This window comes from Geodermatophilus sp. SYSU D00965 (genome assembly GCF_054050075.1).
The window spans coordinates 1-57,276 of record NZ_JBJGYQ010000006.1 but is presented as its reverse complement, the minus strand read 5'-3'; the positions used below and the strand labels follow the sequence as shown (position 1 = coordinate 57,276).

Annotated in this window: 51 protein-coding genes and 1 tRNA gene (1 of these 52 only partly in view); 16 read left to right on the top strand and 36 right to left on the bottom strand. The window is 75.6% G+C overall.

Annotation, left to right across the window (positions count from 1 at the left end; all coding sequences use genetic code 11):
• On the bottom strand, window positions 1-927 hold the 5' portion of the coding sequence (locus ACI789_RS07285; RefSeq protein WP_457007558.1) for a DUF885 domain-containing protein. It extends 291 nt beyond the left edge of the window; only the first 927 of its 1,218 coding nucleotides appear in the window; it begins with the start codon at window positions 925-927; the stop codon falls past the left edge of the window.
• 13 nt (window positions 928-940) lie between these two features.
• Window positions 941-1,720 (bottom strand): isoprenyl transferase, encoded by a 780-nt coding sequence (locus ACI789_RS07280; RefSeq protein WP_456920925.1) that lies wholly within the window; start codon window positions 1,718-1,720, stop codon window positions 941-943.
• Between the two features lie 165 nt (window positions 1,721-1,885).
• Between ACI789_RS07280 and trhA the strand changes: the two genes are divergently transcribed.
• Entirely contained in the window at window positions 1,886-2,668 is a 783-nt protein-coding gene (trhA, locus tag ACI789_RS07275; protein ID WP_457007555.1) for a PAQR family membrane homeostasis protein TrhA, read from the top strand.
• 69 nt (window positions 2,669-2,737) lie between these two features.
• On the opposite strand, the gene ACI789_RS07270 is transcribed toward trhA, so the two are convergent.
• The 5 genes from ACI789_RS07270 to ACI789_RS07250 all read right to left on the bottom strand — a co-directional run bounded on the left by ACI789_RS07270 (window position 2,738) and on the right by ACI789_RS07250 (window position 8,149).
• Window positions 2,738-3,982, bottom strand: a complete 1,245-nt coding sequence (locus tag ACI789_RS07270) for a geranylgeranyl reductase family protein (RefSeq protein ID WP_457007553.1) — start codon at window positions 3,980-3,982, stop codon at window positions 2,738-2,740.
• Window positions 3,983-4,013: 31 nt separating this feature from the next.
• Window positions 4,014-4,679 (bottom strand): maleylpyruvate isomerase N-terminal domain-containing protein, encoded by a 666-nt coding sequence (locus ACI789_RS07265; RefSeq protein ID WP_457007551.1) that lies wholly within the window; start codon window positions 4,677-4,679, stop codon window positions 4,014-4,016.
• A 69-nt stretch (window positions 4,680-4,748) separates the two neighbouring features.
• Window positions 4,749-5,375 carry a hypothetical protein gene (locus ACI789_RS07260; RefSeq protein ID WP_457007549.1) on the bottom strand — a complete coding sequence of 209 codons (627 nt, stop codon included), beginning with the start codon at window positions 5,373-5,375 and terminating at the stop codon, window positions 4,749-4,751.
• Between the two features lie 56 nt (window positions 5,376-5,431).
• Window positions 5,432-7,429 (bottom strand): thioredoxin domain-containing protein, encoded by a 1,998-nt coding sequence (locus tag ACI789_RS07255; protein ID WP_457007547.1) that lies wholly within the window; start codon window positions 7,427-7,429, stop codon window positions 5,432-5,434.
• Window positions 7,430-7,549: 120 nt separating this feature from the next.
• Complete coding sequence (locus tag ACI789_RS07250; RefSeq protein ID WP_457007545.1) at window positions 7,550-8,149, bottom strand: HD domain-containing protein; 600 nt, start codon at window positions 8,147-8,149, stop codon at window positions 7,550-7,552.
• A 587-nt stretch (window positions 8,150-8,736) separates the two neighbouring features.
• On the opposite strand from ACI789_RS07250, the gene ACI789_RS07245 reads away from it, so the two are divergent.
• Window positions 8,737-9,282 carry a hypothetical protein gene (locus ACI789_RS07245; protein WP_457007543.1) on the top strand — a complete coding sequence of 182 codons (546 nt, stop codon included), beginning with the start codon at window positions 8,737-8,739 and terminating at the stop codon, window positions 9,280-9,282.
• Here ACI789_RS07245 and ACI789_RS07240 read toward each other — a convergent pair.
• Window positions 9,213-9,956, bottom strand: a complete 744-nt coding sequence (locus ACI789_RS07240) for a response regulator transcription factor (protein ID WP_457007541.1) — start codon at window positions 9,954-9,956, stop codon at window positions 9,213-9,215. The two genes, ACI789_RS07245 and ACI789_RS07240, sit on opposite strands and share 70 nt — an antisense overlap.
• Before the next feature lie 154 nt (window positions 9,957-10,110).
• On the opposite strand from ACI789_RS07240, the gene ACI789_RS07235 reads away from it, so the two are divergent.
• The 3 genes from ACI789_RS07235 to ACI789_RS07225 all read left to right on the top strand — a co-directional run bounded on the left by ACI789_RS07235 (window position 10,111) and on the right by ACI789_RS07225 (window position 13,492).
• Entirely contained in the window at window positions 10,111-11,463 is a 1,353-nt protein-coding gene (locus ACI789_RS07235; protein WP_457007539.1) for a sensor histidine kinase, read from the top strand.
• 106 nt (window positions 11,464-11,569) lie between these two features.
• The gene (locus ACI789_RS07230) at window positions 11,570-12,736 is read left to right on the top strand and encodes an MFS transporter (RefSeq protein ID WP_457007537.1); all 1,167 of its coding nucleotides are present in this window, start codon (window positions 11,570-11,572) and stop codon (window positions 12,734-12,736) included.
• A 183-nt stretch (window positions 12,737-12,919) separates the two neighbouring features.
• Window positions 12,920-13,492 (top strand): AMIN-like domain-containing (lipo)protein, encoded by a 573-nt coding sequence (locus tag ACI789_RS07225; protein WP_457007535.1) that lies wholly within the window; start codon window positions 12,920-12,922, stop codon window positions 13,490-13,492.
• A 53-nt stretch (window positions 13,493-13,545) separates the two neighbouring features.
• Here ACI789_RS07225 and ACI789_RS07220 read toward each other — a convergent pair whose 3' ends face one another.
• Together ACI789_RS07220 and mca are read right to left on the bottom strand one after the other, a co-directional pair.
• Window positions 13,546-13,872, bottom strand: coding sequence for a hypothetical protein (locus tag ACI789_RS07220; RefSeq protein WP_457007533.1), 327 nt, complete (start codon window positions 13,870-13,872; stop codon window positions 13,546-13,548).
• Entirely contained in the window at window positions 13,869-14,750 is an 882-nt protein-coding gene (mca, locus tag ACI789_RS07215) for a mycothiol conjugate amidase Mca (protein ID WP_457007531.1), read from the bottom strand. Before mca ends, ACI789_RS07220 begins: the two co-directional genes overlap by 4 nt.
• 217 nt (window positions 14,751-14,967) lie before the next feature.
• On the opposite strand from mca, the gene greA reads away from it, so the two are divergent.
• On the top strand, window positions 14,968-15,471 hold the full coding sequence (gene greA / locus ACI789_RS07210; RefSeq protein ID WP_456920940.1) for a transcription elongation factor GreA: 504 nt from the start codon (window positions 14,968-14,970) through the stop codon (window positions 15,469-15,471).
• An 89-nt stretch (window positions 15,472-15,560) separates the two neighbouring features.
• Window positions 15,561-15,890 carry an RNHCP domain-containing protein gene (locus ACI789_RS07205; RefSeq protein WP_456920941.1) on the top strand — a complete coding sequence of 110 codons (330 nt, stop codon included), beginning with the start codon at window positions 15,561-15,563 and terminating at the stop codon, window positions 15,888-15,890.
• A gap of 60 nt (window positions 15,891-15,950) precedes the next feature.
• Here the strand turns inward: ACI789_RS07205 and ACI789_RS07200 are convergent, their stop codons facing one another.
• The 4 genes from ACI789_RS07200 to ilvA form a co-directional block, all read right to left on the bottom strand.
• On the bottom strand, window positions 15,951-18,059 hold the full coding sequence (locus tag ACI789_RS07200; RefSeq protein ID WP_457007529.1) for a M3 family metallopeptidase: 2,109 nt from the start codon (window positions 18,057-18,059) through the stop codon (window positions 15,951-15,953).
• 47 nt (window positions 18,060-18,106) lie between these two features.
• Window positions 18,107-18,913, bottom strand: coding sequence for an ABC transporter permease (locus ACI789_RS07195; RefSeq protein WP_456917214.1), 807 nt, complete (start codon window positions 18,911-18,913; stop codon window positions 18,107-18,109).
• Window positions 18,910-19,926, bottom strand: a complete 1,017-nt coding sequence (locus ACI789_RS07190) for an ATP-binding cassette domain-containing protein (RefSeq protein WP_457007526.1) — start codon at window positions 19,924-19,926, stop codon at window positions 18,910-18,912. Before ACI789_RS07190 ends, ACI789_RS07195 begins: the two co-directional genes overlap by 4 nt.
• Before the next feature lie 64 nt (window positions 19,927-19,990).
• Complete coding sequence (ilvA, locus tag ACI789_RS07185; protein ID WP_457007524.1) at window positions 19,991-21,214, bottom strand: threonine ammonia-lyase; 1,224 nt, start codon at window positions 21,212-21,214, stop codon at window positions 19,991-19,993.
• Between the two features lie 72 nt (window positions 21,215-21,286).
• Here ilvA and ACI789_RS07180 point away from each other — a divergent pair, with 72 nt between their 5' ends.
• The 4 genes from ACI789_RS07180 to ACI789_RS07165 all read left to right on the top strand — a co-directional run bounded on the left by ACI789_RS07180 (window position 21,287) and on the right by ACI789_RS07165 (window position 26,187).
• Window positions 21,287-22,777 (top strand): sigma 54-interacting transcriptional regulator, encoded by a 1,491-nt coding sequence (locus ACI789_RS07180; RefSeq protein WP_457007522.1) that lies wholly within the window; start codon window positions 21,287-21,289, stop codon window positions 22,775-22,777.
• Window position 22,778: 1 nt separating this feature from the next.
• A complete protein-coding gene (locus ACI789_RS07175) occupies window positions 22,779-24,791 on the top strand; it encodes a VWA domain-containing protein (protein WP_457007520.1) in 2,013 nt (670 codons plus the stop codon).
• 89 nt (window positions 24,792-24,880) lie between these two features.
• Window positions 24,881-25,336, top strand: coding sequence for a GNAT family N-acetyltransferase (locus ACI789_RS07170; protein WP_457007518.1), 456 nt, complete (start codon window positions 24,881-24,883; stop codon window positions 25,334-25,336).
• A 29-nt stretch (window positions 25,337-25,365) separates the two neighbouring features.
• Window positions 25,366-26,187: an alpha/beta fold hydrolase gene (locus ACI789_RS07165; protein ID WP_457007516.1), complete on the top strand. Its 822-nt coding sequence runs from the start codon at window positions 25,366-25,368 to the stop codon at window positions 26,185-26,187.
• On the opposite strand, the gene ACI789_RS07160 is transcribed toward ACI789_RS07165, so the two are convergent.
• Window positions 26,153-27,502, bottom strand: coding sequence for a DUF2252 domain-containing protein (locus tag ACI789_RS07160; protein WP_457007514.1), 1,350 nt, complete (start codon window positions 27,500-27,502; stop codon window positions 26,153-26,155). The genes ACI789_RS07165 and ACI789_RS07160 overlap by 35 nt on opposite strands.
• A 67-nt stretch (window positions 27,503-27,569) precedes the next feature.
• Between ACI789_RS07160 and ACI789_RS07155 the strand changes: the two genes are divergently transcribed.
• Complete coding sequence (locus tag ACI789_RS07155; RefSeq protein ID WP_457007512.1) at window positions 27,570-28,589, top strand: SGNH/GDSL hydrolase family protein; 1,020 nt, start codon at window positions 27,570-27,572, stop codon at window positions 28,587-28,589.
• A gap of 135 nt (window positions 28,590-28,724) precedes the next feature.
• Entirely contained in the window at window positions 28,725-29,945 is a 1,221-nt protein-coding gene (locus ACI789_RS07150) for an acetyl-CoA C-acetyltransferase (protein ID WP_457007510.1), read from the top strand.
• Between the two features lie 152 nt (window positions 29,946-30,097).
• On the opposite strand, the gene ACI789_RS07145 is transcribed toward ACI789_RS07150, so the two are convergent.
• The 4 genes from ACI789_RS07145 to ACI789_RS07130 form a co-directional block, all read right to left on the bottom strand.
• The gene (locus ACI789_RS07145; protein WP_457007508.1) at window positions 30,098-30,961 is read right to left on the bottom strand and encodes a Bax inhibitor-1/YccA family protein; all 864 of its coding nucleotides are present in this window, start codon (window positions 30,959-30,961) and stop codon (window positions 30,098-30,100) included.
• Between the two features lie 131 nt (window positions 30,962-31,092).
• Window positions 31,093-31,166 (bottom strand) — tRNA-Leu (locus tag ACI789_RS07140).
• A gap of 116 nt (window positions 31,167-31,282) precedes the next feature.
• Window positions 31,283-32,662 carry an NAD(P)/FAD-dependent oxidoreductase gene (locus ACI789_RS07135; RefSeq protein WP_457007506.1) on the bottom strand — a complete coding sequence of 460 codons (1,380 nt, stop codon included), beginning with the start codon at window positions 32,660-32,662 and terminating at the stop codon, window positions 31,283-31,285.
• A gap of 9 nt (window positions 32,663-32,671) precedes the next feature.
• Window positions 32,672-33,457: a uracil-DNA glycosylase gene (locus tag ACI789_RS07130; RefSeq protein ID WP_456917202.1), complete on the bottom strand. Its 786-nt coding sequence runs from the start codon at window positions 33,455-33,457 to the stop codon at window positions 32,672-32,674.
• A gap of 48 nt (window positions 33,458-33,505) precedes the next feature.
• Between ACI789_RS07130 and ACI789_RS07125 the strand changes: the two genes are divergently transcribed.
• Complete coding sequence (locus ACI789_RS07125; protein ID WP_457007504.1) at window positions 33,506-33,826, top strand: DUF4235 domain-containing protein; 321 nt, start codon at window positions 33,506-33,508, stop codon at window positions 33,824-33,826.
• A 250-nt stretch (window positions 33,827-34,076) separates the two neighbouring features.
• Window positions 34,077-35,252 (top strand): GNAT family N-acetyltransferase, encoded by a 1,176-nt coding sequence (locus ACI789_RS07120; protein ID WP_457007501.1) that lies wholly within the window; start codon window positions 34,077-34,079, stop codon window positions 35,250-35,252.
• 30 nt (window positions 35,253-35,282) lie between these two features.
• On the opposite strand, the gene ACI789_RS07115 is transcribed toward ACI789_RS07120, so the two are convergent.
• The 8 genes from ACI789_RS07115 to ACI789_RS07080 form a co-directional block, all read right to left on the bottom strand.
• Window positions 35,283-36,233, bottom strand: coding sequence for a Ppx/GppA phosphatase family protein (locus ACI789_RS07115; RefSeq protein WP_457007499.1), 951 nt, complete (start codon window positions 36,231-36,233; stop codon window positions 35,283-35,285).
• Window positions 36,230-36,760: a DUF501 domain-containing protein gene (locus ACI789_RS07110; protein ID WP_457007497.1), complete on the bottom strand. Its 531-nt coding sequence runs from the start codon at window positions 36,758-36,760 to the stop codon at window positions 36,230-36,232. Before ACI789_RS07110 ends, ACI789_RS07115 begins: the two co-directional genes overlap by 4 nt.
• Window positions 36,757-37,338: an FtsB family cell division protein gene (locus ACI789_RS07105; RefSeq protein ID WP_457007495.1), complete on the bottom strand. Its 582-nt coding sequence runs from the start codon at window positions 37,336-37,338 to the stop codon at window positions 36,757-36,759. Before ACI789_RS07105 ends, ACI789_RS07110 begins: the two co-directional genes overlap by 4 nt.
• 13 nt (window positions 37,339-37,351) lie before the next feature.
• Window positions 37,352-38,632 (bottom strand): phosphopyruvate hydratase, encoded by a 1,281-nt coding sequence (gene eno / locus ACI789_RS07100; protein ID WP_457007493.1) that lies wholly within the window; start codon window positions 38,630-38,632, stop codon window positions 37,352-37,354.
• Window positions 38,633-38,678: 46 nt separating this feature from the next.
• On the bottom strand, window positions 38,679-39,593 hold the full coding sequence (locus ACI789_RS07095) for a MazG family protein (protein ID WP_457007491.1): 915 nt from the start codon (window positions 39,591-39,593) through the stop codon (window positions 38,679-38,681).
• 4 nt (window positions 39,594-39,597) lie between these two features.
• Window positions 39,598-40,590, bottom strand: coding sequence for a SurA N-terminal domain-containing protein (locus ACI789_RS07090; protein ID WP_457007489.1), 993 nt, complete (start codon window positions 40,588-40,590; stop codon window positions 39,598-39,600).
• A gap of 224 nt (window positions 40,591-40,814) precedes the next feature.
• Window positions 40,815-44,351: a transcription-repair coupling factor gene (gene mfd / locus ACI789_RS07085; protein ID WP_457007487.1), complete on the bottom strand. Its 3,537-nt coding sequence runs from the start codon at window positions 44,349-44,351 to the stop codon at window positions 40,815-40,817.
• Between the two features lie 103 nt (window positions 44,352-44,454).
• Window positions 44,455-44,904 carry an adenylyltransferase/cytidyltransferase family protein gene (locus tag ACI789_RS07080; protein ID WP_457007485.1) on the bottom strand — a complete coding sequence of 150 codons (450 nt, stop codon included), beginning with the start codon at window positions 44,902-44,904 and terminating at the stop codon, window positions 44,455-44,457.
• A gap of 378 nt (window positions 44,905-45,282) precedes the next feature.
• Here ACI789_RS07080 and ACI789_RS07075 point away from each other — a divergent pair, with 378 nt between their 5' ends.
• Complete coding sequence (locus ACI789_RS07075; RefSeq protein ID WP_457007483.1) at window positions 45,283-46,482, top strand: YveK family protein; 1,200 nt, start codon at window positions 45,283-45,285, stop codon at window positions 46,480-46,482.
• A gap of 663 nt (window positions 46,483-47,145) precedes the next feature.
• On the opposite strand, the gene ACI789_RS07070 is transcribed toward ACI789_RS07075, so the two are convergent.
• From ACI789_RS07070 to pth, 9 genes are all read right to left on the bottom strand, one after another.
• Window positions 47,146-48,396: an O-antigen ligase family protein gene (locus ACI789_RS07070; RefSeq protein WP_457007481.1), complete on the bottom strand. Its 1,251-nt coding sequence runs from the start codon at window positions 48,394-48,396 to the stop codon at window positions 47,146-47,148.
• Window positions 48,393-49,655 (bottom strand): hypothetical protein, encoded by a 1,263-nt coding sequence (locus ACI789_RS07065; RefSeq protein ID WP_457007479.1) that lies wholly within the window; start codon window positions 49,653-49,655, stop codon window positions 48,393-48,395. The genes ACI789_RS07070 and ACI789_RS07065 overlap by 4 nt, the downstream gene beginning before the upstream one ends.
• A 13-nt stretch (window positions 49,656-49,668) precedes the next feature.
• A complete protein-coding gene (locus tag ACI789_RS07060; RefSeq protein ID WP_457007477.1) occupies window positions 49,669-50,415 on the bottom strand; it encodes a polysaccharide deacetylase family protein in 747 nt (248 codons plus the stop codon).
• Window positions 50,412-51,635 (bottom strand): glycosyltransferase, encoded by a 1,224-nt coding sequence (locus ACI789_RS07055; protein WP_457007475.1) that lies wholly within the window; start codon window positions 51,633-51,635, stop codon window positions 50,412-50,414. Before ACI789_RS07055 ends, ACI789_RS07060 begins: the two co-directional genes overlap by 4 nt.
• Entirely contained in the window at window positions 51,632-52,438 is an 807-nt protein-coding gene (locus ACI789_RS07050) for a CDP-alcohol phosphatidyltransferase family protein (RefSeq protein ID WP_457007473.1), read from the bottom strand. The genes ACI789_RS07055 and ACI789_RS07050 overlap by 4 nt, the downstream gene beginning before the upstream one ends.
• A 258-nt stretch (window positions 52,439-52,696) precedes the next feature.
• Entirely contained in the window at window positions 52,697-53,371 is a 675-nt protein-coding gene (locus ACI789_RS07045) for a hypothetical protein (RefSeq protein WP_457007471.1), read from the bottom strand.
• A 17-nt stretch (window positions 53,372-53,388) separates the two neighbouring features.
• Window positions 53,389-54,642 (bottom strand): DUF1972 domain-containing protein, encoded by a 1,254-nt coding sequence (locus ACI789_RS07040; RefSeq protein ID WP_457007469.1) that lies wholly within the window; start codon window positions 54,640-54,642, stop codon window positions 53,389-53,391.
• 208 nt (window positions 54,643-54,850) lie between these two features.
• Window positions 54,851-56,338, bottom strand: coding sequence for a sugar transferase (locus ACI789_RS07035; protein WP_457007467.1), 1,488 nt, complete (start codon window positions 56,336-56,338; stop codon window positions 54,851-54,853).
• A 206-nt stretch (window positions 56,339-56,544) separates the two neighbouring features.
• Entirely contained in the window at window positions 56,545-57,132 is a 588-nt protein-coding gene (gene pth / locus ACI789_RS07030; protein WP_457007465.1) for an aminoacyl-tRNA hydrolase, read from the bottom strand.
• Window positions 57,133-57,276 lie beyond the last annotated feature (144 nt).

Below are 57,276 nucleotides of genomic sequence, written 5' to 3'. Positions count from 1 at the left end.
CACCCGGTTGAGCGGCGCCGCCGCGGCCGCCACCCGCTCGGCCAGGTGGCCGTCGAAGCGCAGCCCCAGGTCGCCGAGCACCTCGGCTGCCCACGGGCCCCACCCCGGGCCGATCGCCGCCTGGATGCCGAGGTCGGCCAGCCCCTCGGCCATGAGGCACTCCGGGGTGTTGACCAGGAAGACCGTGTGCTCCAGCCGGGAGGCCCGCTCGACCAGCCCCTGCTCCTTGCGGCAGTGCTCGGTGTGGTGCCCGGGATAGGCCTCGTGCGCGACCAGGTGCGGCAGCTGGCCGAGCCGGTGCGGCAGGTCGGCGTTGATCGCGACCCGCGAGTGGTAGTCGCCCTCGTAGTAGTTGAAGCCCGACCACGGCTGGTCGGTGACCACCTCGTAGTGCACCGTCTCGGCCTCGGGCAGCCCGTACTGGCCGCGCACCCGGTCCCGCAGCGCGCTGGAGAGCGCCTGCACCGCCTCCGCCAGCCGCCCGGGCGGGCACTCCTCCCGGCGCCGGTGCGCGGCGTACCGCTCGGCCAGCGGGCCGCTCCCGGGCAGCAGCGCGTCGAGCTCGGCGTGGGCCGCGGCGTACACGGCGGGGTCGCCCAGGGTGACGTCGACCTGGAAGTAGCTGGAGACCTCGTCGAGGAAGGCCACCGGCTCGCCGCTCATCCTCCGGGCGGTGCACTCCAGGCCGGTGAGCTGGCCGCGGAGGAACTCGGCGCGGTCGGCCGGCAGGTCGGCGACGTCCACCTCGCGCAGCAGCGCCCGTGCCTGGTCCCGCAGCTGCTGCGGCGTCGGGGCCGGCTCGGCCTCCACCGCGGCGCGGATCCGCTTGTCGCCGGTGTAGGCGTCGACGAAGCCGGACTCCAGCCGGTCGAACCGCAGCCCCAGCTCCACGTACTCCAGGGGGACGTCGAGGGAGGAGGCCGCCATGACGAGGATGCTCTCAGCTACCGAAGCGACGGTGCCGGGCGGCGTAGGCGCGCAGCGCACGCAGGAAGTCCACGCGGCGGAAGTCGGGCCAGTACACGTCGGTGAAGTGGAACTCCGAGTGCGCGGTCTGCCAGAGCAGGAAGCCCGACAGCCGCTGCTCGCCGCTGGTGCGGATCACCAGGTCGGGATCGGGCTGGCCGCGCGTGTAGAGGTGCTCGGCGATGTGCTCGACGTCCAGCAGGCCGATCAGCTCGTCCAGCGAGGTCCCGCGCTCGGCGTGCTCGGCCAGCAGGGAGCGGACGGCGTCGGCGATCTCCCGCCGTCCGCCGTAGCCGACGGCCAGGTTCACCGTCGCCCCCGGCCGGTCGCGGGTGGTCTCCTCCGCCTGCTTGAGGACGGCGACGGTCTCGGCCGGCAGCAGCTCCAGCGCCCCGACCGGGCGCAGCTGCCAGCGGCGGTCGGGCGCGGCGAGGTCCTCGGCGACGCCCTCGATGATCCGCAGCAGCGGGACCAGTTCGGGCTCGGGCCGGGACAGGTTGTCGGTCGAGAGCAGGAAGAGGGTCACCACCTCGACGCCGGCCTCGTCGCACCACCCCAGGAAGGCGGCGATCTTGTCCGCGCCACGGCGGTGGCCGGCGTTCGGGTCCTCGAGCCCGATCGCGCGGGCCCAGCGCCGGTTGCCGTCGACGATCACCCCGACGTGTCGGGGGGTGTCGGCGCCCACCAGGGCCCGCGCGAGACGCCGCTCGTAGACCTCGGTGAGGACGTCGCGGACCCACTGCCGAACCCCCACGGGGGGTCACCCTAGGCCCCCCGGACGGCGGCTCGGCGCACCGTTCCCGACCTGCACGGAAGCCGTCGCACCCTGACAGCAGGGTCACAGCCGGGTGACCCTGCGACCCCATCCGCGGCTGCGTAACCTCGGCTCATGGACCCCCGTGACGGTGACCGTCGGCCCGTGCGGGTCGAGGCGGACAGCGCCGAGCTCGAGGCTCCCCGCGCGGAGGCGGTGACCACGGTCCTCGACGAGGGCGAGCGGGTCGAACGCACCTGGACGGCGGAGGACTTCGCCGACGACGACTGGGACCACCCCGACACCCGGCCGCGGCTGCGCGGCTGGCTGCACCTGTTCGCGTTCTTCGGCGCCGTCGTCGCCGGTGCCGTGCTCATCCCGCTCGGCTCGGTGCTGGGCGCCCGGGCCGGCTTCTCCGTCGCCGTCTACTGCGTGACGATCTGCGGCCTGTTCGGCATCAGCGCGCTCTACCACCGCCGCCGGTGGTCACCGCGCGGCTGGAAGGTCATGAAGCGGCTCGACCACTCGATGATCTTCCTGTTCATCGCCGGCACCTACACACCGTTCTCGCTGCTGGCCGTCGACCAGCCGACGGGCTACTGGGTCCTCGGCGGCGTCTGGGCCGGAGCGCTGGCCGGTGTCTTCCTCAAGCTCACCTGGCCGACGGCGCCGCGGTGGGTGGGCGTGCCGCTCTACATCGGCCTGGGCTGGGTCGCCGTCTTCATCCTCACCGACATCCTGCACATCGCCGGGGTCACCTCGCTGGTGCTGCTCGCGGTCGGCGGCGTGCTCTACACCCTCGGCGGCGTGGCCTACGCGGTGAAGAAGCCCAACCCGGTGCCGGGCGTCTTCGGCTACCACGAGGTCTTCCACGCGCTGACCGTCGTGGCGGCGATCTGCCACTACATCGCCGTCTACTTCGCGATGTACAACTCGCCCTTCGTCTGACCTCCGGTCAGACGACCGCGGCCAGGTGCCGTTCCCCCGGTGCGTCGAGCCCTCCCGACCGGGGCCCGCTCAGGCGAACGGAGGCCGGTCGTCGAGGCGGGTCGACAGCCGGCCAGCGGCGCGCCAGGCCCGGCCGACGACGTCGCGGTCCTCCTCGGTGACCAGGTTGCCCATCACCCGCAGCGCAACGGTCATCAGCGCCCGCGAGCGCATGCCGACCGGCCCGGCCGCGGGCAGGAACCGCGGCACGGTGAGGAGCCCGGCCAGCCGGCGGGCGATGGAGAACGCCTCGCCGTAGTGCCGCTGCAGGGTGGCCGGCCAGGCCCGCGACAGGTCGTCGTCCAGAAGCTCGACGACGCTGCGGCCGGTCTCCAACCCGTAGTCGATGCCCTCGCCGTTGAGCGGGTTGACGCAGCCCGCGGCGTCGCCGACCAGCGCCCAGTTCCGGCCCGCGACGCCGGACACGGCCCCGCCCATGGGCAGCAGCGCCGAGGCCGGCGCCTCCACCGGCCCGTCGAGCTGCCAGTCCTCCCGGCGCGCGTCGGCGTAGGTCTCCAGCAGCGCCTTGAGCGCCACCCCGGCCGGACGGCGGGCCGTGGCCAGCGTGCCGACGCCGATGTTGACCTGCCCGGACGCCGCGCCGAGCGGGAAGACCCACCCGTAGCCGGAGAGCAGCTCGCTCTCCCCGCCGCGCAGCTCCAGGTGGGAGGAGATCCACTCGTCGTCCGCCCGGGCGGAGCGCACGTACCCGCGGGCGGCGACGCCGTAGGCGGTCTCGCGGTGCCACTCGCGGCCCAGCACCCGGCCCAGCGGCGAGCGGGCGCCGTCGGCGACGACCAGCCGCCGGCAGCCGACGGTCACCGTCTCGTCGCCGACCTCGAACACGACTCCGGTCACCCGGTCGCCGTCCCGCTCGACGTCGACCGCGCGGGCGCCCTGCAGCGGCGTGGCGCCGTCGGCGAGGGCCACCTCCCGGATGCGGGCGTCGAGCTCGGTGCGCGGCACGGCGCTGCCGTGGTCGGGGAACTCCCCGCCGGGCCAGGGCAGCTGCCACTCCCGGCCGAACCCGGCCGCGCGCAGGCCCCGGTTGCGGGCCCGCGCGCGCACCCAGTCGCCCAGGCCGAGCCGGTCCAGCTCGGCGATCGCCCGCGGGGTGAGGCCGTCGCCGCAGGTCTTGTCCCGCGGGAAGACCGTGGCGTCGGCGAGGACGACGTCCCGCCCCGCGCGCGCGGCCCACGCGGCGGCGGCCGCACCGGCGGGGCCGGCTCCGACGACCAGGACGTCGGTGGCGGCGGGCGCGGCGTCGGTCGGCACGGCGTCGAGTGTCCCAGGTCAGCGGCGCCGCTCAGCCGAACAGCGGGAGGCGCTCCGCCGCCGCGCCCAGCAGAACCAGGTCCTCGTCGTCCAGCGGCTCGCGGCCGGTCCCGCGCCGGGCCGCGGTGGCGTCGTCCCACGCCGCGGGCAGCCGCCCACCGAGCAGGCCCTCGAGCACGCGGCGGACCTCGGCCAGCGGCCCGGCGGCCGGTCCCGGACGGTCCAGGTGTCGGACGAGGTCCAGGTGGTGGACGGCGGCCTCCACCACGAGCGTCGAGACCAGGTCGGCGACCGCGAGCACCCGGCCCTGGGTGCGGACGAGGTCCTGTGGTCCCACGCGACCGGCGGCCACCACGACCGCGGCGGACGACTCGGCGTACCACTCGGCGAGGTCCGCGGGCTCGGCCGCGACGCTGGCCACCGCGCGCGTGCGCCGCAGCGCCTCCTCGTCGCCGGGCTCGGGGGGCCGCCACGCCGCCCAGTAGTCGACGGCGTCGGTGTCGGCCGGACCGGGGGCCGGGGTGTTGAGCGCCACGAGCGCGCGGCGGGTGTCGCTGAGCAGGTGGAAGCCCAGGTCGACGACCGCCCAGCCGGCGCAGCCGGTCGGGGACCACGCCCGGCCGGCCGCGGTCAGCCGGTACAGCTCCTCGGCGAGGTCGGTGTAGGCGGTGCGCAGCAGGTCGAGCGGTTCGGCCACGACCGGCAGCGTGCCAGCCGCGGCGGGCCCGTGTCGCCGGTCGGCTCCCGACCGCCCGGTGGACCTCCGTCAGCTGACGGACGGGCCCCGGCCGCGCACCTCCTCGACCGCCGCCATGGCGTCGCGCAGCTCGGTCAGCCAGGCGTCGGCGTGCTCCCCGACCAGGCGGACGGCCCAGGCCAGCGCCTCGGACCGCGATCGGGCGACGCCGGCGTCGACCAGCGTGTCGAGCACCAGCCGCTCCGGCTGCCGGAGCCGGGTCATCACCGGCACCGAGAGGTTGGTGAACAGCTCGCGGTCGTCCCCGCAGGCTGCGCCCCACGCCACCGAGCGGCCGTAGCGCTCCTGGGCGGCGTCGGCGATCGCCATCCGCTGCTCGCGGGTCTCCTCCCGGAACCGGGAGATCCGGCCGGCGCGGGCGGCCGCGGGGTCGCCCTCGCCGGCCGAGGGCTCGGGCAGCGTGCCGACGACGGTGATCTCGTCGCGGTCGATCGCCAGCTCCACCGGCCCGGTGAACCAGCCGTCGGGCAGCCGCCCGGCGAACCAGCCGGCGACCTCGGCGCGCTCCACGGGCGGCGGCGCCTCGCCGCCACGGCCGCGGCCGCCGGGCCCGCGGCCGCGGAACCCGGGGCCGCGGAACCCGCCGCGCATGCCGGCGAAGGGCGAGTCGGAGAAGCGGTGGTGGTGTCCGTGCACGACGGCCTCCTCAGCGAGGTGATTACACGCTTACACGGTAAGCCGCCGGGGACGGGTCAGGAAGGGGACATCGCTGCGCTCAGAGCGGACACGTCGGTGACGGGGGCCGAGCAGACGAACCCGCGGCAAACGTAGGCCGCGGGCCGGCCACCGACCAGCGGCCGCCCGTCCAGGAGCGGGACGCCCGGGGTGTCCGGCTCCCCGGCCACCACCACCGCCCCCGGGCTGGCCGACGCCCGGGCCGCCGCTTCGAGGGCGTCGCGCTCCGGGCCGGCCGGGCCGCTCACCGCGACCTCCAGCGGTCCGGCCAGGAGCGCCTCCCCCACGGCCGCGGCCCAGCCGGCCGCCCGCGGCGCCCTGGTGACCAGCGGGGCGAGGGAGCCCACCGCCGCCTCGCCCAGCTCCCGGTGCCGGGGCGACCCCGCCAGTGCCGAGTAGGCGACCGCGGCCCCGGCCGCCGCGGCGATCCCGGCCGGCGTCGGGCCGTCGGCGGGGTCGAACGGCCGGTGGACCAGCGACTCGGCGTCGGCGGCGGTGTCGTGCCAGCCGTCCTCGTCGATGAACTGCTCGGCGACGACGTCGAGCAGGTCGCCGGCCAGCTCCAGCCACCGTCCCTCCGCCGTGGCCTGGTGCAGGGCGAGCAGGCCCTCGGCCAGGTCGCCGTAGTCCTCGAGCACCCCCGCCGGCGTCCCGGCGACGCCGTCCCGCGAGGCGCGGCGCAGCCGGCCGTCCACCCAGTGGACGTCGGCCAGCAGCCCCGCCGCCCGGCGGGCCGCGGCCAGCGAGTCGCCGTCCCCGGTGAGGACGCCGTGCTCGGCCAGCGCCGCGATGGCCAGCCCGTTCCACGCGGTCACGACCTTGTCGTCGCGCGCCGGCTGCGGACGGCGGGCCCGGGCCGCGGCGAGCCGGTCCCGCACCGCGGCGAACCGCGCCGGGTCCTCGGGGACGCGCAGCAGCTGCAGCGTCGACGTCCCGTGCTCGAAGGTCCCGCGCTCGGTGACGCCGAAGAGCTCGGCGACCCAGCGGCCGTCGTCCTCCCCGAGGACGTCGACCAGCTGCCCCGGCGTCCAGACGTAGGTGAGCCCCTCGACCCCCTGGGTGTCGGCGTCGAGGGCGGAGGCGAAGCCGCCCTCGGGCGTGCCGAGGTCGCGGAGGAGGAAGGCGGCGGTCTCGTCGGCGACCCGCCGGGCCCACCCCTCCCCCGTCGCTCGCCACAGGTGCAGGTACACGCGCAGGAGCAGCGCGTTGTCGTAGAGCATCTTCTCGAAGTGGGGCACCACCCACCGGGCGTCGACGGAGTAGCGGGCGAAGCCGCCGGCGAGCTGGTCGTTGATGCCGCCACGGGCCATGGCCTCCAGCGTGCCGCGGGCCATCCGCAGCGCCTGGGCGTCCCCGGTGCGGGCGTGCGCCCGGAGCAGGAACTCCAGCAGCATCGACGGCGGGAACTTCGGCGCCCCGCCGAAGCCGCCGGACCGCTCGTCGTAGCCGTCGGCCACGGCGGCGACGGCGGCGTCGAGGTCGGCGGCCGACAGCGGGGTGGGGGCGCCGAGCTCGAGCCGGGAGGAGATGGCGCCCACGATCCGTGTGCTCGCCGACTCCAGCTCCTCGCGGCGGGTGCGCCATGCGTCGGTGACCGCGGCGAGCACCTGGCGGAACGCGGGCACGCCGTGCGCCGGGCGCGGCGGGTAGTAGGTGCCGCAGTAGAACGGCCGCCCGTCCGGGGTGGTGAACACCGTCATCGGCCAGCCGCCGGAGCCGGTGAGCGCCTGGGTGGCGGTCATGTAGACGCTGTCGACGTCCGGCCGCTCCTCGCGGTCGACCTTCACGCAGACGAAGTCGGCGTTCATCTGCGCCGCGGTCGCCTCGTCCTCGAAGGACTCGTGCGCCATCACGTGGCACCAGTGGCACGCGGCGTAGCCGACCGAGACCAGGACGGGCACGTCGCGCTCGCGGGCCTCGGCGAAGGCCTCCTCGCCCCACTCCCGCCAGTCGACGGGGTTGTCCGCGTGCTGCAGCAGGTACGGGCTGGTGGCGCCCGCCAGACGGTTGGGCATAACCCCTGTCTTCCCTCCCCGACCCGCGGGCGAACGGGTGCGGGCCGGCGAGCCGGGGGCAGGCAGCGCACCCACGTCCCCGGACCGCGTCGCTGACCGGCCGCCGGCGCGGGGCTCCGGTCAGCGGCCGGCGAGCAGCCGCTGTTCGGTGCGGTGGACCGCCGCGCGGATCTCCGGTGCCCGCTGCGCGTGCACGCGGGCGTTCGGGCTGTCCGGGCCGTGCCGGCGCAACATCTCGGCCAGCCGGTCCTCGACGTCGACCTGCTGCCCGTCGGGGCCGGTGGTCTGATCGGCGTAGGTCAGCGCGTCGGCCACCGGGCCGCGGGCGTGGCGTCCGGCCGGGAAGGCCCGCATCGGCTCGCCGAGCCCGCGCACGGCGGCGACGAGTCGGGCGGCCGAGTGGTGGGCCACCAGCCCGGCCAGCGGCTCGGGACAGTGGTGCTCCTGCAGGTGCCAGGCCCCGTCGAGGGGGTGGAACCCCGAGCGGTGGAGCGGCGCGGCGTAGCCGATGTCGTGCAGCCAGGCCGCGGCGACGAGCACCGGCCGGTCCCCCTCCGGCACCGCCGCGGCGGCGTCGGCGGCACGGCGGGCGACGCCCCGGGTGTGCCGCCAGCGGCCGTCCAGGCCGGCGAGCAGGTCGCCGGCGAGGCCGCGGGCGAACGCGACGAGGTCGTGGTCGGTGGCCGCGTCGACGGGTCCCCGCTGTCGGAGCTCGGGCACCCGGCCACGGTAGGACCCCGCCGTCGGGACGCCGCGTCGGCCCCCGGCAGCCGGCCGCCCGGGCCCCCCGCCCACGGACCGAGGTCGCCCGGCGTGTGGACCAGCTCACCCGACTACCTCCCCGTGCCGTGGACGACCACGTTCTCGTTGAACGCCGCATCGACCCGCCGCGCCACGTCGAGGTCGAGTGCGCGGGACGGTGGTGGCCCGGCGTGCAGCACGCCTGGCGCATGTACGACGACGGCACGGGGTGGCGGGCAGCGGTCCGGTTCGTCGCCGCCGCTGCGGGCGACGACCTGGGTTCGCGGGACGCCGACGTACCACGGGAGCGCATCCGCGACCGGGGCCCCCGGCGGCTGACCTGGACGGGGCTGCTCTCCGCCGGCACCAGCGCTCAGCGGCGCGCGCCCGCTGCTTCCCGCCGGCGCCCTGGCGCGCGCAGCGTTAACCCACTTCTTGCCTTGCTCCGGTCTGCGGCTGGGCGCCCGGGGCATAACCTCGTCAGCGCACCGGCCGACCACCCGGACGGGGGCACGGGCGGCCTCGCCGACGCTGCCGGTCCTGCGACGAGCGACGGGAGGACGGCGATGGACCTTCGCCGCGTGGTCGGTGGCCTGCTCACGCGGGACTCCGTGCTCAGCGCCCTGCTCCTCAACTACGCCGACCGACTGCAGGGGGGCCGGTCCGCGACGACCGACCCCTGCTTCATCGTCCCGAGCTGGGACGAGCGGGTGCCGGACGCGCCGCACGAGACCCGGGTGCTGACCGTTGCGGCGCACACCTGCCGGGACGACCCGCGTCCGCACGACCACCTCGACGCCGTCCTCGCACTGCTGCACGAGGTCCTGACCGGGGAGGAGGCCCGCAGGTCGATCACGACCCGCCCGGCGGGGACGTGCGCGGAGCTGCAGGTCGGGGTGGACACCGTCGCCAAGGTCGCCACCTGGGAGATCACCCTGGCTCCGTCGCAGGTGCCCGCTGCCCCGGAGCCGCGGCTGCTCCCCGTGCCCGACCTGCTGCCCGGTCGCCGTGCCCGGCTGTCCCGCACCGGGGCCGGGCGGCGTCAACCGATCGGCGACCCGGGCGCCGAGGGGCTGCCACCGGCCTCGAGGGCCGGCAGCTCCAGCCGGTAACCGTGCCCGCGCACGGTGACGATCTGCGGGACCCGGTCCCCCGACCCGGCCCCCTCCTGGATCTTGCGCCGCAGCGCGGCGACGTGGACGTCGAGGGTCTTGGTCGAGCCGAACCAGTTCTCGTCCCACACGTCGCTCATCAGCTGCTCCCGGCTGTGCGCGACCTCGGGCTGGGCGGCCAGCCGCGCCAGCAGGTCGAACTCCTTCGGCCGCAGGCGGAGCTCCCGTCCCGCGAGCGTGACCCGGTGGCGCGGCACGTCGACGACGAGGTCGCCCAGGGTGCGGACCGTCGGCTCGGCCGAGACCCCTCCGCCGCGGCGCAGGTGCGCGCGGATGCGGGCCTGCAACTCGGCCAGGCGCACCGGCTTGACCAGGTAGTCGTCGGCGCCGGCCTCCAGGCCCACGACGACGTCCATCTCCGCCGCGCGGGCGGTCAGCATGACCAGCACGCAGCCCGGTTGCAGCCGCCGGATCTGCCGGCAGACCTCCACGCCGTCGAGGTCGGGCAGCCCCAGGTCCAGCAGGACGAGGTCGACCGGCGCACTGGCCGCGCGGTCGAGGGCGTCGGTGCCGGTCCGCACCCAGTCCACGTCGTAGGCGTGGGTGTGCAGGCTGGCCGCCAGCACCTCGCCGATCGTCGGGTCGTCCTCGACCAGCAGGATCCGGCCCGCCATGACCACATCGTGGCAGCCGCAGCGGCGTCCCGGGGAGGTCTGCTCGATCGCCCCGGGGACACGCGGGGGCGGTGACACCGTTTCCCCCGCACGGCATCCTGGCGCCGACCGAGCGTGGTGCTGCGACGGCGACGGCGGAACGGAGACGACGGTCGTGCGCACTCGGATCATCGGCGTGGCCCTGCTGGCCTCCGTGCTGGCCATCTGCCTGTTCGGACTGCCCCTGGGCGCGGGCGTGCTCCAGTACGCCCTGCAGCACGAGCGCAGCCACCTGGTGTCGATCGCCAGCGACGTGGCGATCGAGGTGTCCGCCGACGTGGACGACCGCGATCCGGTCGACCCCGAGGCCCTCGCCGACCTCGGCGACGACGACCGGGTCCGGTACGCGGCCGTGTACGACGAGGGCGGCGACCGGCTGGCCGGGTCGGTGCCCACCGTGGACGACGAGGTGCTGGCCGCCGCGCTAGGCGGCGAGGTGAGCAGCGGGACCGACGACGGGGTCCTCGTCGCCGCGGTTCCCGTGACGCACTCCGAGGACGTGATCGGGGCGGTGCTCGTGACCAGCTCCCGCGGCGCGGTGCTGGGCGAGGTCGTCCTCGTCTGGGCGGGGATGGCCGGGCTCGCGGTGGCCGCGGTGGTCATGGCCTGGCTGGTCGGGCGCCGCCAGGCCCGCCGGCTGGCCGGTCCGCTGGAGGACCTGGAGGACCGGGCCCGCCGGCTCGGCGACGGCGACTTCAGCGTGCGCAGCCGCCGGGGCGGGATCGAGGAGATCGACTCGGTGGGGGCGGCGCTCGACGCCACCGCGGCCCGCCTGGACGACATGCTCGCCCGGGAGCGGGCGTTCTCCGCCGACGCCTCCCACCAGTTGCGGACGCCGCTGGCCGGGCTGCGGCTGCGATTGGAGGCGGCCCTGGAGCAGACCGACGCCGACCCGCGGCCGGCCATCGCCGCCAGCCTGGTCGACGCCGACCGGCTGGAGGCCACCATCGAGGAACTGCTCACCCTCGCGCGCGCCGGCCAGGGCGGCCAGGCCGCGCCGGTCGACCTGCACGCCCTGCTCGGTGAGCTCGCGCCGGAGTGGGGGGCGCGCCTGGCCCTGCACCGGCGCGACCTCGCCGTGCACGTCGAGCCGGCCACCCCCGAGGCGTGGGCGTCGACGGCGGCGGTCCGGCAGGTGCTCGCGGTGCTGCTCGACAACGCCATCACGCACGGCCGCGGCACCGTCACCGTCGCCGTGCGGGAGGCCGCGGGGGCGGTGGCGATCGACGTCCGGGACGAGGGGCCGGGAGTGCCCGCGGACGACGGCCGGCTCTTCGCCCGGCGTGCCGACCGGCGCGACGGCCACGGCATCGGGCTGGCGCTGGCCAGACGGTTGGCCGAGTCCGCGCAGGGGCGGCTGGAGCTGCAGCGCCCCTCCCCGCCGGTCTTCACCCTGCTGCTGCCCCAGGCGGGCACCGGCGCCGGCCAGGAGGTGATCTCCGACGCCGTCCGGCCCACCGCCGGGTGAGCCGACTTGCCCGCGGGCGGCCGGTGCTGGACAGTCCTGGCCCGATGCCGCCGCACACCCCGAGGAGCCGGACGGCGCGAGCTCGCCCACCGGGCCCGGTCCGCTGATGCCCACTGCCCCGGCGCACCCGATCCGCCTGCTGCAGGTCAACGCGTTCGTCAGCATCCTCGACCGCTTCGCGATGCCGCCGATGCTCCTGGCGATCGCCACCGACCTCGACGTCTCGCTGGCGGCGGTGGTCCAGGCCGCAGGCGCCTACTTCCTGGCCTACGGGCTCAGCCAGCCGATCTGGGGCCTCGTGTCCGACTCCCTGGGTCTGGTGCGCACCATGCGGCTGGCCCTGCTGGTGGCCGGCGTCGCGGCCCTCGCCGCCGCCGGCGCCGGGTCGCCGCTCGCGCTCGGTCTGGCCCGCGGGGTGGGCGGCGCGTTCTTCGGCGCCGCCTACCCGGCCGGGATCATCTACATCGGCGACACCGTGCCCCCCGACCGGCGCCAGCGGGAGCTCACCCGGCTCATGGTGGGGGTGGCCTGCGGCACCGCGCTGGCCTCGGCCGGCGCCGGCGTCGTGGCCCAGCTGTCCTCCTGGCGGGCCGTCTTCGTCACCACGGGCGCCGCGGCGCTGGTCCTCTGCCTCGTGCTGCGGCGGCTGCCCGAACCGCCCCGGACGCGGGCCCACCGCGGCCCGCTGGCCCCGCTGGCGTCGGTCGCGCGGTCGCGCTCGGCGCTGTTCGTCCTCGGCCTGGCCTTCGTCGAGGGCGGGGTCGTGCTCGGCGCACTCACCCTCCTGCCCGCCGCCGTCGAGGCGGCCGGCGCACCGGCGGCGCTGGCCGGGGGCGTGGCCGCGGTCTACGGCGTCGCGGTGTTCGTCTTCGCCGCCGTGGTGGGCCGGCTGTCCCGCCGCGTGCACCCGTCGCGGCTGATCGCCGTCGGCGCCGTCTCCGCGGTCGCCGCCTGCCTGCTGCTGGCCACGTCGCGGACCCCGGTCGCGGCGGTCGTCGTGACGCTCCTGCTCGGGCTCACCTGGGCCGCGATGCACTCGTCGCTGCAGACGTGGGCGACCGAGGTGCTGCCGGCGGCCCGGGCCACCGTGGTGTCGCTGTTCGCGGGGGCACTGTTCTGCGGCAGCGCCCTGGCCGCGGTCGCCGTCGCCGACCTGGCCGACGAGGGCCGTTACCGCACCATCTACCTGCTCGCCGGCCTGGTCGCCGTCCCGCTCGGGTTGGTGGCGGTCTGGGGACGGGCCCGGTGGAGCCGGCCGGCCGGAGCCCGGTGACGCTGAGCACGTCCTGAGGAACCGTGCGAGCAGGCGCGCCGACGTGTTGTGGAACTGTGCCCGCGAAGCTCGGTGATCTTCGGCGAGATGCGGCATCGCCTCCCCTGGTGAGCGCCCGGCGCGTCGGCTGATCCTGCCCGCGTCGCCCGCAGTGGTGCGGCACACGTCACCAGGAGGCTCGCCATGAACCGCCCTCGAACCCGGGTCCTCGTCCTGCTCGTCGCGGCCTTCGCCGCCCTGGGCCTGATCGCCCCGGCCGCGGCGTCCGCCGCTCCCTACTGCGGCATCACATGGGGGTCGCAACCGAGGTCCGTGGACCCGCAGGACCCGGGCGACGACCTGGTCACCGACGTCCGGGCCGGCCGGCACGCCTGCTTCGACCGGGTGGTCGTCGAGGTGGCCGAGGTGTCCGGCTTCGACTCCTGGTCGGTCCGGTACGTGCCGGTGGTGCGGGAGGACGGCAGCGGGGCCGCCGTTCCGCTGCGGGGCGGCGCCGCGCTGCAGGTGACCCTGGGCGCGGTCGGCTACGACGACACCGGCGTCCCGACGTACGCGCCGGACGACATGCTGGAGGCGGTCGACGTCCGCGGCTACAGCACGCTGCGCCAGGTGGCGTGGCTGGGCTCCTTCGAGGGCCAGTCCGGCCTGGGCATCGGCACGCGGGCGCGGCTGCCGTTCCGTGCCTTCGTCCTCGAGGGCGGCTCGGCCGGCGTCGACCGGCTCGTCATCGACGTCGCGCACCGCTGGGAGCGGTGACCCGCGCCGCCGTCCCCACCTCGCGGGGACGGCGGCGGCTGCGGCCGGTCCGGTCAGCCCTGGGCGCCGGACCGGCCGTCGTCGTCCCCGCGCGGCGGCTCGATGGCCCGCGGCGCCCGGCGGAGGGTGTCGAGCAGCTCCTGCCCCGGCTCCGTGCGCGGCTCGAGCAGCTCGGCGGGGGTGTCGGGGACGACGACCTGCGGCCCGCCCTCCTCGGGGTCGAAGCTGCGCGGCAGCCGCTTGAGGTGCCGGCTCATCGACTTCACCAGCAGCCCGGTGGCGATCAGCAGCAGCACGATGAGCAGCAGGCCGAGCGGGCCGGACTTGCCGACGTCCTCGGGCAGCTGCTGGTCGGCGGCGAGCACCCAGACGGTGGTCACAGGACGGTCACCTCACTGCGCACGCCGGCGAACAGGTCGTCCTCGGGGACCGTCGAGTCGACGACCGAGCGGGCCAGCTCGTAGTCCTCGGTCGGCCACACCTGCTGCTGGACCTCCAGCGGGCAGGCGAACCACCGGCCGTTCGGGTCGATCTGCGTGGCGTGCGCGATCAGCGCGGCGTCCCGGACGGCGAAGTGGTCGGCGCAGTGCACCTTCGTGGTGACCCGGTGGGACATGTCCCGGTCGGGGTCCCAGTTCTCCAGCCACTCGGCGTACGGGGACTCCTGACCGGAGGCGAGGATGGCCTCGTGCAGCGCCCGCGTCCGGGGCAGGGTGAAGCTCATGTGGTAGTAGAGCTTCAGCGGCTGCCACGGCTCGCCCAGCTCCGGGTACCGGTCGGGGTCGCCGGCGGCCTCGAAGGCGTGCACCGAGACCTCGTGGGTCTTGATGTGGTCGGGGTGCGGGTACCCCCCACGCTCGTCGTAGGTGGTGATGACGTGCGGCTTGAACCGGCGGATCAGCTCGACCAGGGGCGCGGCGGCCTCCTCGGTCGGCACCAGCGCGAAGCAGCCCTCGGGCAGCGGCGGGAGCGGGTCGCCCTCCGGCAGGCCGGAGTCGACGAAGCCGAGGAACTCCTGCTCGATCCCGAGGATCTCCCGCGCCCGGGCCATCTCCTCCCGGCGGATCTCGGGCAGCCGCTCCCACACCTCCGGCCGGTCCAGCGCGGGGTTGAGCACCGAGCCGCGTTCGCCCCCGGTGCAGGTGGCGACCATGACGCGGACGCCTTCGGCGACGTACTTGGCCATGGTGGCGGCACCCTTGCTCGACTCGTCGTCGGGATGGGCGTGCACGGCGAGCAGGCGCAAGGGGTCGGTCACCCGGCCATTGTCCCCCGCGACGCCGACAGGTCGCCGCTCGCACCGGCGCCCGATCGGGTGGAGGTGGTGCTCCTCACGCTCCGAGCCGCTAGCGTTCCGCATCCCGGCGGGCGTGATCAGCGGAACACGAGCGCGTCCCGGCGGTGTTACGTTGGTCGTTCTGATCGCGGCCGTTCCCCTCGCGGGGGACGGCCACCGACATTTCAGGAGCAATGCCGTGTCCACCCCCACTGACGAGCAGAACCAGGGCGTCTGGCTGACCCAGGAGGCCCACGACCGGCTGAAGGCCGAGCTCGACCAGCTGGTGGCGGGCCGTCCGGCCATGGCCGCCGAGATCAACGCCCGCCGCGAGGAGGGCGACCTCCGGGAGAACGGCGGCTACCACGCCGCCAAGGACGAGCAGGGCAAGCAGGAGGCCCGCATCCGCCAGCTGGAGGACCTGCTGCGCAAGGCCCGCGTCGGCGACGCCCCGACGACGGCCACCCACGCCGCGACGGGCACCGTCATCACCATCCGCTTCCAGGGCGACGACGAGACCGAGAAGTTCCTCCTCGGCTCGCGGGAGATCGCCGGCACCACGGGGCTGCAGGTCTACTCCCCCGAGTCCGCCCTCGGGTCGGCCATCATGGGCGCCGAGCCGGGTGCCACGGTCACCTACACGGCGCCGAACGGCCGTGCCATCACCGTCGACGTCGTGGCGGTCGAGCCGTTCGTCCCCTGACCGGGCTCCCACGTGACCGAACTCGCGAGGTCACGCGTGTACGCAGCAGCCAGGCGCACCGGGCCGACGCGCGCCGGCGAGGAGGACCGGTGAGCCGCGGCGGGCGCTCGCGCCGGGCGGAGAACACCGGGTTCACCTGCGTCCACTGCGCCTCGCCGGTGCCGGCGAACACCGACGGGCACTACCGCAACCACTGCCCGGTGTGCCTGTGGTCGCTGCACGTCGACGACCTCCCCGGCGACCGCGCCAGCGAGTGCCGGGCGCCGATGGAGCCGATCGGCCTGGTGGAGAAGTCGGGCAAGGGCTGGCAGGTGGTCCACCGCTGCACGGCGTGCGGCCACCGCCAGCCCAACCGGCTGGTGCGGGAGGGCGACGGCCCCGACGACCTCGACGTCGTCCTCGGCCTGCCCTGGCTGTAGCGCCCCCGAACGGAGTGCCACGGCGCGGAGAACGCGCCCGTGGCACTCCGCTCGGCGATCTCAGCTGGGGTCCTGGCCCTCCCCGGAGTCCAGCCCCGCGGCCGCGGGGCTGAGCAGCCCGCGGCGGCGCAGCAGCGGCGTCGGGTCGGCCTCCCGGCCCCGGACGGCGCGGAAGGCCTCCAGCGGGTCGACCGACCCCCCGACCGCCAGCAGCCGCTCGCGGAAGACGTTGCCGTTCTCCCGGCGCAGGCCGCCGTTCTCCCGGAACCACTCCACGGTGTCGGCGTCGAGCACCTCCGACCAGATGTAGGAGTAGTAACCAGCCGCGTAGCCGCCGGCGAAGACGTGCTGGAAGTACGTCGTCCGGTAGCGCGGCGGGACCAGCGCGTAGGCGACGCCGGCCGCCTCCAGGGCGGCCCGCTCGAACTCCGCCGGGTCGCCGACCTCCGTCTCCGGGGTGATGCGGTGCCAGGCCTGGTCGAGCAGGGTGGCCGCCAGGTACTCCAGCGTCGCGAACCCCTCACCCCACAGCCGGGCCGTCTCGATCGCCTCGACCACGCCGGCCGACAGCGGCTCCCCCGTCTCGACGTGCCGGGCGTAGTTGCCGAGCACCTCCGGCCACAGGGCCCACATCTCGTTGACCTGGCTCGGGAACTCGACGAAGTCGCGAGGCACGCTGGTGCCGGAGAACCGGGGGTAGGTGACCGCCGAGCTCAGCCCGTGCAGCGCGTGGCCGAACTCGTGGAAGAGCGTGTCGACCTCGTCGAGGGTCAGCAACGTCGGCTGCCCGTCGGCGCCGCGCGTGACGTTGAGGTTGTTGACCACCACGGGCTTGGTGTCGAGCAGCCGGGACTGGGTGACGAACGAGCTCATCCACGCGCCGCCCCGCTTGCCCTCCCGCGCGTAGTAGTCGCCGAGGTAGAGGCCGACGGTCTCCCCCGCCTCGTCGGTGACCTCCCAGACACGGACGTCGGGGTGGTAGCCGGCGAGGTCCGGCCGCGGGGTGAAGCGGTACCCGTAGAGCAGCTCGGCTGCCCGGAAGACGCCGTCCACCAGCACGCGCTCCAGCTCGAACCAGGGCCGCAGGGCCGCGGTGTCGACGGCGTACCGCTCCGCCCGCACCCGCTCGCTGTAGAACGCCCAGTCCCACGGCGCGAGGTCGGTCACCCCGTCGGCGGCGGCGACCTCGGCCAGCGCCGCCGCCTCGGCTTGCGCGTTGGCCAGGGACGGTCCCACCATCCGGGCGAGCATCCCGTCGACCGCCGCGGTGGTCCGCGCGGTCGAGTCGGCGAGCACCAGGTCGGCGTGCGTGTCGAAGCCGAGCAGCCGGGCCCGCTCGGCCCGCAGCCGGGCGATCCGCGCCGCGATCGGGCCGTTGTCGTGCTCGCCGTCCGACGCCCGGCCCACCGAGGCCTCGAAGACGCGGCGGCGGAGGTCGCGGTTGCGCAGCTTGGCCAGCACCGGCTGGCCGGTGGGCAGCAGCAGCGGCAGCAGGTGGCCCTCGACGCCGCGGTCGGCGGCCGCGCGGGCGGCGGCGGCCACCTGCTCCTCCCCCAGCCCGTCGAGCTCGGCGGCGTCGGCCACGACCACCGCCGCGGCCTCGGTCGCGACCTGGAGGCTCTGGCCGAACGTCGTCGACAGCGCTGACAGCTCCCCGTTCAGCTCCGAGAGCCGGGCCCGGCCGGCGTCGTCCAGGCGGGCGCCGGAGAGCACGAAGTCCAGGTGGTAGCGCTCCACCAGCCGGACCGCCTCGGCATCCAGTCCGGCCTCGTGCCGGCCGGCGTGGACGGCGTCGATGCGGGCGAACAGCGCCGGGTCCAGGCGCAGGGCGTCGGCGTGTGCGGACTCCAGGGGCGCCAGCTCGCGCTCGATCTCCCGCAGCCGGTCGGAGGAGACCGACGAGGCCAGGTTGTGGAACACCGCCCCGGCGCGGCGGTAGAGCCGCCCGGACCGCTCGAGCGCGACCACGGTGTTCGCGAACGTGGGCGGCTCCGGCGAGCCGACGATGGCGGCCACCTCGGCGCGCTGCTCGGCCATCCCGGCGAGCATCGCCTCGCGGCAGTGCTCCAGGGTGGTCGCCGCGAACGGCGGCAGCTGCAGCGGCAGCGAGGACGGCTCGAGCAGCGGGTTGTCGGCGGAGGGGACGGCGGGGGCGGTGTCGACGCTCATCGCCTCAATACTCCGCCCGCCGCCGCCCGGTCACGTGACCGGCTGGGTCACCGACTCGCGGTGCGCTGGTAGAGCCGCACCGACAGGGGCACGAACACCGCCAGGATGACCGCCGTCCAGATCACCGAGTAGAGCACCGGGTTCTGCAGCGGCCAGGCGTCCGGCACCGGGGCGCCGGGCACCGTGTTCCCGAACAGCTCACGGGCGGCCTGCACGACGGCGGACACCGGGTTCCACTCCGCGAAGGTCCGCAGCACCGCGGGGAAGGTCTCCAGCGGCACGAACGTGTTGGCCACGAACGTCAGCGGGAAGATCACGATGAAGCTGGCGTTGTTGACCACCTCCGGGGTGCGGACCAGCAGCCCGACGACCGCCATCAGCCACGAGATCGCGAAGGCGAACACCAGCAGCACCAGGAACCCGGCGATCGCCTCGCCGACCGACGAGTGGATCCGCCAGCCGACGACCAGCCCGGTCAGCGCCATCACCACGATGGAGACGGCGTTGAGCCCGAGGTCGGCCACCGTGCGGCCGACGAGCACCGCCGACCGCGACATCGGCAGCGACCGGAACCGGTCGATGAGCCCCTTCTGCAGGTCCTCGGCCAGGCTCGCGCCGGTGATGGTGCTCCCGAACACGACCGTCTGCGCGAAGATCCCGGGCAGCAGGAACTCCGCGTAGCTGATGCCGTCGGGCAGCAGGATCGCCCCGCCGAACACGTAGCGGAACAGCAGCACGAACATGATCGGCGACAGCGTCGCGAAGACGATCAGGTCCGGCACCCGCTTGACCTTGATCAGGTTGCGGCGGGTGATCGTCAGGCCGTCGGAGAGGGCCACGCCCAGCGCGCTCACCGGGCACCTCCGCCGGACCGCGCCGGCGCCCGGTCGGCCCCGGTGCCGGTGCCGTCGTCCTCGGCGGCGCCGTCCTCCGCCGCGTGGCCGGTGAGGGTCAGGAAGACGTCGTCGAGGTCGGGCCGGCGCAGGCCGACGTCGAGCACCTCGATGCCGCTGCCCCTCAGGAGGCCCAGCGCCGTGGCCAGGTCGTCGGTCCCGCCGCTGACCGGCAGGGAGAGCCGGCGGGTCGACTCGTCCAGCCGCGGCTCGTCGACCGCGAGCACCCGCAGCCGGCCGACGGCTTCCTTGAGGTCGCCGGCGTCGCCCACGGTCAGCTCCAGCCGCTGCCCGCCGACCTGGGCCTTGAGCTCGTCGGCGGTGCCGCGGGCGATCACCCGCCCCCGGTCGATGACCACCATCCGGTCGGCGAGCCGGTCGGCCTCCTCCAGGTACTGGGTGGTCAGCAGGATCGTCGTCCCGCCGCCGGCGAGGTCGGCGATGAACTCCCACATCGACAGCCGGCTGCGTGGGTCCAGCCCCGTGGTGGGCTCGTCGAGGAAGAGCACGCGCGGCCGGGCGATCAGCGAGGCGGCGATGTCCAGTCGCCGGCGCATGCCGCCCGAGTAGGTCTTGGCCGGCCGGTCGGCGGCGCCGGTCAGGTCGAACCGCTCGAGCAGCTCGCCCGCCCGCGCCCGGGCCTCCCGACGGCCGAGCCGGTACAGCCGGCCGACCATCTCCAGGTTCTCGAACCCGGTGAGGTACTCGTCGACGGCCGCGTACTGCCCGGTCAGCCCGATGGAGGAGCGGACGGCATCGGCCTCGCGCGCGACGTCGAGCCCCACCACCTCCGCCCGCCCGGCGTCGGCCCGCAGCAGGGTGGCGAGGATGCGCACCACCGTCGTCTTACCGGCGCCGTTGGGCCCGAGCAGCCCGAGCACCGCCCCCTCGGCCACGGTGAAGTCCACCCCGTCGAGTGCGGTGGTCGCGCCGAACCGCTTGACCAGCCCCTCGACGACAATCGCGTCGCTCATGACGGGCACGGTAGGTGCGAGGTGCGACACTCCCCGACCGGTTTTCCGGCCCCGGGGTCCGCCCTCAGCCGGTGGTGACCGCGTAGCCGGCGTCGGCCAGCCGGCCGAGGACCTCCTCGGCGTGCTCGGGGCCGCGGGTCTCCAGGACGACGAACACCTCGACCTCTCCGAGGTCCAGGCGGGTCGCCGTGCGCTCGTGCTCGACCTCGAGCACGTTGGCGCCGGCGTCGGCCAGCTCGGTGAGCACCGCCGCCAGCGACCCCGGGCGGTCGGGCACCCGCAGCCGCAGCCGCAGGTACCGGCCGGCCGCCGCCATGCCGTGCTGCACGACCTTCAGCAGCAGCACCGGGTCGATGTTGCCCCCGGAGACGACGGCCACCACCGGCGGCCGGAAGGCCGCGGGGTCGGCCAGCACGGCGGCGACGGCCGCGGCCCCGGCCGGCTCGACCACGAGCTTGGCCCGCTCCAGGCAGAACAGCAGCGCGCGGGAGAGGTCCTCCTCGCTGACCGTGCGCACCTCGTCGACCAGGTCGCGGACGTGGGCGAAGGTGAGCTCGCCCGGTGCGCCGACGGCGATGCCGTCGGCCATCGTCGCCATCCCCGCGAGCGCCACGGGTCGGCCGGCGGCCAGCGACCCGGGGAACGCGGCCGCCGCCTCGGCCTGGACGGCGACCACGCGCACGTCCGGTCGGCGGGACTTCACCGCCGCGGCGATCCCCGACACCAGCCCGCCCCCGCCGGTGCAGACGACGACGGTGGACACGTCCGGGCACTGCTCGAGCACCTCCAGGCCCACGGTGCCCTGGCCGGCGATGACGTCGGGGTGGTCGAACGGGTGGATGAACACCGCGCCGGTGCGCTGCGCGTGGTCGACCGCCGCCGCCATGGCCTCGGTGAGGTCGTGGCCGACGAGCCGGGCGTCCGCGCCGTACCCGCGGGTGGCCGACACCTTGGGCAGCGGGGCCTGGGCCGGCATGAACACCGTGGCGCGGATGCCGAGCAGTTGCGCGGCCAGCGCGACGCCCTGGGCGTGGTTGCCGGCGCTGGCGGCGACGACGCCGCGGGCCCGCTCATCCGCGCTCAGGCGGGCCAGCCGGGCGTACGCACCGCGGATCTTGAACGAGCCGGTGCGCTGCAGGTTCTCGCACTTGAGCCACACCGGCCCGCCGGACCGTTCGGCCAGCGCGCGGGAGTGCTCCAGCGGCGTGTGCCGGACGACGCCGTCGAGGAGGGCGGCCGCGGCGTCGACGTCCGCCCCGCTGACCAGAGGCACCCGTGCTGCGACCACGGGTGCGATCCTCGCAGGCAGGAGCCGCCGAACGGGTGCCCCCACCGGCAGCGGCGTCGTACCGTGGCTGGGGTGACGGACCCGGGCACCACAGCCTCCGCTCCCCCCGCCCCCACGACCCTGGGCGAGCTCCGCGACGGCGGGGCCACCTTCCGGCCGGTCAAGGCCGAGATCCGCGCCAACCTGCTCGCCCGCCTGGGCGCCGGCGAGCCCACGCTCCCCGGCATCGTCGGTTTCGAGGACACCGTGGTCCCCGAGGTGGAACGCGCCCTCATCGCCGGCCACGACCTCGTGCTCCTCGGCGAGCGCGGCCAGGGCAAGACGCGGCTGATCCGCACGCTGGTCGGCCTGCTCGACGAGTGGACGCCGGTGCTGGCCGGCAGCGAGCTCAACGAGCACCCGCTGCACCCGATCAGCGTCTGGGCGCACCGGCAGATCGCCGAGCACGGCGACGCGACGCCGGTCGGCTGGCTGCACCGCAGCGAGCGCTTCGGGGAGAAGCTGGCGACGCCGGACACCAGCGTCGGCGACCTCATCGGCGACGTCGACCCGATCAAGGTCGCCGAGGGCCGCACCCTGGGCGACCCCGAGACGGTGCACTACGGCCTGGTGCCGCGCACCAACCGGGGCATCTTCAGCGTCAACGAGCTGCCCGACCTCGCCGAGCGGATCCAGGTGGCGCTGCTCAACGTGCTCGAGGAGCGCGACATCCAGATCCGCGGCTACCGGGTGCGGCTGCCGCTGGACCTGCTGCTCGTGGCCAGCGCCAACCCCGAGGACTACACCAACCGCGGGCGGATCATCACCCCGCTCAAGGACCGCTTCGGCGCCGAGGTGCGCACCCACTACCCGCTCGAGCTCGCCGACGAGATCCGGCTGCTGCACCAGGAGGCGCACACCAGCTGGCTCGGCGGGACGGGTGCCGGACCGCAGGGCACCGCCGCCGGGGACGGGCACTTCGACGCGCCGGTCATCCCCGAGCACCTCGCCGAGATCGTCGCCCGCTTCGCCCGGCTGGTGCGCGAGTCCAGCCACGTCGACCAGCGCTCCGGGGTCAGTGCCCGGTTCGCCATCGCCGGCCTGGAGACCGTCGCCGCCTCCGCCGTCCGCCGGGCCGCCGTGGCCGGGGAGACCCGGCCGGTGGCGCGGGTGGTCGACCTGCCCAGCGTCGTCCCGGCCAGCCGCGGCAAGGTCGAGTTCGCCGACGCGGGCACCGACCCGGACGACGAGCGGGAGCTGGAGATCCTCGAGCACCTGCTGCGCCAGGCGACCGCCCAGACCTTCCGCGCCCGCTGTGCCGGCCTGGACCTCACCGGGCTGCAGGAGCACTTCACCGGCGGGGAGACCGTCGAGTCCGGGGAGCTGGTGCCCGCCGCGGCGCTGCTGGGTCAGCTCGGCACCATCCCGAAGCTGGCCGAGCTGCTGGGCCGGCTGGGCGTGCCGGAGGGCGAGCAGTCGGCCGAGCAGGCCGCCGCCGCGGTGGAGTTCGCGCTCGAGGGGCTCTACCTCACCCGGCGGTTGGCCAAGGACACCGACGGCCCGCGCACGGTGTACGGGGCCTGACATGGCGTTCCGGCGCGGTCGCGGCCACCGCTACTCCAGATGGCACGGCGGGCCCGACCCGCTGGCCCCGCCCTACGACCTGGGCAGCGCCGTCGACGAGATCGGCGACTCGGTGCTCGGCGGCAGCGGGGTCCGCGAGGCCCTGCGCGAGCTGCTGCGCCGGGGCATGGACGGCCGGCGCGGCCTGGACGAGCTGCGCCGGTCGGTGCGCGACCGGCTGCGCCAGGCCCGCCAGGCCGGGCGGATGGACGGCACCCTCCAGGAGGTCCGCGAGCTGCTCGACCGGGCGCTGGAGGCCGAGCGGCGGGAGCTGTTCCCCGACCCCGACGACGCCGCCCGCCTGGCCGAGGCCGAGCTCGACGCGCTGCCGGAGGACACCGCCGGCGCCGTCCGGGCGCTCAAGGACTACGACTGGCGCTCGCCGGAGGGACGGCAGGCCTACGAGCAGATCCAGGACCTGCTGCGCCGGGAGGTGCTCGACAGCTCCTTCGCGTCGATGAAGCAGGCGCTGCAGAACGCCACCGAGCAGGACATGCAGGCGGTCAAGGACATGGTCGCCGACCTCTCGCAGCTCATCGACGCGCACAACCGCGGCGAGGACACCGACGAGCAGTTCGCCGAGTTCATGGACAAGCACGGGCAGTTCTTCCCGGACGACCCGCAGTCCATCGACGAGCTCATCGACTCCCTCGCCCGCCGGGCCGCCGCGCAGGAGCGGATGATGGCCGGGCTCTCCGCCGAGCAGCGCGCCGAGCTGGCCGACCTGATGGCGCAGACCATGGCCGACATGGGCCTGGCCAGCGAGATGGCGCACCTGCAGGACGCCCTCCGCCAGGCCCGGCCCGACCTGCCGTGGGGCCAGCGCGGTCAGGTGCCCGACGGCGAGCAGTCCCTCGGCCTGGGCGACGCGACCAGCGCGGTGGCCGAGCTCGCCGACCTCGAGGCGCTGTCCAACCAGCTCTCCCAGGGCTACGCCGGCGCCTCGCTGGCCGACGTCGACGAGGAGCTGCTGGAGCGGGCGCTGGGCCGGCCGGCCGTCGACGACCTCGCGGCGCTGCGCCAGCTGGAGCGGGAGCTGGAGCGCCAGGGGTACCTGAACCGCTCCGACGGCAAGCTGGAGCTCTCCCCCAAGGCGGTCCGCCGGCTGGGGGCCACCGCGCTGCGGCGGGTGTTCGCCAAGCTCGACGCCACCGGCCGCGGCGACCACGACATGGCCGACGCCGGCGCCGCCGGGGAGTTGACCGGCGGCAGCCGGGAGTGGCAGTTCGGCGACGAGCAGCCGCTGGACGTCGTCCGGACCGTGAAGAACGCGGTCCTGCGCACCGCGCACGAGCCTCGTCGTCGAGCCCACCCCACCACCCCCGGCACGACCAACGACCGGCACGTCCGGATCGCCGTCGAGGACTTCGAGGTCGCCGAGACCGAGCGGCGCAGCGGCGCCGCGGTCGCCCTGCTGGTCGACCTCTCCTACTCGATGGCGCTGCGCGGCACCTGGGGGGCGGCCAAGTCCACGGCGATGGCGCTGCACTCGCTGGTGACCACCCGCTTCCCGCAGGACGCGATCCAGATCATCGGGTTCTCCTCCACCGCGCAGGTGCTGCGCCCGGAGACCCTCGCCGAGCTCTCGGTGGACACGCTGCAGGGCACCAACCTGCAGCACGGGCTGATCCTGGCCCGCCGGTTCCTCGCCCGGCACCGGGACGCCGAGCCGGTGGTCCTGGTGGTCACCGACGGTGAGCCCACCGCCCACCTCGAGGACGACGGGACGCCGTTCTTCTGCTGGCCGCCGATGCCCGAGACGATCGCGCGCACCGTCGCCGAGGTGGAGCGGGTGGCCCGGTCGGGGGCGACGATGAACGTCTTCGCCCTCGACCCGGAGCCCGGGCTGGTGCACTTCGTCCACGACATCACCCAGCGGGCCGGCGGCCGGGTGTTCACCCCCGACAGCGAGCGGCTCGGCGAGTACGTGGTCGCCGACTACCTGCGCACCCGCCGGGGCCGTCGGGCCCGCTGAGAGGGCCCCGTCCTCCCCGCCCCTCGCAGGCTCGGGGCGGTGCCCTGGACGGGGCCACCTCCGGCGCCTGCCCGGGCGCATCGGGGACGATGGGCGCCGTGCCCGCGGTGACCGTCGAGGAGGTCGGCCTCGACGTGGTCCTGCCGCTGCGCAGCGCCGTCCTGCGGAACGGCGGCCCGGCCGGCATGCCGGGGGACGACGACCCGGCGACCGTGCACCTCGCGGCGCGCACCGCGGACCGCGAGGTGCTCGGCGTCGCCCGCCTCTCCCCCGCGCCCTGCCCGTGGCGCTCGGCGCGCGCCCCGTGGCAGCTGCGCGGCATGGCCACCGACCCGACCGCCCGCGGCACCGGCGTCGGCCGGGCCCTGCTCGACGCCGCAGTCGCCCTCGTCGCGGCGCGCGGCGGGGACCTGCTGTGGTGCGACGCGCGGACCACTGCCGCGGGCTTCTACGAGCGCCAGGGGTTCACCGTGGTCGCCGGGCCCTACGACAAGCCCGGCATCGGGCCGCACCTCGGGATGCTGCGGGAGCCGGGCGGGCGCTGAGTTCCGCGGCCGGACGGGGTCTGCACGACATGACCGAGTACGTGCGGACCGCGGACGGCGTGCCGATCGCCTACGACCGCGAGGGCGCCGGCCAGCCGGTGATCCTGGTCGACGGTGCCGGGCAGTTCCGCGCCGTCGACCCCGACACCCGCGCGCTGAGCGGCGAGCTGGCCGCGCGCGGCTTCGACGTCGTCCACCACGACCGGCCGGGCCGCGGCGACAGCGGCGGCGACCCGCCGTTCGGGCTGGCCGGGGAGGTGGCCGCGATCCGGGCCCTGCTCGGCGTGGTCGGCGGGCGCGCCTGGCTGTACGGGAGCTCCTCCGGCGGCGCGATCGCCCTCGCCGCCGCGGCGGAGCTCCCCGGCGTGCAGCGGCTGGTGCTCTGGGAGGTGCCCCTCGACGACGAGGAGGGCACCACCGGCGCTGAGTACCTCGCCGCCGTCCGGGCGCTGGTGGCCGCCGACGACCGGGAGGGGCTCTGGCGGCTGTGGACCGAGGACATGCCCCCGGAGTGGTTCGAGCAGATGCGCACCGGGCCGCACTGGCCGCTGTTCGAGCGGATGGCACCCACCCTCGAGGCCGACGCCGAGGCCCTGGCGTGGACGCAGTCCGCGCCGCGGCGGCAGCTGTGGGCCTCGGTCACCGTGCCCACGGTGGTGCTCCTCGGCGCGTCCACCTTCCCGTTCATGGCGACCGCCGCCGAGTCGATCGTCGCGGCCCTCCCCTCCGCCGAGCGCGCCGAGATCCCCGGCACCGCTCACCGCTGGCGGGCGGCCGACCTCGCCGCCTGCATCGCCGGGTACCTGCCGGACCGGGTCAACGGCGCACCGGTTGGGCGCCGCTCGAGCTGATCCCCGGGATGTCCCCGGCGCGGAAGGCGTCGACGAACAACCGGTGGTCCTCCTGGGTGCGCCGGGCGTACGCCGCGGCGAACGCGACGACGTCCTCGGTGAACTCCTCGCGGCGGTCGCCGACCATCGCGGTGATCGCCTCCTCGGTCTGGAACGGCACCAGCGTGTGGTCGCTGTCGACGTCACCGACGCAGTGCACCTTCGCCGTCGCCCGCCCCAGCTGGGTCATGACCGGCGCGATCTCCTCGGGCTCGGTGAGGTCGTCCCAGTCCAGGTCCACCTCGTAGGGCGAGAGCTCCTGGACGACGAACCCGACGCCGTCGATCTCGGTGTGCCCGAGGAACTGCGAGGCGTTGGCCTGCAGCGCCCGCTGGCTGACCGCCGTCCGGTGGCCCTCGTGCTCGAAGTAGCCGCGGATACCGGGGTCCCGGACGATCCGGCTCGGCGCCGGCACGTTGCCCTGCTTCAGAGAGAGGACGACGTCGTTCTCCAGCGCCTGGTCGTACCCCTCGATGAGCACGTTGTAGGCGGGCAGCCCGGCGCTGCCGATGCCGAAGCCGCCCGTGGCGACGACGTCCTTCACGTCGTAGGCGACGTCCCGCCGCCGGCGGGGCGGGTACACCGTGTCCCGCCACCGGTCGAGGGCGGCGAGCACCCGGTCGCGTTCGGCGTCCTCCAGCCGGCGGTTGCGGGGCCCCTCGGCGAAGCGCCGCTCGAAGTTCTCCACCACGGTCATCCGGTCCAGCAGCGCCTGCCGGGTGCGCGCCGTCGTCCGCAGGATGGCCTCGTGCACGGCGCCCTCGGTGTTCTCCTTGACCAGGGCGAAGGTCCGGTCGTCGTCGAGCCGGGTGAACGCCGCGACCTGGTCGAGGTAGGCGTACAGGTACCGGCGGAGCAGGTCGGCGATGACGTCGTCCCCGAGGGCCTTGCGCCAGGCCAGCAGCGCGAAGCTGGCGGCGAACCGGCGGAGATCCCAGCTGACGTGCCCCAGGTAGGCCTCGTCGAAGTCGTTGACGTCGAAGACGATCCGCCCGGCGCCGTCCATGTAGGTACCGAAGTTCTCGGCGTGCAGGTCGCCCTGGATCCACACCCGGCTGGTCCGCTCGTCGCACCAGCGGTCCTCCTGCTCGGCCATGTCGGCGTAGAACAGGCAGGCGCTGCCCCGGTAGAACGCGAACGGGTCGGCCGCCATCTTGCGGAACTTGGTGCGGAAGGCGTCGGCGTCCGCGGTCATCAGCTCGGAGAACGCGTCGACCAGCACGTCGACGATCTGCCGGGAACGGTCACCGCTGACCCCTGCGAGGGAATGCGCCATGGGGGGACCGTAGGGGGCGGTTAACCTGCGGAACAGGCGATCGGCGCAGCTGGAGGACGGGGTGGCGGTGACTCGAGCGGGCACGGCATGGCGACTGGCCACCGGTGCGGCCTACGGCGGCGGCGGGCTGGGGCTCGCCGGCGCCGGGCTGGTCGCCCTGCTGCGGACCCAGGCGCGCGCCGCCCGGCGGAAGGTCGAGGCACGGACGTCGAAGGCCGACCCGCCCTCCGGCAACGGCGTCTACGGCCGCGGCCGCGGCAAGCCGATCGTCCTCGCCGTCCTCGGGGACTCCAGCGCGGTGGGGCTGGGCGTGGAGCGGGCCGCCGAGACCCCCGGCGTGCTGCTGGCAGCCGCCCTCGCCGAGCTGGCCGAACGGCCCGTCCGGCTGGTCCGGCTGGCGGTCTCCGGGGCGGAGTCCTACGAGCTCGAGGAGCAGGTCGACAAGGCCCTCGTCGAGCAGCCGGACGTCGTGACGATCATGATCGGGGCCAACGACGTCACCAGCCGCACGCGCCTCTCCACCTCGGTGCGGCACCTGCGCGACGCCGTCCGCCGGCTGGTCGAGTCCGGCGCGGAGGTCGTCGTCGGCACCTGTCCGGACCTCGGCACGATCCGGCCGATCGGCCAGCCGCTGCGGCTGCTGGCCCGCCGCTGGAGCCGGCAGCTGGCCGCCGCGCAGACCATCGCCGTGGTCGAGGCCGGCGGGCGGACGGTGTCGCTGGGCTCGGTCCTCGGCCCGCGCTTCGCCGAGGACCGCGGCCTGTTCAGCGTCGACGAGTTCCACCCGAGCGCGGCCGGGTACGCCGCCGCGGCCGCCGTGCTGCTGCCCTCGGTCGCCGACGCGCTCGGCGTCTGGCCGGCGGCCGCCGACCGCGGGCTGCGGAACCTGCGCCGCGACACCGTCCGTCCGGTCGCCCGGGCCGCCGCGCGGGCCGCGGGCCGCACCGGCACCGAGGTGCAGGCCACCGCGGTCCGGGGCTCGGAGACCGGCCCGCGCGGACCGTGGGCGCGGCTGCGCCGCCGTCGCCCGCCGGACCTGCCGACCCCCGAGCAGGCCGAGCGCGCCGCCGAGACGCCGATCGCCTGACCGACAGCGGCGGGAGCCCGCCGGGCATGCGGTCGACACCGCCGACCGACACCGCGCGGGCGTTACCGGGGAGTAGGTTCGGGGCGACCCGACGTCCGGCGTCCCCCGTCGGATCCGCCTCATCGTGGAGGACCCATGCCCGAAGCCGTCATCGTCGCGACCGCCCGCTCCCCCATCGGGCGCGCGTTCAAGGGCTCGCTCAAGGACCTGCGGCCCGACGACCTGACCGCCACGATCGTGCGGGCGGCGCTGGAGAAGGTGCCCGCGCTCGACCCGACCGACATCGACGACCTGATCCTGGGCTGCGGGCTGCCCGGCGGGGAGCAGGGCTACAACATGGCCCGCGTGGTGAGCGTGCTGCTCGGCATGGACCACCTCCCCGGCACGACGGTCACCCGCTACTGCTCGTCCTCGCTGCAGACCACGCGCATGGCCATGCACGCGATCAAGGCCGGCGAGGGCGACGTGTTCGTCTCGGCCGGCGTCGAGATGGTGTCCCGCTTCGCCAAGGGCAGCAGCGACTCCCTGCCCGACACGAAGAACCCGGCGTTCGCCGAGGCCCAGGCGCGGGTGGCCAAGACCGCCGAGAGCGGCGCCGACTCGTGGACCGACCCGCGGGAGAACGGCGAGCTGCCGGACATCTACATCGCCATGGGGCAGACCGCCGAGAACCTGGCGCTGCTCAAGGACGTCTCCCGGCAGGAGATGGACGAGTTCGCCGTCCGCAGCCAGAACTTGGCCGAGCAGGCCATCGCCGACGGCTTCTGGGCGCGCGAGCTCACCCCGGTCACCACGCCCGACGGCGCGGTGGTCAGCACCGACGACGGCCCGCGCCCCGGCACCACGCTCGAGGGCATCGCCGGGCTCAAGCCGGTGTTCCGCCCCGACGGGCGGGTCACCGCGGGCAACGCCTGCCCGCTCAACGACGGCGCCGCCGCGGTCGTGGTCATGAGCGACACCAAGGCCCGCGACCTCGGGCTGACCCCGCTGGCGCGGATCGTCTCGACCGCGGTGACCGGGCTGTCGCCGGAGATCATGGGCTACGGCCCGGTGGACGCCTCCAAGCTGGCGCTGCAGCGGGCCGGCATGAGCATCGGCGACATCGACCTGGTGGAGATCAACGAGGCGTTCGCCGCGCAGGTCATCCCCAGCTACCGCGACCTGGGCATCGACATCGACCGGCTCAACGTGCACGGCGGGGCGATCGCCGTCGGCCACCCGTTCGGCATGACCGGCGCCCGCATCACCGGCACGCTGATCAACGGCCTGCAGACCGAGGACAAGACCTTCGGCCTGGAGACGATGTGCGTCGGTGGCGGCATGGGCATGGCGATGGTCCTGGAGCGGCTCTCCTGAGCAGCTGACCCGACGATCATGGCGCCGTGACCACGCGGCACCGCCCTCAGCCGGTCACGGCGCCATGATCGCGGCGGGGACGCCCCCGGAACGGCCAGTGGCCCGGCCCCCTCGCGGGGACCGGGCCACTGTCAGGTGGTGCGGCGGTCTGCTCAGTCGTTCTGCAGGTAGGACAGCAGCCGCAGGATCTCCAGGTACAGCCAGACGACCGTCACGAGCAGGCCGAAGGCGATGTACCAGGCGAACTTGGCCGGCGCGCCGCGGCGGATCGCCTCGTCGGCCATGTCGAAGTCGAGCAGCAGCGAGAACGCCGCCACACCGATCACGATGACGCTGAACAGGATGGCGACCGGGCCACCGCTGCGCAGGCCGAGGGCGTCACCGCCCACGAACAGGCTGACGACCAGGTTGACCAGGATCAGCGCCAGGACGCCGAACATCGCGCCGACGATCCACCGGGTCAGCTTCGGGGTGACCCGGATGGCGCCGGTCTTGTAGACGACGAGCATGCCGGCGAAGACACCGAAGGTGCCGATGACCGCCTGCATGACGATGCCGGGCCAGAGGTTGTTGAACGCCTCGCTGATGGCGCCGAGCGCGATGCCGTACAGCGCGCCGTAGGCGAGGGTCGCCGCGGGGTTGGCGATCTGCTTGAACGAGATCACCAGGCCCAGCACGAACGCCACCAGGACCGCGGGCAGGGCCAGGCCGAACGCCAGCTCCTGCGGGAGCAGCGCCCAGGTGGCGGCGGCCGCGAGCACGGTGACGAGGAAGGACAGCCCCGTCTTCTGGACGACGTCGTCCATCGTCATGTAGCGCGTCGTCGACGGCGCGTACGGGGACCGGGCGTACGGCGACGGCGCGGCGTACGGGTCCTGCGTCGGGGCGCCGTACTGGGGGGCTCCGTACTGGGGAGCGCCGTACTGCGGTGCACCACCCCACTGGCCGTACTGCTGGCCGTTGCCGGCAGCGGCGTTCGCGAAGCCCCGTCCGAAGACCGGGTTGTGGCTGGGCATCGTCATCTCCTCGAGGTGACCGGGCGGTTCGTGGGGTCAACGGTGCTCGACTCCACTCGGTCAGGTCAACGCCCGAGCGGCCCTGCGCGTTCCTGGGAGTTCCCCGGGCACCCGGACGAGGGGGTCGGACGTGCCCCCGGTCGGGTTCGAACCGACACTGGGACCCTTTTAAGGGGCCTGCCTCTGCCGATTGGGCTACGGGGGCTGCGTCGCCGGAACGCTAACCCCGCCGGGCGGCGCCCACCGCGAGCAGGGCCCGCAGGGCCGCCTCGACCGCCGGAGGACGCCGCCGCGGCACTGCGCGGCGACCGGTGAGACCGGTCAGCTCGCCTGCGCCGAGCCGGACTGCGCGCGGTCGGCCGCCGACGGCGGGGGCAGCTGGCCGGCGCGGCCGGTGTTGGCCGCCGCGACGAACTCCCGCCGCGGGTCCTGCAGCTGGCCGAGGGAGATGACCTCGCGGCGGAACACCGCGGCGAGGGTCCAGTCGGCGACCACCCGCGCCTTGCGGTTGAAGGTCGGCACCCGGCTGACGTGGTAGCTGCGGTGCATGAACCACGCCGGCCAGCCCTTGAGCTTCACGCCGTAGACCTGGGCGACGCCCTTGTGCAGGCCGAGGCTGGCCACCGACCCGGCGTACTCGTGCCGGTAGGGCACCGGCTGCTCGCCGCGCAGGGACAGCACGATGTTGTCGGCCAGCCGCTTGGCCTGCCGGACGGCGTGCTGCGCGTTGGGCGCGGTGGTGGCGGCGGGGTCGTCCTTGGTGACGTCGGGGACGGCGGCGAGGTCACCGGCCGACCACGCGTCCTCCAGCCCGCGCACCTGGAGGGTCGGCTCGCACACGACCCGGCCGCGCTGGTCGAGCGGCAGGTCGGTGCGGGTCAGCATCGGGTTGGGCTTGGTGCCCGCCGTCCAGACCAGGGTGTCGCTGTCGAACTCGTCGCCGTCGCTGAGCCGGACGTGGCAGTCGCTCACGGACTCCAGCCGGGTGTTGAGCCGCACGTCCATGCCCCGGGCGGTGAGCTGCTTGACCGTCCAGGCGGCCATGTCCAGGTCGACCTCGGGCAGGATCCGCCCCATCGCCTCGACCAGCACCCAGCGCATGTCGGCCGGGGACAGCCGCGGGTAGTAGTGCTCGACCGCGTACCGGGCCATGTCCTCGAGCTCGGCGAACGCCTCGACGCCGGCGTACCCGCCACCGACGAAGGTGAAGGTCAGCGCCCGGCGGCGCACCTGCGGGTCGTCGGTGGAACTGGCCGCGTCGAGCCGCGCGAGCACGTGGTTGCGCAGGTAGATGGCCTCGCCGACGTTCTTGAACCCGATGCCGTGCTCGGCCAGCCCCGGGATGGGCAGCGTCCGCGCCACCGAGCCGGCCGCCATGACCAGCACGTCGTAGGAGAGCTCGAAGGGCTCCCCCTCGATGGGCGCGATGCTGGCCCGCCGGTCGGCGTGGGTCAGGCTCGTGACCGCGCCGGTGATGACCCGGCACCGCGGCAGCGTGCGGCGCAGTGGCACCACCACGTGGCGCGGCTCCACCGAGCCGGCCGCCGCCTCCGGGAGGAACGGTTGGTAGGTCATGTGCGGCTGCGGGTCGACGACGACGATCTCCGCCCGCCCCCGGGAGAGCCGCTTCTGCAGCCGGAGGGCGGTGTAGAGGCCGACGTAGCCGCCGCCCACGACCAGGACCACGGGTCGCTGCGCCATGGGGGGAGCCTAGGGGGCGGACGGCGGTCCCGGCACCGTCGCGGCGACTTCGGTGGCCCGGGACAGCACCGCGTCGAGCATCGGCTCGGTCAGCTTGCCGGTGAAGGTGTTCTGCTGGCTGACGTGGTAGCTGCCCAGCAGGGTGAGCGGCCCGCGCGGCCCCTCGAGGGTCACCTCGACCCCGTGCCCGAACGCCGGCCGCGGGCGGGGCAGCCGGTAGCCGGCCGCGGCGAGCACCGGCCACAGCGCCGTCCAGCCGAAGCCCCCGAGGACGACGACGACCCGCAGCCGCGGCAGCAGGGCCAGCTCCCGGGCCAGCCACGGGGAGCAGGTGTCCCGCTCCTCCGGCGTCGGCGCGTTGGCCGGCGGCGCGCACCGGACGGCGGCGGCCACGCGGACGTCGCGGAGCTCCAGCCCGTCCCCGACGTGGGTGGACGTGGGCTGGTTGGCCAGCCCGGCCCGCCACAGCGCCGCGAAGATCCAGTCGCCGCTGCGGTCGCCGGTGAACACCCGCCCGGTGCGGTTCCCGCCGTGGGCGGCGGGAGCCAGCCCGACGACGGCGATGCGGGCGTCGGCCGGGCCGAGACCCGGAACCGGGCGGCCCCAGTACTCCCACTCCCGGAACGAGGCCCGCTTCACCTCGGCCACCTCCTCCCGCCAGGCCACCAGCCGGGGGCACGCCCGGCAGCCGGAGACGCGGCTGTCGAGGACGGCGAGGTCGCGGGCGCCCCGCGCTGCGCGGACCACGCCGGCGGGGCTGCGGGTCACGGGGAACCCGGCGGCGTCGGTGACCACGCGCGTCAGTTGACCATCCGGGGAGGCGCCCCCGTGGACCGGGGCGGCATGATCACCTCCGTGGCCCGGAAGAAGACGCAGAAGTCGCCGATCACCTGGAAGCTCCTGGGCACCGGCATGGCGGCCGGGACGGGGATCGCCGTCCGCAGGCTCACCGACGCCGGCTGGTACGCCGTCCGCGGCTCGACCCCGCCCCGGAACCCCGCCGCGCCCGGTGTCGGCTGGGGCGAGGCCCTGGCGTGGGCGGCCGTGTCCGGCGTGGCCGTCGCGGCCGGCCGGCTCGCCGCGGCCCGCGGGGCCGCGGCCGCCTACGAGAAGCTGACCGGCAAGCTGCCGCCCGGCGTGAACAGCGAGAGCCCGCGCCCCTGACCCGGCGCGCAGCGGCCCCGAGAAGCCGGCGCAGTTTCCCCCTTTCGGGGTTCGTCAGCACTCCGCCCCCCACCTAGCCTCAGTTCGGTCAGCGACCGGGACCGACGACGTGCCGGCGCGTGGGTGAGGAGTGTGGACGTTGGACACAACGGTGTCTCTCGCCGGGCACGGTCCCGGCACCGCTGTCCCGGCCGAGGAGGTCGGGCGCGCCGAGGACACCGCGCCGGCCCGGGCTCCGGAGTCCCCGGGCGTGGACCGGGGTCCTGCGCCCGCCGGCCGGCCCCTGCCGCCGACGGCCGACCTCCGGTACGTCCGCGACCAGGCCGCCTTGGACGCCCTGGCAGGTGCCTGGGACGACCTGTGGGCCCGCTGCCCCTCCGCGACGCCGTTCCAGACGCACGCGTGGACCAGCGCCTGGGCGCGGGCCTACGTGCCGGCCGGCCGGCTCGCCGTCGTCACCGTGTGGGACGGCGACGTCCTGGTCGCCGCGGCGGCGCTGCACCGCGTCCGCCGCGGGCTGGTCCACGTCCTCGCCCCGCTGGGCGGGGACCTCTCCGACCACACCGACGTCCTGGTGGACCCGGCGGTGCCCGACGCCGGACGGCGGCTGGTGCAGGCGCTGCTGCAGGTGCCCGGCTGGCGCCTGGTCGACCTGCCCGAGGTGCTCCCGGACGGCGCCGCTCAGCGCTGGGCGGAGGACTGGCCGGGCCGGGTGCGGCGGGCGACCGGATCGGTGATCCTCGAACTGCCGGCGCTGCCGGTGGCGGAGGTCCTCGCCCGCGTGCCGGCGCGGACCGCCGGGACCCTGAAGCGCAAGCTGCGCAAGATCGAGAAGCTCGGTGTGCAGCGCACCGAGGTGACCCCGGCGGCCGTCCCGGGGGCCGTCGCCGACCTGATCCGGCTGCACGAGGCCCAGTGGGCCGGCCGCCGCGGGAACCCCGAACACCTCACCGACCGGTTCCGGCGCCACCTCGCCGAGGCCGTCGCGGCGATGATCGAGCGGGGCCAGGCGGTGCTGGTCGAGTACCGCCTGGACGGCGAGGTGATGGCCAGCGAGGTCGACCTCGTCGGGCACCGGCAGCTGGCGTACTACCTCGCCGGCATCTCCCCGGAGCTGCGGCAGCACATGGACACCGCCGTCCTCCTGGTCAGCGGCGCCCTCGAGCGGGCCGCGCGGCTGGAGAAGCAGGAGTACTCCTTCCTCCGCGGGGAGGAGGACTACAAGCTCCGCTGGCGCCCGGACGAGGTGACGACCACGCGGATCATGCTGGCCCGCCCCGGGCTGCTGGGCTCGGCCGGCTACCTCACCGGGACCGCCGTCTGCGGGGGCGCGCTCGCGCTGGCCCGGCGGGCGCTCCGCGGCCGGGCGCGCGAGCTCGCCCGCACCGTCATGCACGGCCTGCGCACCCTCCGCGCCCGCACGTAGCCCCCGGACGGCGCGGCCCGCGCCCCCGGGTCAGCGCCCGGCGAGCCCCAGCGCGATGCCGTCGAGGATGTCGTGCTCGCTGACGACGACGTCGTCGAGGGCGAAGGCGTCCATGACCACCCGCAGGACCAGCGAGCCGGCGCCGATGACGTCGACCCGGCCGGGGTGCATGACCGGCTCGGCCGCGCGCCGCTGCCGCGTGGCGGTCAGCAGCCCCGCGGTCACCGAGCGGACGGCGGAGACGGGGATGCGCGACCCGTGGATGGCGACCGGGTCGTAGGCGGGCAGCCCGAGCGCCAGCGCGGCGACCGTGGTCACCGAGCCGGCCAGCCCCACCAGCGTCGCCGCCTCGCCGACCGGCACCACCGCGGCCACCTCGGCGAGCGCGGCGCGGATGTCGGCCTCGGCGCGCTGGATCTCGTCGGCCGTGGGCGGGTCGCCGTGCAGGTGCCGCTCGGTCAGCCGGACGCAGCCGACGTCGACGGAGCGGGCCGCGCGGACGCCGCCGGCGTCCCCGAGGACGAACTCCGTGGACCCGCCGCCGATGTCGACGACCAGGTAGGGCGCCTTCGGGGCGGGCTGGCCGTGCGCGGTGACCGCGGCGTCCAGTGACGCGGTGGCGCCGAGGAAGGACAGCCGCGCCTCCTCGTCGCCGGGGACGACGTCGGGGAGCCGGCCCAGCGTGGCCACCACCATGTCCTCGAAGTCGGCGCGGTTGGCGGCGTCCCGGCTGGCGCTGGTGGCCACCATGCGCACCGCCGTCGCACCGAGCTCGCGCGCCTGCGCGGCGTACTGGGCGAGGACGACGCGGGTGCGCTCGATCGCCTCGGGCGCCAGCCGTCCCGTGGCGTCGACCCCCTGGCCGAGCCGGACGACCTCCATGCGGCGCAGCAGGTCGGTGTGCGGCCCCTCGGGCGGGACGTCGGCGACCAGCAGGCGGATGGAGTTGGTGCCGCAGTCGATCGCGGCCACGCGGGTCACTTCTGCGCCTCCTCGGGGGCGCAGGGGCCGTTGGCCCACCACTCCCCCATCTCGGCCACCGCCCGGTCGCCGATCGGGTTGACCCCGGGGCCCGCGGCGAGCGCGTGACCGGCGAGCGCGTGCAGGCACTTCACGCGGTCGGGCATGCCGCCGGCGGTGTTGCGGGTGGGCAGCTCGCCCAGAGCGTCGCGCTCGGCCAGGTAGGCCTCGTGGGCGGCGCGGTACCCCGCGGCGAGCTCGGGATCGGTGCCCAGGTCGGCCTGCCACTCGCGCATCCGGCCGGTGGACTCCAGCCGGCTGGCCGCGGCGTTGGCCCGGGGGCAGGTCAGGTAGTACAGCGTCGGGAACGGGGTGCCGTCCTCCAGCCGCGGCGAGGTCTGGACGACGTCGGGCTGCCCGCAGGGACAGCGGTGCGCCACGGCACGCAGGGCCCGCGGCGGCCGGCCGAGCTGGCGGGCGACGATCTCGCGCTCCTCCGGGCCGACCGGCTCCCGGACGCTCCGCCCGGGCGCACTGGGCTCGTTCACTCGGCGGGCTCCTCGTCCCCGTCGGCCACGGCGACCGACTGCAGCAGGGCGTCGTACCAGGGCAGCTCGTCGGCCGGCTCGGGGACGGTGCCGGCGTCGCCCTCCACGGCGTCGCCGTCGACGACGACGACCAGCCGGTCACCGGGGAGGACGTAGGTCAGCCGCTCCCGCGCCTGCCGCGCGGTGTAGTCCGGGTCGGCCTGGCGCTCGAGCTGGGCCTGCAGTTCCTCCGCCCGCCGGTCGAGGGCGGTGCCCTCGGCGGCCAGCCGGGTCAGCTCGGCGCGGCCGGCGAGGAACTGGCGGACCGGCCCGGCCAGGGTGAGCGCGAGCAGCAGCACCAGCCCCCCGAGGACCACCGCGCGGCCGGTGAACAGCGGCCGCCGCGGCGTCGCCGAGCCGGTGGCCGACCGCGGCGAGCGGCGCCCGGGCCGGCGGGCCTCCGGCCGGCTGCCCGCACCGGAGCGGGAGCCGGCCGGGACCGGGCGGGACGCGGCGTTCGACAGCGGGCGCCCGGTGGAGCGACGCCGGACGGGCGGGACCGCTCCCGAACCGCCCCGCCGGCTCCGCGGAGCGCTCATCGGCGGAGGGACCTCATCGGCCGCCGAGCCGCGGGAACGCCGCGGCACCCGCGTAGCGGGCGGCCTCGTCCAGCTCCTCCTCGATGCGCAGCAGCTGGTTGTACTTCGCCACCCGCTCGCTGCGCGCCGGGGCGCCGGTCTTGATCTGCCCGCAGTCGGTGGCGACGGCGAGGTCGGCGATCGTGGTGTCCTCGGTCTCGCCGGAGCGGTGGCTCATCATGCAGCGGTAGCCGTTGCGGTGGGCCAGGTTGACCGCGTCGAGCGTCTCGGTGAGCGTGCCGATCTGGTTGACCTTCACCAGCAGCGCGTTGCCCGCCTTGCGGGCGATGCCGTCGGCCAGCCGCGCCGGGTTGGTGACGAACAGGTCGTCGCCGACCAGCTGCACGCGGTCGCCCAGCGCCGCGGTCAGCGCCACCCAGCCGTCCCAGTCCTCCTCCGACAGCGGGTCCTCGATGGACACGATGGGGTAGGCGTCGACCAGCTCGCCGTAGTAGTCGGTGAGGTGCTCCGCCGACCGGGTCTGGCCCTCGAAGTCGTAGCCGCCGTCGCCGTGGAACTCGGTGGCGGCGACGTCCAGCGCGAGGGCCATGTCGGTGCCGAGGCTGTAGCCGGCCTTCTCGACGGCCTCGGCGATGAGGTCGAGCGCGTCCCGGTTGCTGGGCAGGTCGGGGGCGAAGCCACCCTCGTCGCCGAGCCCGGTGGACAGCCCGCGGCCCTTCAGCACGGCCTTGAGCGCGTGGTAGGTCTCGGTGCCCATGGCCAGCGCCTCGGTGAAGGTCGCCGCACCGATCGGGGCGATCATGAACTCCTGCACGTCGACGTTGCTGTCGGCGTGGGCACCGCCGTTGAGGATGTTCATCATCGGCACCGGCAGCAGGTGCGCCGACGGGCCGCCGACGTAGCGGAACAGCGGCAGCCCGGCCGACTCGGCGGCGGCCTTGGCCACCGCGAGGCTCACGCCGAGGATCGCGTTCGCGCCGAGGCGCTCCTTGTTCGGCGTCCCGTCCAGGTCGAGCAGCCGCTGGTCGATGAGCCGCTGCTCGGCGGCGTCGTAGCCGACCAGCTCGGGGCCGATGACGTCGAGGACGTTGTCGACGGCCTTGCCGACCCCCTTGCCGCCGTAGCGCTCACCGCCGTCGCGCAGCTCCACCGCCTCGAACGCGCCGGTGGAGGCGCCACTGGGGACCGCGGCCCGGGTGATCGTCCCGTCGTCGAGGGCGACCTCGACCTCCACGGTGGGGTTTCCGCGCGAGTCGAGGATCTCCCGCGCGCCTACGGCGTCGATGCTGGGCACGAGGGGCAGCCTAGCCAGCCCGCCACCGCCCGGGGGCGCGCCCCGCTCAGGAGCCGGCGCGCTCCCCGGCTGCGGCGTCGAGTTCGCCGGCGTAGCGCCGGACCGCCTCGCGCAACGCGTCCTCGACGTCCCAGCCGCGCTGGGCGGCGCCGCTCACCACGGCCAGCAGCCGCTCGCCGAGCTCCTCCGGGCTGCGGGCGGAGAGCTCCGCCGGGTCGGGCACGGGCAGGCCGGCCCGGCCGGCCCGTCGCACCAGCGCCGCCCCCCAGGACGCCGCGGGCTGGGACCGCGAGACCCCCTCGGTGGGCGACCGGCGCTGCTTCTCGGCCTGCTTGATCTCCTCCCAGCCGGCCTCGACCTGCGCGACGTCCCGGGGCCCGGCGTCACCGAACACGTGCGGGTGCCGGCGGACCAGCTTGTCGACCAGGTCGCCGGCGACCGCGTCGACGTCGAAGCGCCGGGCCGGGTCGGCCTCGGCGGCCACCCGGGCGTGGAACACCACCTGGAGCAGCACGTCGCCGAGCTCCTCGCGCATCGCGACCGGGTCGTCGTCGACGATCGCGTCGTAGGCCTCGTGCGCCTCCTCGAGCAGGTAGCCGCGCAGCGAGGCGTGGGTCTGCTCGGCGTCCCAGGGACAACCGCCCGGCGAGCGCAGCCGGTCCATCACGGCGACCACGTCGAGCAGCCGGGCCCCCGGCGGGAGCGGGGTGCCGTCGACGACCTCGGCGGCGCCGACGTCCTCCCCGGTCACCAGGGCGACGACGTCGTCGGCCGCGGCGGTCGCGGCGGCGGCATCCGGGACGTCGTCCACCGCGACGCCCGCCGACCGCAGCGCCGCGGCGGGTGCGGCTGCGGACGGGAGCGCGACGACGCGGCGACCGCCGGTGACCGCTCGCCAGCCGGCGGGTCCGAGCAGGCCGGGGAGGACGGGGCTGACGGTGACGGCGAGCGCGACGGGCACCCGGTCAGTCTCCGGCAGGGGCCGCAGCGGTGCCGTCCGCGTCGTCCAGCAGGTCGACCACCCCGCTGTCGTCCGGCACGATCTGCCCCTCGTCCAGGACGCCGAAGCGGGGGTTGACGTCGATGTCGAGGCCGTCCCGGACGTCGGCGACCAGCTGCTGCGCGGCCGAGTCGGCCTCGGCCTGCGCGGCCTGCTCCAGCTGCGGCCGCACCTCCTCGAACGACGGGGCCACCGGCTCCCCGACGAAGACGACGAGGACGCCGGGGAGCTCGCTGACGGTCGTGCTGAAGGCCGTGTTCGGCGCGGCGGCGGTGACCTGGTCGGCGATGACCGTCGGCACCTGGTCGGGGCTGCGCGGCTGCACCTGCGGGAGCGTCGTGTTACCCGGGTACTGGGCCGCCAGGGCCGGGTACGCGGCGGGGTCGGCCTGCAGCGTCGCCACGGCAGCGTCGGCGGCGGCCTGGTCGGGCACGGTGACGTAGCCGAGCTGGACCTGGGAGAGGCCGGGCAGCTGTTCGGCGTAGTCGGCCCGCAGCTCCTCCTCCGACAGGCCGGCGTCGACGCCCTCCTCGGCCGCGATCGCCTGGCGCACCATCTGCTGCCGGACGGTCTCGAAGACGTCTGCCCGGCCGACCCCCTGGGCGGCGGCCTGGGCGTAGACCTGCTCGGGGTCCTGGTCACCGATGAGCTCGTCGATGCGGGCCTGCACGTCGGCGTCGTCGACGGTGACGCCGTACTGCGCCGCCGCCCGCGCGTAGACCTCGGTCTGCACCAGCCGCGTGAGCACCAGCCGGGTGAACTCGTCCTCCCGGCCCTGGGTCGCAGCGGCCAGGTCGGCGTCGGACAGGCGCTCGTCGACCGCCGACTGCAGTTGGGCCACGGTGACCTGCTCGTCCCCGACGTAGGCCGCGACGTTGGGTGACGTCCGGCAGGCGGCCAGTGCCGCCAGCGCGGCGAGGCCGACGGCCAGGGTCGTGGTCAGGCGACGTGTCCGCACGTCTTGCGAGGGTGCCACACCGGGTGTGACCCACCGCGCAGGTGGAGTGGATCCGTCCGCGTCACGCGCACGGGTCCACTCCACCTCAGGCGGCGATGACACAGCCGCCTTCCGCGCCACGTGGGAGGACCCCGCTACCCCCCCACCGCTCGCAGGCTCGCGCTGGGCCCCTGCCGCGGGGCCGCCGTCGCTCGCTGGCGCTCGCTGCGATGCTCCCGCGGCTGTCAGGCGGCGACCGGCTGCTCCAGGACCGCCGTCAGCAGCGAGTGCAGGTTCTCCAGCAGCGCCACGTCGCGCAGCGGCGTCCGCCGGTCGGGGCCGACCGGCACCTTGAGCGAGATGGTGTCGACGGCCGCCTTGTAGGTCGCGCCGTCGGCCAGCCGGGCCAGGCGCATCTGCTGGGACTCGCGCAGCGGGACCGGCGAGATGCGGATGGCGCGGCCCTGCAGCGACACCTCGGTGATGCCGAAGCGCCGCACCGCCGCCCGGAAGCGGGCGACGGCGAGCAGGTTGAGCACCGGCGCCGGCGGGGTGCCGTAGCGGTCGGTGAGCTCGTCGAGCACCGCCTGCGCCTGCTCGTCGCTCTGCACGGAGGCCACCTTGCGGTAGGCCTCCATCCGCAGCCGCTCGCCGGGCACGTAGTCGTGCGGCAGGTGCGCGTCGACCGGGAGGTCCACCCGGACGTCGGCGGGCTCGGCCGGGGCCTCCTCGCCGGACAGCTGGGCCCGGTAGTCGGTGACCGCCTCGCCGACCAGCCGGACGTAGAGGTCGAAGCCGACCCCGGCGATGTGCCCGGACTGCTCGCCGCCGAGCAGGTTGCCCGAGCCGCGGATCTCGAGGTCCTTCATCGCCACGGCCATGCCGGCGCCGAGGTCGGTGTTGTGCGCGATCGTGGTCAGCCGGTCGACCGAGGTCTCGGTCAGCGGCCGCGACGGGTCGTAGGTGAAGTACGCGTAGGCCCGCTCGCGGCCACGGCCGACGCGACCGCGGATCTGGTGCAGCTGCGAGAGGCCGAAGGTGTCGGCGCGGTCGACGATCAGCGTGTTGGCGTTGGGGATGTCCAGGCCCGACTCGACGATCGTCGTCGCGATCAGGACGTCGTACTCCTTCTCCCAGAAGCCGACCATGATCCGCTCGAGCTCGTGCTCCTTCATCTGCCCGTGGCCGACGGCGACGCGGGCCTCGGGCACCAGGTTGCGGATCTTCGCGGCGGCCTTGTCGATCGACTGCACCCGGTTGTGGATCACGAACACCTGGCCGTCGCGCAGCAGCTCGCGGCGGATCGCGGCGGCCATCTGCTTGTCGTCCCACGCGCCGACGTAGGTCAGCACCGGGTGCCGCTCCTCCGGCGGGGTCAGGATCGTCGACATCTCGCGGATGCCGGTCAGGCTCATCTCCAGGGTGCGCGGGATCGGGGTGGCCGACATCGACAGGACGTCGACCGCCGTCCGCATGGTCTTCAGGTACTCCTTGTGCTCGACGCCGAAGCGCTGCTCCTCGTCGACGATGACCAGCCCGAGGTCCTTCCAGCGGGTCGTCGGCTGCAGCAGCCGGTGGGTGCCGACGAGCACGTCCACCTCGCCGCGGGCCAGCTCCTCGAGGATCTGCCGGGTCTCGGCGTCGGACTGGAAGCGGGAGAGCACCTGCACCTTCACCGGGAACTGGGCGAACCGCTCGGAGAAGGTCTTGAAGTGCTGGTTGGCCAGCAGCGTCGTCGGCACCAGGACGGCGACCTGCTTGCCGTCCTGCACCGCCTTGAACGCCGCCCGGACGGCGATCTCGGTCTTCCCGTAGCCGACGTCGCCGCAGATGATCCGGTCCATCGGGACCGGGTTCTGCATGTCGGCCTTGACCTCGTCGATCGCGGCCAGCTGGTCGGGGGTCTCCTGGAACGGGAAGGCGTCCTCGAGCTCGCGCTGCCAGACGGTGTCCGGGCCGAAGGCGTGGCCCTTGGTCGCCATCCGCGCCGAGTACAGCCGGATCAGCTCCGCGGCGATCTGCTTCACCGCCCGGCGCGCCTGGCCCTTGGTCTTCTGCCAGTCGGCGCCGCCGAGCTTGGACAGCGCGGGCGCCTCCCCGCCGACGTAGCGGGTGAGCTGGTCGAGGGCGTCGGTGGGCACGAACAGCCGGTCCGGCGGCTGGTTCCGCTTGGACGGCGCGTACTCGACGATCAGGTAGTCGCGCTGCCCGCCGTTGACCGTGCGGCTGACCATCTCGATGTAGCGGCCGATGCCGTGGTGCTCGTGGACGACGAGGTCGCCGGGCTGCAGCTGCACCAGGTCGACGGCGTTGCGGCGGCGCGCCGGCATCTTGACCGCGTCGCGCATCGTCGTCCCGCGCGAGCCGGTGAGGTCGTGCTCGGTGAGCAGCGCCAGGCCCACGCCGGGGAAGGCGAAGCCGGCCTCCAGGTTGCCCTGGGTGACGTGGGTCAGCCGCGGCTCGGGGGCGGTGGCGATGTCGGGGACCAGCCGGGTGCCGAGGTCGGCCTCGGTGAACTGGTCGGCGGCGCGCTGCGCGGGGCCGGGCCCGGCGAAGGTGACGACGACCCGCCACCCGTCGCGCTGCCAGCCCCGCATCGTGTCGATGGCCTTCGGCACGTCGCCGGCGAAGCGCTCCACCGTCGCGGCGTCGAGGGTGACGTGGGTGTCGTCGTCCTCGCTGCTGAGGGTGAAGGCCCCCGTGGTCCACCACGGCAGGCCCCGCCCGCGGGCGGCGGACTCGACGTCGGCGAGGTCGCGGAAGGACGACGCCCCGAGGTCCAGCGGCGCCTCCCCGGCCTCGGCGGCGGTGGCCCACGACGCGGCGAGGAACTCCTCGGCGGTGCGGACCAGGTCGGCGGCCCGGCTGCGCACCCGCTCGGGGTCGCAGACCAGGACGTGGGTGCCCTTCGGGAGCAGGTCGGTGAGCAGCTGGAGGTCGCCCTCGATCAGCGCCGGGGTCAGCGACTCCATGCCCTCGACGGCGATCCCCTCGGCGAGCTTGCCGAGGACCTCCAGGAGGGCGGGGTGCTCGACGGCCAGCGCCGCCGCCCGCGCGCGCACCTGGTCGGTGAGCAGCAGCTCGCGGCACGGCGGGGCCCACAGGCGGTCGGGGCGCTCGTCGAGGGATCGCTGGTCGGCGGCGGAGAAGTAGCGCAGCTCGTCGACCTCGTCGCCCCAGAACTCCACGCGCACCGGGTGCGGCTCGGTCGGCGGGAAGACGTCGAGCAGGCCGCCGCGGACGGCGAACTCGCCGCGCTTCTCCACCAGCTCCACGCGGGTGTAGGCGGCGTCGGCCAGCGCGCGGGCGACGTCGTCGAGCTCGGCGGTGTCGCCCGGCCGCAGCTCCACCGGGGTGAGGTCGCCCAGCCCGGGGGCCAGCGGCTGGAGCACGCTGCGCACCGGTGCGACCAGCACGTCGATGGCGCCGCCCACGCCGGGGTGCGTGAGGTCGCGGAGCACGGCCAGCCGGCGGCCGACGGTGTCCGCGCGCGGGGACAGCCGCTCGTGCGGCAGCGTCTCCCACGCCGGGAAGACCTCGGTGCGCCGGTCCGGGAGGAAGCAGCGCAGCTGGTCGGCGACGGCGTCGGCGTCCCGCTCCCCCGCGGTCACGACGAGGACGGGGACGCCGCCCTCACCGCCGGACGCCGCCAGCGCGGCGGCGACCAGCGGTTGCACCGACGGCGGTGCGGTGACCGCCAGCTCCGCGGTCCCGGCGGCGGCCACGACGCGGGCCATGCCGGGGTCGGTGAGGACGACGTCGAGCACGCCGCGCAGGGTCACGAGACCGTCTCCTGAAGCTCCGGGCCACGCACGTCGCGCCGGGTGCGCGGGGGGCCGGGTCCCCAGGTTAGTCCGCGGGGAGGACGACTGCCTCCGCCGCAGGTCAGGACATCAGGGCGTGGGCGGCCGGGGCCGGCGTCGCGATGGCGGCGAGCGCCTTGCGCAGGAACGAGCTCGAGGTGTGCATCGTGTAGGGGAAGTAGCGCACCTCGACGCCCACCGCGGCGAAGTCGCGCTCCAACTTCTCGCCCTTGGGGGTCCCGCGCCAGTCGTCGCCCTTGAAGATGACGTCGAAGCGGACCTCGCGCCAGGTGTCGATCTTGTCGGGCACGACCTCGGCGTGGACGTCGTCGACGAAGCGCAGCGAGCGCACGATCTCCAGCCGCTCGGCGAGCGGGATGACCGGCAGCCGGCCCTTCGTCTGCAGCAGCATCTCGTCGGAGACGACCCCGGCGATCAGGTGGTCGCAGTGCTCGGCGGCGTGCTTGAGGATGTTGAGGTGCCCGATGTGGAACAGGTCGTAGGCACCCGGCGCGTAGCCGATGACGGTCATGGGATCCCCCGATCCTCCCGAGGCGCAGCGTCCCGCGACGGGACCGCTCGCCAGATCACGCTGAGTGACGCAGGAGCGACATCCGTGGCGCTCGACTGCGCGAACACGGGGAAAAGTAGCCCAGCGCGATCACGCATGGTGAGGTCCGCGGAGTTCTTCACCCCTTCGGGCGGCCCTCATCGGCGGCGGTGACCGGGGGGGTCCACCCCGGCGCCGGGCCGGTGCCCCCCGGAGGGGTGACACCGTCTCCTCGGCCGGCTCCGGGGGCCCGACCTGCGGGTTATGTTCGCCGCTCCGACTGGGGGACGTGTCCCGCGGGCGCACGCCGGACCGGCGGTCCCCGCCCGACGGGACGCACGCGGGCAGGGAGCACACGGCATGGAGCTGATCGACTACCTCACGGCGCTGCGGCGGCACTGGGCCATCTGGGTCGGCGCGACGCTGGTCGGCGCGGTGGCCGCGCTGGCCGTCTTCGCGGGAACGTCGAAGACCTACGAGGCCACCGCCACCGTGTTCGTCTCGGTCTCCCCCTCCATCCCCAACAGCGCCTCGTTCGTGCAGCAGCGGGTGACCAGTTACCCCGAGCTCGTCGCCAGCGAGGCCGTGCTGGCCCCGGTCCGCCGGGAGCTGGACCTCGACGACTCGCTGGCCGACCTGCGCGCGCGGGTGTCGGCGGTCAACCCCCCGGACACCACGCAGCTGCACGTCACCGTGAGCGGGCCCGACCCCGACGAGGTGGCCGCGATCGCCAACGCCGTCGCCGACCGCTTCGCCGACGTCGTCGAGACGCTGGAGACCCCGTCGTCGGGCGACGAGCCGGTGCACCTCACCGTCGCCGACCCCGCGGTCGCACCGACCTCGCCCGTCGCACCGGTCCTGCTCCACCTGCTGGCGCTGGGGGTGCTCGCCGGCCTGCTCCTCGGCCTGGCCGCGGCGATCGTCCGCAGCCGCCTGGACACCACGCTGCACACCGGGGACGACGTGCGCCGCGTGTGGGGTGAGGACGACGCGACCGAGCTGGTCGTCCAGCCCTCCGGCCGGGCCCAGCGCAGCGTGCTGACCGGACAGTCGGCCACCGTGCTCGCCCGCCGGCTGGAGGCGCGGGCCGAGGAGCGGCCGGTGCGCGTCGTCCTGCTCTCGCCCTCGCCGTCGGAGACGCAGACCGCCCGCGCCCTCGCCGAGGAGGTGGCCGAGGTGCTGCGCGACCGCGGGGTGAGCGCCACCGTGAGCGGTCCGGAGTCCGTGGGCGCCCCTGTCGCCGACCGCGGGCCGCGCGTCCGCCTGGAGGTCGGCGACCCCCTGGCCGCCGTGCGGGTCTGGAAGCACGTGGCCGAGCACCACGACGGCGTCGTCCTCGTGGTGGCCGCTGGGCGGGTCGACGGCGAGGAGCTGCACGAGCTGCGCGGCATCCTGCGCTCGGCCGGCATCGCCCCGCTCGCCCTCGCGCTCATCCGCCCGCGCCGCCGGCCGCTGCGTGCGGCGGCGGAGTCGCGCACCGCGGAGCCGGCGCCGGTCGCCGAGCGGCCCCCGGCCGCCGGGAAGAAGCGGCCCACGGTGAGCGGCTCCGCCCGCGGCTGAGCGGGCCCCAGCACCTCTCGACGACGGCCGGTCCGGGACACACGTCCCGGACCGGCCGTCGTCGTCCCACGCCCCGGTGGGGACGTGTCCTCGCGAGCGGTGCACCGGGGTCGCGGGCGGGCCGGCCCACGGGCCCGCACGAAGGACGGCGGGCTGACGGTGGGGCACCGCCGGTGCCGCTGCCGGGGCCGGACCAGGTGTCCGCTCGACGGCGGCCGCGGCACCCGCCTCGTGCTCACGGGCCGGCTGCGCTGCCTCCGCTGGGCGCGCCGCGAGCACCGACGCACCCTGTGCACTCCGGCCCGGGGTGGAGGGAGGGCGACACCGGCTGCCCGGTTCGCCGCGGACGCCGTCGGGGACGCGCCCGCAGGAGCACCCCCTGCACCGCGTATCCGGCGAGCCGTGCGAGTCCGGACCTTCCCGGGTCGACGGCGTCCGGCCCGGAGGCCCGTGCTGGGTCAGGTCGACGGCGTCCGGCCCGGCGGGCAGGCCGCGGTCGACCCGCAGGGCGCGGTCGACCCGCAGGGCGCGGTCGACCCGCAGGGCGCGGTCGACCCGCAGAGCGGGAATGAGCTGCAGAGCGGGGTCGACCCGTGGGGCGGGGTCGACCCGCAGAACGGGGCCGGGCCGCAGGACGCCGTCCGCGAGCGGACGCACCGCCGGTCAGCGGGTGAGCGCCCCCGAGCGCGGAGCGGTCGCGGGACCGGTCGGCGTGGGTGCGCCGTCGTCCGTGTCCTCGGCGGCCAGCCGCCGGCGGGACCCGCCCTCGGCCAGCAGCGACGCGGCGAGGAAGGCGAGGAAGTCCGGCGTCGCGTCGAACAGCCCGCTCTCCAGCACGCTGCGGCCGAGCAGGAAGACCAGCAGCCCGAGGAACAGCGCCCGGTGGACGCGCGGGGCCAGGAGCGCGCCGCGCACGGCCCACAACGCCCAGATCCCCGCGACGAGGAGGCCGAGCAGTCCGGCCTGCACGAGGAGGGACATCCAGCTGCTGTCCAGCGGCTGCTCGTCCCAGTACTGGCCCTTCACCCGGATGATCTTGACCGAGAGGCCGCCGCCGAAGGCGAGCTGCCACCGGTCGTCGGCCCAGGTCGTCGCGGCGTCCCAGGCGACGAAGCGGGACTGCACGGTGCTGGTGCCCTCGCCGTCCCGCTCGAGGAAGGAGCTCAGCGCATCGGTGCCGAACACGGCCACCACGGCGCCGACCGCCCCCAGCAGGCCGCCGACGACCATCCCCACCGGGGCGCGGCGCACGTGCACCGCCATGACCAGCAGCGCGGGCAGCAGCATGAGCAGCGCGGTCCGGGAACCGGTGCACCACAGGACGCCGAGCGCCACGACGGCCACGGCCGCCGTGCCCACGCCGGCCCCGCCCACCGCGATCCGCCACCCGGCGTAGAGCACGACCAGGGAGGCCAGGAGGGCCAGCTCGTTGGGGGCCATCTGCGGGAAGCCGCCGGCGAGCCGGCCGCTGGACAGCGTGGGCAGGCCGGTCACCGCCGCCACCCCGCCGATGACCGCGCAGGCGCGCGCCAGGGCGGCGAAGAACTGCGCAGTCGTGTAGCAGCGCAGCAGCAGCACGACGGTGAGGGCGATGATCGTCACGCGGACGGCGATGATCCCGCCGGCCGTCAGCGGCCCGTGGGTGAGCGCCCCGAGCACCGTGGTGGCCAGCAGGATGCCCAGCGCCCACAGCGTGCCGGTGCCCACCCGCAGGTGCGGGCGGCGCGTGCCGAAGAACGCCACGGTCAGGGCGAGCACGCTCAGCGCGCCCTTCGCGACGACGACCGGGTCGAGCGAGCCGGTGAAGTAGGTGCCGCGCCGCCAGCCCACGGTGGTGAGGACGAGCAGCAGCATGCAGCACAGCAGGCGCACCGGCACCGAGGTCGCGGGCGCCTCCCGCTCCCCCGCCCTCACGCCGGCACCGCCTGCGCGGCCGGACGGCGGGCTGCGCGCCGCACCAGGGGGACGACGACCGACTGCCGGACGGCCAGCGCGGTGAGCACCGGGCCGGCGGCGAGCGCGAACGGCACCCAGGCCACCGCGTCCGGCGCGACCAGCACGAGCGCGGCGACGGCGCCGAGCGACACGAACTCCACCGCGCGCAGCGCGAGGACCCGGCGCTGCTCACCGTGCACCGACGCCAGCGACGCGTACGGCAACAGCAGCGCGGCGCCGGCGGCGTACGCCGTCCAGCCGGTGACGGCGGCCAGGGGGACGACGTAGTCGCCGCCGCTCAGGGCCGGCCCGAGCCACGGCAGCAGGACGACGGCCGCCAGCCCGAGCGCGCCGACCCCCGCGACGAGGCCGACCGACGCCCGGTCGGCGACCCGCAGGCCGGCGGACGGGCCCTGGTCGCGCAGGCCGACGTAGTGCGGCAGCAGGAACGACGCGATGCCGGCGATGAGCGTGAGCATGGGCGCGGTGTAGACCCGCGCCGCCTCCAGCGGGCCGTACGCGGCGGCCCCGACCATGCCGACGACCAGCAGCCGCAGCAGCGTGAGCGACCCCGGCCGGACCGTCTGCGCGGCCGCGCGCCAGACCCCGAAGTCGGCGACGGCGCGCAGGCCGGGCCGGCGCCAGGGACCGGCCGGCCGCTCGCCGGCGGGGACCAGCCACCACGCGACGACGGCCGCGGCGGCCTGCCCGGCGAGCAGCGCGACGACGAACGAGCTCAGCGTCACCTCGCCGGCCAGGCCGGCCAGCCCGAGGGCGGTCATCGCCCCGACCAGGCTGGTCCCGTCCACCGCCGGCAGCGCCCCGTAGCGACCGGTGGCCATCAGCAGCCGGCGCAGGGTGTCCTCGACCACGAACGCCGCGCACGCGGGGGCCAGCAGCAGGCCCGCCCACACCGGCACCAGGCCGCTGACCAGGGCGGCGAGCGCCCCGGCCAGCCCGGCGGCGGCGGAGACGACGACGGTCCAGACGTGCAGGCCGGCCCGCACCGCCCGGTCGTGCCGGTCCAGCACGGTCAGCGAGTCGCCGACCATGCCGCTGCACACCGCCGTCACGAGCACCAGCGCCCCGTAGACGAGGGAGAACACGGCCAGCCCGCCGGCGCCGAGCAGCCGGGCCGCGGTGACCTGCAGCGCCAGACCGGCCAGCGCCATCGTCGCCTGTCCGACGACGGCGGTCGTGGCGCGCCGGCGAAGCAGGCGGAGCAGGGAGGAGGTCACGGCCGGGCCCGCCTCAGCGGCTCTCGACCGGCGTCGCGCTGCCGACGCGGCGCACCCGGACCTCGTGGCGGAGGAGCCGGGCGACGATGTGGGCGCGGCCGTCGCGCGGGCTGACGTAGCACCGCGGCAAGGTGTGCCGGTCCCCCGGGTCGTAGTCGCCGGTGACGCAGGCGTTGTCGTAGCCGGCGGCGCGGACGGCGTCGGCCGCCGCGGCGTCGTAGGCGCCGTACGGGTAGCAGAACCCGGGCACCTCCGCCTGGAGGACGTCCTCGAGCAGCCGCCGGCTGTCGGTCACCTCGGCGGCCAGCACGTCCGGGTCGGCGCCGGCCAGCCGGGCGTGGCTGACCGTGTGACTGCCCACCTCGTGCCCCGCGGCGGCCACCGCACGGACCTGGTCGGCGGTCATGATCGGGAACTGCGGCCCGGTGTCCCACGAGTTGGTGGCGCCCATGTGCCCGGCGACGACGTACACCGTCGCCGTCATGCCGTGGCGCTGCAGGACCGGCACCGCGGTGGTGAGGAAGTCCGCGTACCCGTCGTCGAAGGTCAAGCCGACCAGGCCCGCGGCCTGGCCCCGGTCGACGGCGCGGACCAGCTCGGTCTGCGAGACGCCGCGCAGGCCGAGCCGGCGCAGCAGCCGCAGGTGCCGGTCCAGGCGGTCGGGGTGCACGCGGATGCGGTGCGGGTCGGGCTCGGTCGAGGCGCTGATCGAGTGGTACATCAGCACCGCGGGAACGCGCGGGCTGCCGGCGGCGCTCATGCCGCCGCTCCGGACTCGACGACCGGCTCGGCCGCGGACCCGACGGCGGTGCCGGGTGCGGGGAGCGGCGTGCCCAGGGCGGCGACGGCGTCGATCAGCTCGGCCGCGTACCGCTCGGGGGCCGACCGCCGCCGCGCGACGTCGGCGTCGGCCAGCGCGGCCTGACGGAACCGCGGCCAGTCGGCGGCCACCCGGGCGACCGCGTCGGCCCAGGCGCCCGGGTCCCCCTCCGGGACGGCCTGCGTGCTCGCGTACCCGGCGGCGGCCTCCCGCAGGCCGCTGTGGTCGCTGACCACGAGGGGCCGGGCGGCCAGGACCGCCTCCACCGCGGTGTTGCCGAACGACTCCTCGCCCTGGGCCGGCACCAGCACCACGTCGGCGTCGGCCAGGTGCGGCCAGACGTCGGCGCGGAAGCCGAGGAACTCCACCCGGTCGGCGAGGCCGGCGTCGGTCACGGCGGCGCGCAGCTCCTCGGCGAACCACTCGTAGCCCGGGAAGACCGAGCCCACGACGGTGAGGCGGGCGTCCACGCCGCGGCGGCGCAGCTCCTGCAGCGCGGCGACCGCGACCTGCGGGCCCTTGCGCGGGTTGAGCCGGCCGACGAACAGCAGCCGCAGCGGACCGTCCAGCCGCGGCCGGGCCGGGACCACCTCGGCGGGGCCGCGCACCGCGTTGTGCACCACGGTGGCGCGCCGGCGCAGCCGCGGGGCCACGTCGGTGAGGACGTCGAGCGTGAAGCGGCTGTTCGCGACCACCCGGTCGGACAGCGCCGGGCACAGCGCCATCCCGCGGCGCAGCAGCCGGGGCGCCGACTGCTCGGCCTCGTGCACGTGGCAGATCGACCGCCGGCTGGCCAGCCGGGCCAGCAGCGGCCACGAGGGCAGGGTCAGGGTGCTGACGTAGACGCCGGCGCCGCCGTGCCGGCGCAGCAGCCGCAGGGCGGGCAGCACGCCGCGGACGGCGTCGGCGAGCAGTCGCAGGGCGCCCCGCGGCCGCAGCGCGGAGTTCCGCAGGACCGGCATGGGACAGGTCTGCACGCGCACGCCGTGCGCCTCGAGCTGCGGCACGAGGGGGCCGGGTGCGGGGACGGCGACGGTCACCGTGAAGTGGCCGGCCAGCGCGATCGCCGACTCCAGCAGCATCCGGTCCGCGCCGTAGAGCTCGGCACCCGGGTGCACCACCAGCAGGGGCGGGCGGATGCCGGGGGTCCGGTCGGTCATCGCGGCAGCCGGTCCATCTCGCGGAACCACTTCCGCAGGGCGAGGACGAGGAAGAGCCCCTCGGCCAGCCCGAGAGCCGCGTAGACCGGCACGAACACCGAGGTGGCCCCGAAGAGCACGAAGGTGCACGCGAGGACGCCGTAGTCGGTGGGCAGCGCCAGCAGCGAGCGGGCGATGCCGACCTGCCGGGTGGGGCCCTGCGCGCGGGTGGCGACGCCGTGCTGGGCGCGCAGCGCCTCGTTGAGCACCATCGCGAAGAAGATCACGACGTCGACGAAGCAGAAGCCCAGCGGGATGAGCAGCACGGCGGGGTCGACGTCGGTGAAGCGGTACAGGCCGATGGCCACGGCCAGGTGCAGGCTCGCGACCTTGGCGGCGTCGACCATGTGGTCCAGCCACTCCCCCGCGGGGGAGCCGCCGCCGCGCAGCCTGGCCAGCTGGCCGTCGGCGGCGTCCAGGCCGTAACCGAGGACCAGGCAGCCGGCGACGGCCAGGCCCATCGGCACCGACGGGGACACCAGGGCCAGCAGCGCGACACCGGTGGCGGTGAACGCGGCGCTGAGGGCGGTGACCTGGTTGGGGGTGCGCCCGGCGGTGAACGCCAGCGCGGCGAACAGGCGGCCCAGCGGCCGGTTCACGAACCGCGAGTAGAGCGGGGCCCCGTCCGCGCCCTTCTGCGCCGCGGACAGGCGGTCCAGCGTCGCCCGCAGACCCGGCCGCGGCACCGGGCCGGTCGGGCGCGGTGCGGCGACGACCGTCGTCCCTCGGCCCCCCTCCCCCACGTCGGCGAGGGCGTTCCGCATGCCGTCCACTGTGGCCTCCCGTGTTGCACCGAGCTGATCGGACGACTCGCCCCGTGCAGATGCGCACGCACCGTGTCATCGCTCCCCGTCAGCATCGCCACGCGGGGAGCCCGCCGGGAGTCCTGGCCCGACGCCCTCACCCGCACGGGTCACCCGGCCCCGGCGGCCCGTGGCCCCGGTCACCGCACAGCGCGAACGCGCGACGACCCACCGGCGCGGGTGCGCCGGTGGGTCGTCGGGAGGGTCGGGCCGGGGCCGTCAGGCCGCCGGACCGGTGAACAGCAGCAGCGGGGCGCCGGCCTGGTAGCCGACCTCGACGGTGATGAGGTCCCGGACGTCGGTCGGCACGCTGAACACGTACACGCCCTCGCCGGTCGCGCCGGGCTCCACCGTGCCGGTGAACGGCACCCGGGACGGGTCGTCCAGCGGGGAGGCCGGTGCCCGGTCGGCCCCGTAGGAGAGGTTGACCGAGACGCCGTCGAGCGAGACGGCCTCGGAGGTGCCGTTCTCGATGCGCAGCGTGAGCCGCAGCGCCGGACCGGCGACGTTGCCCGGGCCGACCGCGGTGCCGTCGATCGCCTCGACCGAGGCGATGGAGGCGACGATGCCGTTGCCCACGGCCGCGGGGGCGTCGATCGCCACCTCCGGCAGCGAGGGCGGCGGCTCGTCGACGTTGTCGGTGGGCCCGGTCGGCGTCGGCGTCGGCGGCAGCGGCGCGACCGTCTCGTCCTCCGGCGCGCCGGAGGTGGGCGCCGCGCTGGTCGGCGCCGCCGCGGCTGTCCCGTCGCCGTCGGCACCGCGGATGACCAGCACCAGCGCGAGCGCCACGAGGACCACGAACGCCACCGCACCGGCGGCCACCAGGCGCCGACGGCGCGGTGCGGGCGACCTGCCGCCCGCGCCCGCCGGAGCCGTGCGCTGCTCGTCGTCCACTGCGTCTCCCCCGCGGCTCACTGCTGACCCGCCGGGAGGTGCTCGTCCGCCGGGGCGGGCGCGGGCACGGGCAGGGGCACGACCTGGGCCAGGTGCGGTCGCCGGACCGGCACCGGCCGGTCGGCCGCGGTGGCCCGCCGGCGGCCGCTGGGCCGCCGCTTCGGGAAGCGGCGCTCGGCCAGCACGCGGGCCAGTTCCTCGTAGCCGGCGGCGACCTCGTCCCAGTCGTAGCCGCGGGCCAGCGCGCGGGCGCGCTTCCCGGCGCGCACCGTCCCCAGCGGGTCGGCCTCCACAGCGACCACCTCGCGCGCGACGTCGGCGGGGGTGCGGAAGAAGCGGCCGGTGTCGGCCACGACCTCGCGGTTGAAGTCGACGTCGAAGGCGGTGACCGCCGCGCCGGCGCCGATCGCCCGCAGCAGCGAGGGGTTCGTGCCCCCCACCGAGTGACCGTGCAGGTAGGTGCAGCAGTTGGCGTAGAGCTGGTCGAGCAGCTCCTGGTCCCAGACGCCGCCGAGGAAGCGCACCCGGCCGTCGGCGCGGGCGTGCACGCGGCGGGTGTACTCGTCGGCGTAGGGCGCGGAGCCGACGACGACCAGCGGCTTGCGCGCGGTGCTGGCCGCGTACCCCTCGACGATCACGTCGACGTGGTTCTCCGGCTCGAAGCGGGCGACGACCAGGTGGTAGCCGCGCGGCTCGAGGCCGAGCTCGGCGAGCCGGTCGCTCCCCGGCTCGATCAGCGGCGCTCCGTAGGTGAGCAGCGTGGTGGGGGCGGCGAACGCGTCGCGGTAGTAGTCGGCGATGCCCTGCGCGTCGGCGATCAGCGCGTCGGACCAGCGGACGGCGAGCGCCTCGGCCACCCGGTAGTACCGGCGGCCGACCGGGCCCCACTTGGCCCGCTTCCACTCCAGCCCGTCGACGTGCGTCGCAACCGGGATCCGGGCGGCGCGCAGCACCGGCAGCAGCGGCGAGTTGGCCGCGTTGAAGACGATCGCGGCGTCGGTCCGGTGGGTGAGCAGGTGCCGCACCGACAGCGCGGTGTGGCTCAGCGTCTCCAGCGAGCGCTTCCGCGCGGCGGGCAGGTGCACGAGCTCCATGCCGAGGTGCTCCGCCGGCGGCGGTTCCTCCGCGCCGGGCACGGTGCGGCAGTAGACGACGACGCGGTGTCCACGGTCGGCCAGCCGGCGGCCGACCTCCTCGACGGCGGTCTCGAAGCCGCCGTAGCGCGCGGGGACACCGCGCGTGCCCACGAGGGCGATGCTCAAGCGGTCCACGGGATCTCCGTTCCTCGGCGTCCGAGCGGATCGGACGACACGGGGGTGCACTACGCACCGGTGCCGTCGCTCCCTGTGAGCATCGACGGCTGCGAGTTCCGGCGGGAGTCCACGCCGGACGCCCTCACCCGCACGGGTCACACCCGGGCGGGTGGCCCCCTGCAGGGCCCCGCCGCGAGCGTGCGAGGGGCGGGGGTAGGGGGTCCTTCTAGTAGGCGCCGGAACGGCCGAGGACGGCGCGCACCGTCTTGGCGAGGATGAGCAGGTCCATCGCCAGCGACCAGTTCTCGACGTAGCGCAGGTCGAGGCGGACGGCCTCCTCCCACGGCAGGTCGCTGCGCCCGGACACCTGCCACAGGCCGGTGAGGCCGGGCTTGACCAGCAGCCGCCGGTGCACGGAGGTGTCGTAGCGGGCCACCTCGCCGGGCAGCGGCGGGCGTGGCCCGACCAGCGACATGGTCCCGCCCAGGACGTTGAACAGCTGGGGCAGCTCGTCCAGCGACAGCCGGCGCAGCACCCGGCCGACCGGGGTGACCCGCGGGTCGACCCGCATCTTGAACAGCACGCCGTCGGAGATGTTCTGCGCCATGAGCGCGTCCACCTGGCGGTCGGCGTCGACGACCATGCTGCGGAACTTCAGCATGGTGAACGCCTGCCCGTTCACGCCCACCCGCTCCTGGCGGTAGAGGACGGGGCCGCGGCTGGTCAGCTTGACGGCGGCGGCGATGGTCAGGAGCACCGGGGCGAGGACGAGCAGCGCGAACGCGGCGGCGGCGCGGTCCAGGCCACCCTTCACCACCCGGCGCCAGCCCTCGAACCGCGGCTGCTCGACCGACAGCAGCGGCAGCCCCTCCAGCGGGCGGATGTGCAGCCGGGGGCCGGCGACCTCGATCAGGCCGGGGGCGACGAGCAGCTCGATGCCGGTGCCCTCGAGCTGCCAGGACAGCTGGCGCAGGTACTGGGCGGCGGTCTCGCTGGCCGAGGTGACCGCGATCGTGTCCGCGCCCAGCCGGCCGGCCAGGGCGACGACCTCGTCCAGCCCGCCGACGGGGACGCCGGCGGCGTCGGCCACGCGGGCCCGGTCGTCAGGGGTGACGCACGCGGCGACGACGTCCATGCCGGCGAACTGCTCCCGGCGCACCCGGCCGACCAGCTCCAGGACGGCGGTGCCGCGGCCGACCACGACCACCCGCTTGGTGCAGCGGCCGCGGGCGCGCAGTCCCCGCAGCGTGCACCGGGCGGCCCAGCGGCCGAGCAGGGTGACCAGGGTCAGCGCCGGGACGGCGACGACGACCAGCGCCCGGCTGAGGTCGAGACCGGCGGCGTAGGAGACGAAACCCGCCACGGCGAGCAGCAGGAACCCGGCCTTGCCGACCGCCCGGTACTCGTCGCTGCCGGTGCCGAACACCCGCTCCGAGTGGGCGCCGGTCGCCTGCAGCAGCACCGGCCACACGACGAGGAGCGCCAGGGCGGCCCAGAACAGGGACGTGCCGGGCGAGACGGCGGTCGGCCGGGTGACGAGGACGGCGGTCGCGGCGACCGCGGCGACGACCACCTCGAACACCGTGAGCGCGAGGGAGTACCGGCCGGCCCACGACGGCGGGCCGGACCGCGGCCGGACGCGCACGGCGTCGGCGTCGATGTCGGGCGGCCGGACGGCGGTCCCGAGTCGGATCCTGGAGTGGTCGAGCAGCACGGTTCCCCCTGAACGCGCGTGACGGTGTGTAGCCGATGTCACGCACACGAAGGAACGGTCAGCCGGTCACCAGCTCTTTTCCCCCGTCGCGACGCTCGGCGACCTCGTCACCATCACACCGCGTCACGAGAGGGTCAATGCGGAGAGTGAGCGTTCACCCGAACGGGAGCACGGAGCGTCACCCCGTCACCGGACGGGGGGACCACTCAGCTCCGGGGGTGGACGACGTTCTGCGCCGCCTCCAGGCCGCGGGCGAGGAGCTCCTCGGTCGCGTCGGCCGCATCGACGAGGAGCAGGTCGAGCTCCTTGCGCTCGGTGGCGGAGAAGTCCTTGAGGACGAAGTCGGCGGCGTCCTGCCGGCCGGGCGGGCGGCCGATGCCGACGCGCACCCGGAGGTAGTCCTTGGTGCCGGTGGACCGGGTGATCGACCGCAGCCCGTTGTGACCACCCTCGCCGCCGCCGCGCTTGAGCCGCACGCTGGCGAAGGGGATGTCGAGCTCGTCGTGCAGCACGACGAGGTCGGTGGCCGGGATGGAGTGGTAGTCCAGCAGGCCGCGCACCGGGCCACCGGACTCGTTCATGTAGCTCGTGGGGCGGGCCAGCACGACGCGGCGGCCGGCCAGCCGGCCCTCACCGATCAGCGTGCGGGCCCGCTTGCCCTTGCCCGGGGACAGCTTCACGCCGGCCCGGGCGGCCAGTTCGTCGAGCACCATCGCGCCGACGTTGTGCCGGTTGCCCGCGTAGGACGGGCCCGGGTTGCCCAGCCCCACGATGAGGAAGGGTCCCTCGGACACCGCAGCAGGGGGGGGGGGGGGGGGGGGGGGCGCGGCGGGGGGGGGGGGGGGGGGGGGGGGGGGGGGGGGGGGGGGGGGGGGGGGGGGGGGGGGGGGGGGGGGGGGGGCGGCGGGGGGGGGGGGGGGGGGGGGGGGGCTGGGCGG

What these genes read in the sequence shown, in the direction of transcription:
- ACI789_RS07080 (WP_457007485.1), bottom strand. Translation starts at nt 44,904, where the DNA reads ATGACCGTCATCGGCTACGCGCCGGGTGCCTACGACCTGTTCCACATC.
- ACI789_RS07255 (WP_457007547.1), bottom strand. Translation starts at nt 7,429, where the DNA reads ATGCCCAACCGTCTGGCGGGCGCCACCAGCCCGTACCTGCTGCAGCAC.
- ACI789_RS07145 (WP_457007508.1), bottom strand. Translation starts at nt 30,961, where the DNA reads ATGCCCAGCCACAACCCGGTCTTCGGACGGGGCTTCGCGAACGCCGCT.
- ACI789_RS07165 (WP_457007516.1), top strand. Translation starts at nt 25,366, where the DNA reads ATGACCGAGTACGTGCGGACCGCGGACGGCGTGCCGATCGCCTACGAC.
- ACI789_RS07135 (WP_457007506.1), bottom strand. Translation starts at nt 32,662, where the DNA reads ATGGCGCAGCGACCCGTGGTCCTGGTCGTGGGCGGCGGCTACGTCGGC.
- ACI789_RS07055 (WP_457007475.1), bottom strand. Translation starts at nt 51,635, where the DNA reads ATGACCGACCGGACCCCCGGCATCCGCCCGCCCCTGCTGGTGGTGCAC.
- ACI789_RS07225 (WP_457007535.1), top strand. Translation starts at nt 12,920, where the DNA reads ATGAACCGCCCTCGAACCCGGGTCCTCGTCCTGCTCGTCGCGGCCTTC.
- ACI789_RS07240 (WP_457007541.1), bottom strand. Translation starts at nt 9,956, where the DNA reads ATGGCGGGCCGGATCCTGCTGGTCGAGGACGACCCGACGATCGGCGAG.
- ACI789_RS07175 (WP_457007520.1), top strand. Translation starts at nt 22,779, where the DNA reads ATGGCGTTCCGGCGCGGTCGCGGCCACCGCTACTCCAGATGGCACGGC.
- ACI789_RS07125 (WP_457007504.1), top strand. Translation starts at nt 33,506, where the DNA reads ATGATCACCTCCGTGGCCCGGAAGAAGACGCAGAAGTCGCCGATCACC.
- ACI789_RS07060 (WP_457007477.1), bottom strand. Translation starts at nt 50,415, where the DNA reads ATGAGCGCCGCCGGCAGCCCGCGCGTTCCCGCGGTGCTGATGTACCAC.
- ACI789_RS07160 (WP_457007514.1), bottom strand. Translation starts at nt 27,502, where the DNA reads ATGGCGCATTCCCTCGCAGGGGTCAGCGGTGACCGTTCCCGGCAGATC.
- ACI789_RS07200 (WP_457007529.1), bottom strand. Translation starts at nt 18,059, where the DNA reads ATGAGCGTCGACACCGCCCCCGCCGTCCCCTCCGCCGACAACCCGCTG.
- ACI789_RS07245 (WP_457007543.1), top strand. Translation starts at nt 8,737, where the DNA reads ATGGACCTTCGCCGCGTGGTCGGTGGCCTGCTCACGCGGGACTCCGTG.
- ACI789_RS07105 (WP_457007495.1), bottom strand. Translation starts at nt 37,338, where the DNA reads ATGAGCGCTCCGCGGAGCCGGCGGGGCGGTTCGGGAGCGGTCCCGCCC.
- ACI789_RS07190 (WP_457007526.1), bottom strand. Translation starts at nt 19,926, where the DNA reads ATGAGCGACGCGATTGTCGTCGAGGGGCTGGTCAAGCGGTTCGGCGCG.
- ACI789_RS07170 (WP_457007518.1), top strand. Translation starts at nt 24,881, where the DNA reads ATGGGCGCCGTGCCCGCGGTGACCGTCGAGGAGGTCGGCCTCGACGTG.
- ACI789_RS07075 (WP_457007483.1), top strand. Translation starts at nt 45,283, where the DNA reads ATGGAGCTGATCGACTACCTCACGGCGCTGCGGCGGCACTGGGCCATC.
- ACI789_RS07150 (WP_457007510.1), top strand. Translation starts at nt 28,725, where the DNA reads ATGCCCGAAGCCGTCATCGTCGCGACCGCCCGCTCCCCCATCGGGCGC.
- ACI789_RS07230 (WP_457007537.1), top strand. Translation starts at nt 11,570, where the DNA reads ATGCCCACTGCCCCGGCGCACCCGATCCGCCTGCTGCAGGTCAACGCG.
- ACI789_RS07050 (WP_457007473.1), bottom strand. Translation starts at nt 52,438, where the DNA reads ATGCGGAACGCCCTCGCCGACGTGGGGGAGGGGGGCCGAGGGACGACG.